We start from the raw sequence: 57,671 nt of genomic DNA, 5'->3' as shown, positions 1-57,671 counted from the left end.
TGCCCGCCGTGCGCCCACCGACAGCAATGCCAATGGCATCCTGCACGTCGCCCACATTCAGGCCATGACGCGCAGCCTTGTCGCGGTCGATGTCGATGGTCAGCACCGGCAGGCCGGTGGTCTGCTCGACCTTCACCTCCGAGGCGCCGGGTACCTGTTGCAAGCTGCTGGCGATTTGCGTGGCGGTGCGGTTGAGCACGTCCATGTCATCACCAAACACCTTCACCGCCACGTCGCTGCGCACACCGGAAATCAATTCATTGAAACGCAGCTGGATCGGCTGCGACAGCTCGTAGTTGCTGCCCGGCACGCTGGCAGCCGCGCGCTGCACCTCGGCAATCAGTTCCTCGCGGGGCTTGCCGGGGTCGACCCACTGCTCGCGCGGGCGCAGCATCACGTAGGCATCGGAGATGTTCGGCGGCATCGGGTCGGAGGCAATCTCGGCGGTGCCGGTGCGGGCAAACACGCGCTCCACCTCCGGCACCTGGGCGATGATCGCCTGCTCCAGACGCTGCTGCATGTCCACCGACTGCGACAGGCTGGTGCCTGGCACGCGCAACGCCTGCAAGGCAAAGTCGCCTTCGCTGAGGCTGGGGATGAACTCGCTGCCCATGCGGCTGGCCATCACCCCGGACAGCAGCACCAGCCCGGCGGCGGCGGTGAACGCCAGCTTGCGCCGGCCCAGCACCCACTCGAGCACCGGTGCATAGCGCAGGCGGGCGGTGCGCATGACCACGCCCTCTTCCTCCTTGACCTTGCCGGTGACGAACAGCGCGATGGCCGCTGGCACGAAGGTCACCGAAAGGATCATGGCGCCCAGCAGTGCCATCACCACAGTGAAGGCCATCGGCTGGAACATCTTGCCCTCGACCCCGGTCAGGGCAAAGATCGGCAGGTACACCACCATGATGATCAACTGCCCGTAGATCAGCGGCCGGCGCGCCTCGCGGGCAGCGGCGAACACCTCATGGAAGCGTTCGGCACGGGTCAGCATGCGGCCATGGCGCTGCTGGGCATGGGCCAGGCGACGGATGGCGTTTTCAACGATCACCACCGCGCCATCGACAATGATGCCGAAGTCCAGGGCGCCGAGGCTCATCAGGTTGGCGCTGACCTTGTTGCTGAACATGCCAGTGAAGGTGAACAGCATCGACAGCGGGATGACCATGGCCGTGATCAGCGCGGCGCGGATGTTGCCCAGGAACAGGAACAGCACGGCAATCACCAGGACCGCGCCTTCGACCAGGTTCTTCTTCACCGTGGCGATGGCCTTTTCCACCAGGTTGGTGCGGTCATAGACCGTGACCGCCACCACGCCCTTGGGCAGGTTGCGGTTGATCTCGGCGAGCTTGGCCGCCACGGCCTGGGACACCGTGCGGCTGTTCTCGCCAATCAGCATGAACACCGTGCCCAGCACCACCTCGCGGCCGTTCTCGGTGGCCGCGCCAGAGCGCAGCTCTTCACCCAGACCGACCTGGGCAACATGGCTGACGCGGATCGGCGTGCCATCGACACTGGAAATGACGATGTTGGCGATGTCTTCGGCCGAGGCCACCTGCCCCGGCGCGCGGATCAGCAGTTGCTCGCCGTTGCGCTCGATGTAGCCGGCACCGACGTTGGCGTTGTTGCGCTCAAGCGCTGCGATCAGGCCGTTGAGCGTGAGCTTGTAGGCCGCCAGGCGCTTGGGCTCGGGGGCGATCAGGTACTGCTTGGCGTGGCCGCCGATGCTGTTGACCTCGGCGACGCCGGGCACATTGCGCAGCTGCGGCTTGATGATCCAGTCCTGGATCACCCGCAGGTCGGTCGCCGTGAAAGGCGTGCCATCGTCCTTGAGCGCGCCCTGCTCGGCCTCCACCGTCCACAGGAAGATTTCCCCCAGGCCCGTGGAGATCGGCCCCATGCCGGCCTCGATGCCTTCGGGCAACTGCTCGCGGGCCACCTGCAGGCGCTCGTTGACCAGTTGCCGGGCGAAGAAGATATCGGTGCCATCGTCGAAGATCACCGTCACCTGCGACAGCCCCGAGCGCGACAGCGAGCGGGTCTGTTTCAGGCCCGGCAGGCCAGCCATGGCGGTCTCGATGGCAAAGGTGATGCGCTGCTCGGTCTCCAGCGGCGAATAGCCCGGTGCGGCGGTGTTGATCTGCACCTGGACGTTGGTGATATCAGGCACCGCATCGATCGGCAGTTTCTGGTAGCTGTGCAGGCCCACGGCGGCCATCAGCACCACGGCGAGCATCACCACCAGGCGCTGCTCGATGGCGAATTGGATCAGGCGTTCGAACATGCAAGCGTCCCCGCAATCAATGGCTGTGCTCGGCTGATGCCTTGCCGAGCTCGGATTTGAGGACAAAGCTGCCAGCGGCAGCCACCTGGGTGCCGGCCGCCAGGCCTGAGGTGATCTCCACCTGGCCGGCGTCGCGGCGGCCGGTCTTCACCGGGCGGGCCTCGAAACCTTCGTCGGTGCGGGCGAACACCACGGTCTGTTCCTCCCAGCTCTGCAACGCGCTCTCGGGCACGACGACGGCGGCATTGAAGCGCTCGACATGGACCGCAATGTTGACGAACAGCCCGGGGCGCCAGGCACCGTTGGGGTTGGCCAGGGTGGCGCGCACGGTGGCGGCGCGGTTCTGTTCGCCGAGCAGGCTACCGACGTAGTTGACCTTGCCCTCGACCTCGGCGCCGAGGTCCGGTGCGCTGACGGTCACGCTGCGCCCGCTGGTGACCCGGGCCAGGTCGCGGGGTGCGACGGCGAAGGTGGCCCAGACCCGGCTCAGGTCGGACAAGGTAAAGGCATTGCTGGTCTCGTCGACCACCTCGCCCACGGTCAGGTGCTTTTCCACCACCACGGCATCGAAGGGGGCGCGCAATTCGTAGCGGTTACCGGCACCGGCCGGGCCGACCGCGGCCACCTTCTGCCGGGCATTGGCCAGGGCGATCTCGGCCTCTTGCAAGGCCTGACGCGCCTGCAGGTAGTCCTGCTCGGCGCTGATGCGTTCCTGCCACAGTTGCTGCTCGCGCTGGAAGGTCAGGCGCGCCAGTTCAAGGCGGCGCTGGGCGGCTTGCTGCTCACTGCGCAGGTCGGAGATCTGCTGGCTGGCGATCACCGCCAGCACCTGGCCGCGCTTGACCGCCTGGCCGAGCTCGGCCTGCACCGCCTCGACCACCCCCGGCACCCGTGGCACCACATGGGCTGTGCGGTCTTCATCGAAGCGGATCTCGCCAGGGAAGCTGATGGCGGTGCCCAGTGCCCGAGGGGCGGCGGCGGCCATCTGGATGCCGGCCGACTCGATCTGGGCGATCGACAGGTGCAGCGCACCTTCCTTTTCCTGGTGCGCTTCACCAGCCTCATCACTGTCACCGTGGCGGTCTTCGCCATGATCGTCGTGCCGGGGCTCTGCGGTACTGGCTTGGCCTTTGCTGGCCTGACCAAGGTTGCCGGTCCAGGCCAGGCCAGCCACGCCGAGAACGGCGATGGCAGCGGCCAGGAGTGCGAGTTTGCGCGGGTTAGTCATTGTTGCTCCTACTGCTCGAAATGTTGCTCAAACCATCCAGGTCGCCATAGATCCGCTCGACCTGTGCCCGTGCATCGGTTGCCGCGGCCAAGGCCTCGAGGTACAGCCCGCGCGCGTCGATCAAGGTGCGCTGGGCGTCGAGCACGTCGAGAAAGGCGAACTTGCCCATCTCGAAGCCACGGGTGGCGGTGTCCACGGCCTGCTGCGCCGACGGCAGGATGGTGCGGTCGTAGGCCTGCACCTCCTGCATCGCCGTGCGCCACTGATCGACGGCGCTACGGGTTTCGCTGCGCAGGCGCAGTTCCACCGCGTTGCGCAGGTCGCGGGCCTGGTCGGCGCGGCGTGCGGCGGCCAGTACGTTGCCCTGGTTGCGGTCGAACAACGGCAAGGGCATCGACAGCCCGACCACGTTGACCCGCTCGCGGTCCTCACGGCTGTACTGGCTGCCGACGCTGACGGTGAGGTTGGGAATGCGCAGGGCCTTTTCCGAGCCCAGCGACGCTTCGCCGCGCTCGACCTGTGCGGCCGCCAGGCGCCACTCGGCGGTCCGTTCGACCTGGCCGAGCAAAGCATCGGCTGAAGGTGCAGCGCCAGGCGACTGGCTGGCCGCCTGCAAGGTGTCGAAGGTCGCCAGCGGACTGCCGGTCAACCGCGCCAGGGCCTGGTAGGCCACCGTGCGCTGGGTTTCGGCGCGACGCACCTCGGCCTGGGCCTGGGCCAGTTGCACCCGGGCACGGGTGGCCTCAACCGGTGACGACTGGCCGGCCGTGACCCGGCCCTGTACCACCCGCAGGCCACGTTCGGTCAGCGCCTGCGACTGCTGCGCCAGTTCCACGCCGGTCTGCGCGCGCAGGGCGGCGTGATAGGCCTGGACCACATCGGCGCGCAGGCCATTGCGCTGGCGTTCGAGGTCCAGCTGCGCAATGGCCTGGCCGGCACCGGCCACGGCAATGCGCGCACCGCGCTTGCCGCCCAGCTCCAGTGGCTGGCTGAGGGTGACGGTGCTGGTGCTGGTTTCGCGCCGGGTGTCCTCCATTTCCCAGGCCAGTTCAGGGTTGGGGAGCAACCCGGCCTGGCGTCGCTCACCCTCGGCAATGCCGATTTCGCGACCGGCTGCGGCCAGTTCAGGGTTGTTGGCGAAGGCGGCGCTCAGCGCCTCGGGCAGGCTCATGCCTGGCCCGGCCTGGGCGCTGGCGGTGGCCGCCAGCAACAGGCTGAGCAAGGCGATCTTGCGGGGGGTGGGCACTTCGGGAGTCCTCGTCGACAAGCGTTGGCGAGGGACTGTAAGGAGGGCTGGTTATCGAGGCGGTGGCGTGAACATTACAATTGTGTAATCCGCCGGCCTGGCCGGACAAGTTCGATAATCGCCCACTTTGCCGCCATGCGACACCTGAGCCAATTGACGAAATTAACCACCCGGTACAAACATAGGAGTATTCAACAACAACAAAGCGATGCCCGTCATGAAGCCCCTTATTCTCGTGCTCAACGGCCCCAACCTGAACATGCTGGGGACCCGTGAACCCACCCAGTATGGCCATGAAACCCTCGCCGACCTGGCCCAGGGTTGCGCCGACACGGCCCTGGCCCACGGCCTGGAGATCGAATTCCGCCAGACCAACCACGAAGGCGAACTGATCGACTGGATCCATGCCGCCCGTGGCCGTTGTGCCGGTATCGTGATCAACCCCGGTGCCTGGACCCATACCTCGGTGGCCATCCGCGACGCCCTCGTGGCCAGCGAACTCCCGGTCATCGAAGTACACCTGTCCAACGTGCACAAGCGCGAGCCGTTCCGCCACCTGTCGTTCGTCTCGTCGATTGCCGTAGGCGTGATCTGCGGCCTGGGTAGCCACGGCTACCGCATGGCCCTGAGCCACTTTGCCGAGATGCTTCAGGAGCCACGCGCATGACCCAGCCAGCCATCCTTGCCGGCCTGATCGGCCGTGGCATCCAGCTGTCGCGTACCCCTGCCCTGCACGAACACGAAGGCGACGCCCAGCACTTGCGTTACCTCTATCGCCTGATCGACGCCGACCAGCTCCAGCTGGAGGACAGCGCCCTGGCACAACTGCTCGATGCCGCTCAGCACACCGGCTTCACCGGGCTCAACATCACCTACCCGTTCAAGCAGGCGATCCTGCCGTTGCTCGATGAGCTGTCGGACGAGGCCCGCGGGATTGGCGCGGTGAACACCGTGGTACTCAAGGACGGCAAGCGGGTGGGTCACAACACCGACTGCCTGGGCTTTGCCGAAGGCCTGCGCCGTGGCCTGCCGGATGTGTCGCGCCGGCGCGTGGTGCAGATGGGCGCTGGCGGCGCTGGCTCGGCGGTGGCCCATGCGCTGCTGAGCGAAGGCGTCGAGCAACTGGTGCTGTTCGAAGTGGATGCGGCGCGTGCCCAGGCGCTGGTGGATAACCTCAACGGCCATTTCGGCCCAGGTCGGGCGGTACTTGGCGCGGACCTGGCGGTCGAGGTGGCCGAGGCCGATGGCCTGGTCAATACCACCCCCGTGGGCATGGCCAAGTTACCCGGCACGCCCCTTCCCGTGGAGCTGTTGCACCCGCGCTTGTGGGTGGCTGAAATCATCTATTTCCCGCTGGAGACCGAACTGCTGAAAGCAGCACGGGCGCTAGGTTGCCGCACGCTCGATGGCAGCAACATGGCAGTATTCCAGGCGGTGAAGGCGTTCGAGCTGTTCAGTGGCAAACAGGCGGATGCCGAGCGGATGCAGGCGCATTTCGCCAGCTTCTCCTGAACCTGCCCCAGCCTCATCGCCGGCTTGCCGGCGATGAGGCAACAGAGGTCTAACCTTTCTCATCCAGCAACGCCTGTATGACTTTCTCCTGCCCGGCATAGTCACCCTCACCAAAGTGCACATGCCGCACCTGCCCTTGCCGATCGACAAAGTAATGCGCTGGCCAGAACTGGTTACCCCAGGCGTTCCACACCTGGTAATCATTGTCCACCGCCACCGGGTAAGCGATGCCCAGGCTGGCCACCTTGCTTTTCAACTGCCCCACATCGTGCTCGTAGTCGTACTCGGGCGTATGCACACCCACCACCACCAGGCCCTGGTCGGCATAGCGCCGTGCCCAGTCGTTGACGTGCGGCAGGCTGCGCTGGCAGTTGATGCAGTCCCAGGTCCAGAAGTCCACCAGCACCACCTTGCCCTTGAGCGCCGGGGCGTCCAGTGGCGGTGAGTTGAGCCATTGGCTGGCGCCAGCCAGCGACGGCATGGCGCCATAGTTGTCGCGGGCCAGCAGTTGCCCTCCAGCGAGGCCCAGACCAACCAGCGCCAAGCCCATGCCCCCCACTTTCAACAGCCGCCGGCGATCAGTTGTCATGGCAACCGCTCGTGGCGTAGGTGCGGTATTCGACGCTCTCATGCTGGCCTTTGGAGTCGAGGTAGTCCATACGGGTCCTGACCGGGCCGCAGGCATTGCTCTGGTCGTCTTTCACCGACAGCACTTTCTTCACATCCAGATGGTCGCCGTAGCGGTACTGCATGACACTGGCGTCGTTCATCGATGTGGTGCTGGCATTGGCGGCAACGGCAGCGAAGCTGAGCACGGCGAACAGGCTGGCACTGGCGATAGTCTTGAGGTTCATGGCATCTCTCCTTTGCAACACTTAGGGGGTGGGGATCGGTGCTCCCCGGTCGAGAGCCATTGCACGCCTGCCAGGTATCTCCCATGTGTCGCCTCGGCCCGTGATTTGCTTGCGCCTGTATCTGCCCCCATGCCAGATACACTGCAATACAAAACCCCACAGGCAAGCCCCGACGCGCTCGGTACACTGCGCTCACTCTCCCTTGAACAGGAACGCCGCGAATGGAACATGTCGATCACATCCTGATCGTCGACGATGACCGTGAGATCCGCGAACTGGTCGGCAACTACCTGAAAAAGAACGGCCTGCGCACCAGCATCGTTGCCGACGGCCGGCAGATGCGCGCCTTCCTGGAGGCCAACAGCGTCGATCTGATCGTTCTCGACATCATGATGCCCGGCGACGACGGCCTGCTGCTGTGCCGCGAACTGCGTGCCGGCAAGCACCGCAACACGCCGGTGTTGATGCTCACTGCGCGCAACGACGAGACCGACCGCATCATCGGCCTGGAAATGGGCGCCGACGACTACCTGACCAAACCGTTCTCCGCCCGCGAATTGCTGGCGCGCATCAACGCCGTGCTGCGCCGCACGCGCATGCTGCCGCCGAACCTGACCATCAGCGAAAGTAGCCGCCTGCTTGCCTTCGGCCAATGGCGCCTGGACACCACCGCCCGCCACCTGCTGGACAACGAAGGCACCCTGGTAGCGCTCAGCGGCGCCGAATACCGCCTGTTGCGGGTGTTCCTCGACCACCCGCAGCGGGTGCTCAGCCGCGAACAGTTGCTGAACCTGACCCAGGGCCGCGAAGCCGACATCTTCGACCGCTCCATCGACCTGCTGGTCAGCCGCCTGCGCCAGCGCCTGGGTGACGATGCCCGCGAGCCGAGCTGCATCAAGACCGTGCGCAGCGAGGGCTATGTGTTCTCGCTGGCCGTGCAACTGCTCGAGTCACCGGCATGAAATGGCCGCGTACCCTCGCCTCGCGCCTGGCCCTGATCTTTTTCACCGGGCTGGTGCTGGCCTACGGGCTGTCGTTCAGCCTGCAGGCCTATGAGCGCTATGTCAGCAGCCGCTCGATGATGCTCAGCCACCTGGAGCAGGATGTCACCACTTCGATGGCGATTCTGGAGCGCCTGCCCGCGGCCGAGCGTGCCAGCTGGCTGCCACGCCTTGAACGCCACACGCTCCGCTACCGCCTGGACCAGGGCCAGGCGGGCATGCCAATGGCCAGTGACGACCCGCCCATGGCTGCCGCATCGATCACCAAGGCCATCGGCGGGCACTATCAGCTGAAATTCCAGAGTACTCCCGGGCCGGATCAGCACTTCCAGGTGCACCTGCACCTGTCCGACGGCGCGCCGCTGACCATCGATGTCACCCCGGCGGCGGCACCAGTGGCAAGCTGGCTGCCACTGGTGCTGCTGATCCAGCTCGGTGTGCTGCTGTTCTGCACCTGGCTGGCAGTGCGCCTGGCGATCGGCCCGCTGACCCGCCTGGCCCAGGCCGTGGACAACCTCGACCCGGACAAACCCGGTGTGCTGCTGGATGAAAGCGGCCCGCGCGAGGTCAAGTACGCTGCCGTGGCGTTCAATGCCCTGCAGGCACGCATCGCCGCCTACCTCAAAGAGCGCATGCAATTGCTGGCAGCCATTTCCCACGACCTGCAAACACCGATCACGCGCATGAAACTGCGGGTTGAGGTGATGGACGACGGCGTCGAGAAAGACAAGCTCTGCCATGACCTGGACGCCATGGCGCATCTGGTCCGCGAAGGCGTGGCCTACGCACGCAGCATGGACATCAACACCGAAGCGCCCTGCCGGATCAACCTCGACGCCTTCCTCGACAGCCTGGTGTTCGATTACCAGGACAGCGGCGCCCAGGTGGAGCGCCACGGCGATACTGGCAGCCTGCTGGAAACCCGACCGCATGCATTGCGCCGGGTACTGGTGAACCTGGTGGACAACGCCCTGAAGTTTGCTGGCAAGGCACAGCTTGAGGTCAGCCGCGAGCGAGGCAAGACGTTGATTCGGGTCCTCGATGAAGGCCCCGGCATTCCCGCCGAAGAGCTGGACGAGGTGCTCAAGCCCTTCTACCGGGTCGAGAGCTCCCGCAATCGCAGCACCGGGGGCACGGGCCTCGGGCTGGCCATCGCCCAGCAACTGACCCAGGCCATGGGCGGCAGGCTGACCTTGAGCAACCGCAAAAGCGGCGGGTTGTGCGCCCAGATCGAGCTGTAACGCCCAAAGCGGCGGCCTGGGCCGGCCTGCCTACAGCGCCGATAACTAAAGTCCGATACACAAAGCCGCTTTGACTGACACTCTGCAGATACCGCGCCCCGCACACTCCCGGTCACACAACGACACTCCGGGAGACCTCACCCATGAAGCTGCTCATCCTGCCCTCCGGCTGGAAGCTGTTCGCCGCCTTTGCCGGCCTGACCTTGTTCATGACTGCCGCGGTACTGCTCAGTTATCCGCCCGGTGCGGATGGCCTGCTCAGCGCCATCCGCGCCACCGCACGCAGCTCTTTCGCGTTGTTCCTGCTGGCGTTCCTGGCCTCGTCACTGGTTACCCTGCTGCCTGGCAACGGCAGCCGCCGGTTACTCCGCGAGCGGCGCTTCGTCGGCCTGGCCTTTGCCTTCTCGCATGCCTTGCATGGTCTGCTGATCTACCGCTACGCCCAGCAGTTTCCTGAACTGTTCTGGGACGGGCAGACGATCACCTCGAATCTACCTGGCAGCATCGGCTACCTGTTCCTGCTGTTGCTCACCCTGACCTCGTTCAAGACCCCGATGCGCCTGCTCGGCCGCCGAGCCTGGAAAGCCCTGCACAGCACCGGTATGTGGGTGCTGGCCGGGGTGTTCTGCCTGTCCTTCTACAACGGCACCCCCAAGGGCGGGTGGTACCCGCTGGCGTTCGCCCTGATCTTCAGCGCCATTGCCTTCAAGCTCACCGCCAAGCTGGCCCGGCAGCAACGCCGCACGGCCTCTGCCCTTTCCTGAAACGAGATGACCACAATGACCACACTGACCCGCACCCTCACGACTGTCGATCGCTTTGGCAACTGGAGCGCCGACCTGCCTTTGCGGCTGTTCCTGGCCTGGGAGTTCTTCGAGTCCGGCTGGGAGAAATTCAACGGCAGCAACTGGTTCAGCGGCTTGCAGGCCAACTTCCCGTTCCCTTTCAACGTGCTGCCGGCGGAGCTCAACTGGCAGTTGTCGATGTGGGCGGAGCTGGTGCTGCCCCTGTTGCTGTTGCTTGGCCTGGGCACGCGACTGGCATCGGCCGGGCTGATGGTGGTGACCGTGGTGGCGATTGCGGCAGTGCATTGGCCCGCACACTGGTCAAGCCTGGCAGAACTGGCACAGGGTTATGCCATCACCGACCAGGGCTTTGGCAACTTCAAGCTGCCGCTGATTTATCTGGTCGCCTTGCTGCCGCTGCTGCTTAAAGGCTCGGGACGCCTGAGCCTGGACCACTGGATCAGCAAGCGCCTGCACGGCTGATGATGAAAAGGGGCTGCCAGACAGCCCCTTTGGCATCATCGAGTACCGATCACAACACCTTGTTCACGCAGGTTTTCGAGCAATGCCAAACCCTCCCGCAGGTCCGCAGCGAGTGCCTGCAAGCGCTGTCGACCAGTGCCCTGAACTTCAGCCAGCAAGCGGTAGGCCATAGGCGAAAGACGGGCGAAGCGCACCTGCAGCGCAGCGTCGCGATAGACCAGCAGCAACGTGGGTAATGCAGGGGCTTCGAGCGGCTGGTACGCCGGGCCGATCTGTTCCACCGGCCAACGATAGGCCAGCACTTTTGACGTGCTCGACAACAGCGGCTCACCTTGTAGAAGGTCGCCCTGCGGATCATGCGCAGGCTCCTCGGCATCGCTCAGGTACACCTGGGATTCGATCAGCTCGTAGTGGGCCAGCTCAAGCTGCCACGGGGTGTCAGGTTCGATGCCTTGGAGGTAATCGACGAAAGCAGCGGCTATCTGGCTGAACAGCGGCGTACGGCAGCGGTAGCTGGCATAAAAATCATGCACGCGCGCATGCCAACACTGATCGCCCAACGTCTTGCGCAGCACCGGGAAACTTCCTGCCAACAGCGCCTCGATGCCACCGTAGAGCAATTCCCTGTACAGCCTCAGGCGTTTTTGTTCGATACCGACGGGCGCTGGATGGCGTACCGGGTCACGCAGGTGACGAGCCAGGCAGGTCTGTTGTTCACGCAATGCACTGTGCATGCACGACCTCCTGCTGCACGGCGCGAATCCACGCAACTTCTGCAAGCAGCTCGGTCATGGGCGGGTAATTGAAGTCGCGTTCCAGCACGGTTGGCTGGATGCCAAAACGCTCGCAGGCACTCGTGAACAGCGCCCAGACCTGCGGCTTGACTGCGGCTCCATGGGTGTCGACCTTGAGGTCGGGTGCCTGATCATGGTGCCCGGCCAGATGCATGCCCCGGACCCGCGCCAGCGGAAGGCCCTGGAGAAATGCCTGTGCGTCGTAGCCATGGTTGCAGGCATTGACATAGACATTGTTGACGTCCAGCAGCAGCTCGCAGTCGGCCTCGTCGAGCACTGCCCTGATGAACTCCAGCTCACTCATCGCCTGATAGGGGGCGGCGTAGTAGCTGATGTTCTCGACAGCGATGCGCTGCTGCAAGGTGTCCTGCACCTGGCGAATACGCGCACTGACCTGGCGTACGGCGGCTTCGGTGAAGGGAAGCGGCAGCAGGTCATAAAGGTGGCCGTCATCAGTGCAATAGCTCAGATGCTCGCTGTAGTGTCGTACCTGATAGCGATCGAGAAACTGGCGGATCTGCCCGAGCAGTTTACGGTCCAGCGGCAAGCTGCCGCCAAGCGAAAGGGAAAGGCCGTGGCAAGCCAGCGGGAAGCGTTCTGCCAGTTGAGCCAACCCCTGCCCCAAGGCACCGCCGACGCCGATCCAGTTTTCCGGGGCGCATTCCAGAAAGTCCACCGTACCTTCCTCCAGCGCCAGCAATTCGGGCATCAGGCTGCGACGCAGGCCGAGGCCGGCGTGCATGGGCGTGGTATTCATCTTCGAGTCTCCATAACAAAGCACAACGCCCCGGCTGACGTGCAGACGGGGCGTTGGTGCATTTCTCAATGCATTCTATTCAGGACTGTTTTTTGCCGTGACCGCCATCGCCACCGCACTTGCCTTCACCACACTTGCCTTCGCTCTCGCTGGCCTTTTCACTGCCGCCACATTTGCCTTCGCCACACTTTCCCTCGCCGTGGGCCTTGGCCGATGCCAGCTGGTAACCCTGGCTGAGAGGCTCGACGGCGAATGCCTGGCTGCCGATGGCCATGCTGCCGATCAGTGCAGCACCGATCAGCCCGAGCTTGTTAGGGGTATGCGTCATGTTGAAGCTCCACTCTGGTTAGAAAGAGGGGCTATTCAACCGTTGCGGCGCCTTGGCCGGTATCGCCTGATTCGGCTGCCGCTGTAGGACCTCACCAACCGATCAGCAAGGCTGACGCCGCTCAATCGTCCAGTGGCTTGGGGGGCGCGGCAGGCTTGGCCGGTTTGCCAGGTTTGGCGGCCTTGCTGTCCTTGGCCTTGGGCTCGGGCACAGCAGCCGCCACGGGTTCAGGCGCAACCGCCGCTTTTTCACTCGCCGGAAGTTCATCGACGGCCTTGAAGATCGCCTGCGGGTCGATCTTCTCGCCCGACTCATCATCCTTGAGCACATGCCGTTCACCGTCCAGGCCCACCAGGATCACCTTGGTGCCCTTGCTGGCGCCCAGCTTGAGCTCGCGAATAAGGGCCATCGTGGTCTGCTGTTCGAGGTTCTTGTCCTCACGCTTGCCCATCATCTGGGCAACGCTGAACAGCACCAGGTTGCGCTCCTTGAAACCCGCCTGGGTAGCCGGGTCCTTGAGCGCCTCGTTCAACCCGCGCAGGGTGGGGTCGGCGCTGCTCGGAGCGATAACGACCAATGGCCTGGCCTTGCCCAGTTCCTTGGCCAGCGGCGCATCACTGTCGGCAGCAAACAGCGGGCCGGCAATAGCGAGCAAAGTGGCGAGGGTCAGTGACCGGACGAGCATGCAAATCTCCTTATTCTCTCGATAAACCAAAGACTACAGATCATGGAGAAAGATCCGACGTGCGAGCCTAAACCAACTGCACTGCCAGAGGGTTTACGCAAAGGTAACTTCGCGTGTCTCGGCAAGGGCGCCTGACGCTGCAAAAAATGCCAGCGCCCGAACCTGAGCATAGTCCATCGGGACGTCCACGCCCGTCGACGGCCAGCGCAGGAGGCTCTGGCCGTGCCGACGTGATCAGCGAACGTAAATGACCTCCTGTTCACTGTTGCATCCAGAACTTCGAGCGTCAGTGCCTGCATCAGTTCGCCCTCGGCAAGCCGCTGCTCGCGGGCGAGCGTGTCGATTTGCGCTGCACGCTCAGGCTCTGCCATCGCGTTGTCGCCCTGCAAGACCTCCAGGCGCTCATGGAACGGCGCATTGAGGTCATCGAAACGTGCCGGATAGGCGCTACGCAAGTGGGTTTGCCAGAACGCGCGGTCGATCAGCGAGCTGGCCAGCCGCTCACCGGTTTCATGGCGCAGCACCAGGTTGCGTGCCCGCGCAATTCGCCGCGCATCGACGCCCGCGATGGGTCGAAACGACATACCCTGCGTCTGCAAGGGAAGGTCCAACGCTTCGCGCAAAGCTAACCGATAGGCCAGGACCACCTCAATCTGGTCTGGGTCGCTGCCACCGAACTGGCGTTCCTGGATGTCCCGCAAGGCAATCCGGTTAAGCTCCTCAAGCCGCCACAGCTGCCGCCCCAAGCGCAACAACCCTCGTTCCTGGCTGCCAGTTGCCGCCTGCGCCTGGGCACGCCACACCAACAGCCGGGTTTCAAGATCGTCGAAACGCAGTGCGACACTGTCCTGGCAGGTCAACTGCGCGGCATTGCTGAACAGCTCCTGGCACAGCTCGGGCGATTGGGCCATGGCCCGCATCATCTCCAGTATCCGGCCGGCCAAAAAGCGCGCGCCAGTCGCATGCTGAAAATCGGCCGTCTCCATCAGGCGCTCGATCAAGGTGAAGAATTCAAGCGCATTCGGCAACGCTTCCAGCGCTCGCCAATGCGTGTCCAGCTCACTGCGCAGCTGCGCACCGCCAGCATCCATCCAGCGAACCCGGGCGGACACCGGCGCGGCCTCGTCATCTTCAGGCACCACGGCCGCTGCCTGCAAAGCCTCACGAAGGCGCAACGACTCTGACTCGGAAAGCGGGTTACCGCTCAACTGCACATTGCCCTCGATCCACAACCGGCTTTGGTAGAAACCTTCCGGCAGGCCTGTGAGCAGGTTGTCTCGCAGGTCGACGACCCTCAGCGACGTGCATTGCATCAAGCCATAGGGCATTTCGCGGATGCCGGTGGCGGCCAGGTGCAGCTCACGTAACCGAGGTAGCCCGCTCAGCGAGAATGCCCGCCCCAGCGGGTTGTGCGAAAGGTTCACCTGCGTCAGGTACGGGCAACTGGCGAGTATCGTCGCCTGGCCTGGGTCCAGGCTGATACGGTTTGCGCGCAGGTCCAATGACTGCAGGTTGGCCATGCCCAGCAGTGCCTGCGGAACGCGCTCCAGGCGGTTATGGGGCATTTCAACCGCGCTGACATTGGGGAAGGCGCGCAGGAAACTCTCGGGCAAGCGCTCGATCTGCATGTTGCGCAGAGTCAGCACACGGACGTGATCGAAAACGATAGGCTCAGGGAATTCGGGAAGACTGTTGGAGCTGGCTATCTCCCAACGGTAGACCGTGTTGGTACCTTCAGCCTGCATACCCTCATCATAAGCGCGTTGCCAACAGCCGCGCAGCGCCCGCCTCAACCTGCGCCGGTCCTCCCTCTCACGGCCACGGGGCGCCTCATGCACCCACCTGCGCAACTGCGTATTGAGCACCTCGAACTCTCGTTCGAACTGCTGCAGCGTGCGCTCCAGGCCGATTGCAGAACCACGTGCCTGCTCGATCCAGGCGAACACTTCCTCATCGGTAAAGGCTGGGTAGAGGTAGCGTACACGCCGCAGAAACGGTCCAGGCCGGTAGCCGGAAGACGATGAGCCCAGGTTGCGACCGCTCAACGGGTAACCGATCCGGCCGTCGTCCAGCCGTGACGGCAGGCGCACGCTACCTGGGCGCGCAGGGCTCAATAGCTGCTCGACTTGCGCACGCCTATCTTGCGCCAGCCGCGTGACCTTCACGCGAAGGTTGTGGGCAAAGGGTTCACCCACCTGCAGCGCACGCCGTTGATCGTCGGCGTAGGCACCGGCCATGACCTCGAACAGTTCGCCCGCCTCGCCAACCGCCTCGCCCTGGGCATCGGTGCGCTGGAAGATGCCGTTGCGGTGGACCAGCCCCCAGGCATGCGTCCCCTCCCCTGAAGTGGCCAGGGCCCGCGTCCCCGCATCCCCCTCGAACAGGCTCCAGCGCACCCCCCGCCCAGCGGCTGGCAGATGCTTGAGCATGCCCAGCGCGACCCGGGCCAGGTCGAGATGCTGTGGGGTGTCCCAGAGCAAGGCTTCGAACACCCGCGCCACGCGAACCGGTACAAGCATGCGCCTGGCGGCCTCGGCCAGGCCCAGCGGTATGCGGCCGCTGGCAAGCAGGCGGGTACGCTCCGCGCTGCTGGCCTGAGCGAGCACTGCCCGTGCGGCATGCCCATGCAGGCCGGGGAACTGGCGCTGCAGCGCTTGCACAGCAGGGTCGCCCTGAAAAGCCTCAAGGGCGTACAGGTGCTCAAACAGAGTCCGTCGCTGCGTCCACGCCAGCTCGGCCAGGTCCTGATCACTGAGCGCCTGGCCTCCTTCCAGGTGGCGTGCCTGTTCAAGCACGGCACTGTCATCCTCTGCCGGCAAACCCGAGCGCAACCGGTTGACCAAACGGCGGATACGCTGATCGAGCAATACCCGCTGAACGCTGTCGAGCAGCCCGGGTTCGGGTGCCTGCCCCAGCACGTGAAGGGCTCGCAGGTGTTGCTCCTCCAGGCGATGTATGGCCAGCACTTCTTCGATCTGCTCATCGTCGAGCCTGGCCATCTGCCCGCCCAGCCGCCTGAACAGGTAGCCGGAGCCTTGCCACTGCATCGGTTGTTCGCTCCACAAGCGCCATGCCCCTGCGCCGTTGTGCAGCAGCAACGGGCCGTGGCCATCCTGCGGCAGTAGTTGCCAATGCCCATCGAGCGAGCGCTGCACCACCCGATAATGATGCCCGTCCATGGCTATCCAGGCCTGCCCGTCGTAGCGCCAGATCCCTTGTTCATCGCTGGTCGCTGCAAGCGGCAGCTGGCTGCGAAACGCCGACAGGTCAGCGTTCCACAAGCGTTGCGTCCCGTCTTCCAGGCGTGCCTGCGACAAACCATCGACCAGCGCCGAACGTGTCCATGCACGCTGCGCCGCGCTGCCAGCCGCCGCCGTGGCGCCAACCAGTGCAGCCTCGATGAGCACCTGGGTCACATGCTCCAGTGCTTCGCGTGTCTCGCCCTCACGCCAGGACTCGACGGCCTCGAATACCTCGCCCAGCCAGCGCCAGGCGATCATGGCCAGCAGCGTCACCCCCAATGCAGGGACGTACAGACTGGCTGCACTCAACAGTGTCACACCCAGATTGGCCAGGTAGCGGTCATGAGCCTCCTGGACCTCACGGTCGAGCTTTGCCACAGGTGTGGCAATCAGGGCCGCATCGTCCTTGATCTGAAGTGTGCGCAAGGCCGCGAAGTCCTTGAACAGATAGCCGCCGACCCGATGCATGCGTTCGTGCAGATCGATGTTGGCCCAGACCGGCAAGTCTGCGTAGCCAGCAATAACCCGGGAGAAAAACGCCTGACTGTCGCGACGCCGCAAGAAGCGCGCGAAGAACGCTCGATAGTCGGCATTGCGCAGCCGTTGCCCGAGAATTTTCCGGGCGAATCGGTGCAGACCTTCATGCGCGCTCCAGGGGCCGTGAGGATCGCCTGGTATGTATACCAGCACACGCTTGCTCGAGGTATGGATCGGGGCGAAGGTCTCATCACGCACATCCAGCACGACAATCTGCTGCAAAGGGCAGCCCAGCACCTCCAGGCGCTTGCCAACGACACGCGTGTCATCCAGTTGCGGCAGCCAGCCTTGGCGCCACAAACCGATCACCAGCTCCAGCTCGGCCTCGCTCAGCACGCTGTCGTGGCGCGCCCTGAAAGCATCCAGCAGCAAGCCATGGCGCATGTTCTCGGCAAGCAGGGCCTGGGCTTCAGCGGTGCCAAGCTGGGCATGCAGATGCGCCTGGTAACGCTCGCCCAGGTCCAGCTCCCTTGCCAGTGCGGCAAATTGCGTAGCAGTGAGCAGGTCAAGCCTGGCGCCAGCGTTATCGAACAGACCGTTGCCAGGGGCTTGTCCGCGCACCTGGCTCTCGTCCTGGGTGAAATTCCTCAGTGCCGCTTCGAGCAGCGGTATCTGGTAGTAGACTTTTTCACTCAAGGGTACGCGGATAGGCGCATAAGTGCTCAGTGGCCGTTCAGAGGCCGTGCGAAACCACAGCTGGCCCAGCTCGGGCCCGATATTGCAACGTGCCTGCAGCGCCTTTTGCAGAATAGGCGCTGTGAACTGCTCAACCCCCTCGATGCGCTGCAGCAGCGCATCGAGGCGGTACCGGCAGTCCAGGCTGCCATTGAGTGCCTCACGCAGCACCGCTGCATGCCCGGTACCGACGGCCCGCATCCAGCCTGGCAGGCGCGCGGTGATGATCCGGTCCTGCTCGGCCTGCTCCAGGTGATCGTGTGAGTGCAAGGATGTGCCCATGGTGAATAGCCTCAAGTGATGAAACCTCGAGGCTATCGCCGGGGGTAGCCCTGCGGCGCCTATAGGGCTACCACCTCGGCCCGGCGCTGGCACGCCATTTCAATGCCATGGCAAGACTGGAACCAGCAAGACGAGCATGAGGTGCCGGTCCACCGCCTCACGGGTGAGCTGCCGGTACACATTGATCTCACGCTGGCGAACCCGGCCCTGCAGGCGTTCGATTTCAGCAGGTGACGCGTTGCTTTCAACCAGCGCCTCCAGCTCGTCATGCAATGTCTGTGGAACTTCGAGCCGACCGGGATACCTGCTCGCCAGGTACTCCCTCCAGAAACGTGTGGTCGACAGATAGTCCACCAGCACATCCCTGGATTGGACAGCCCTGACGGCACGCACAGCCGCTTGCAGGTCCAGCACCGAAAGGTTGGCCACACCGGCATTGAGCATCTCGTCATGCTCGATGGGCAGATCGAGTTCATCAACCAGGCTCAGGCGATATGACAGGGCGAATTCCAGCGACTCCTCAGGCCGGCCCACGCGTATGGCATGCCAGCCACCTACATCGTTGAGCATTTCCAGGCGCCAGCACTGCGCACCCAGGTGCAACAGCACCCGCTCCTGATCACCGAGAACGTCATTGTGCAACGCCTTGTACTGGCTGACACGCACCTCCAGGTCACTGAATCGCAGCGTGGCGTTATCCTGGCAGTGCTCGGTCAGCGCGTGCGCGTAGAGCTCGCTTTGCAATGCCGGCCGCTCAGCCATGTACTCCAGCATGCGCAGCACACGCAGGGCCAGGTAGCGGGACAGGAACTCACTCTGGAAATCCGCCGAGGTGGTCAGCCGCTCCAGCAAGTGGAAGAAATCTCTCGAGGCGCTGTCGCCATAGAGCCTGCCCCAGGTATTGGCCATGCGGTCACGCTGCTCCATGGCCACCAGATCGATCCAGCGTTGCTTGACCGGCACCTGGTCATTCACGGCTTGTCCCCATACATCCTGCGCATCGAGCAACGGATTTTCGCTGAGCCTGACCCGCCCGGAGCGCCACAGCCTCGAACGATAGAATGAGAAGGGCAGCGTCCGGATACTGTTGTCACCCACATCGAGCGTATGCAAGCTGCTCGATTCCATTACGCCTGCCGGCATTTCTGTCAGCTGCGCGTTGCGCAGCATCAAGGCATTGAGGCCGGGCATCCCGGCGATGGAAAACGTGCGTTGCAAGGGGTTGTGCGAGAGGTTCAGGTAGACTAGTTGCCCGCAGCCAGCAAGCAACTCGACATCTGCGGCCTCCAGTCGAATCTGGTTGCCAGAGACATCGAGCATCTGCAGGCGTGCGGCCAGTGCCGGGGTCAGCGGCAGGCTGCGCAAGCGACAATTGGTGAAACTCAGCGACCTCAGCCCATCGAATGCCCGCAGAAACGTCACTGGCGCCCGGCGTATCTGCAACGAGCGCAGCGCGATATCCGTCACATGGGGGAAGCTCACGCCCGCTGGAATGGGTGGCAGTTCATCCAGGTCGCTGCCAAGACTGCTGAGCAGATACCCTTGAGCGTGCTCAAGCTCCAAGGCCTGATGGGGTACCAGGTAGCGCCAGCAATCGATTAGCCCCCGTGCAAACTGTCGGCGAGCGGGCCAACACCAAAGTTTGAAGGTCGCGGTCTGCCAGTTGGCCAGGCGTTTGCGCAATGCCTTGAGTTGCCCCTTGAGGGCGAGCAGTTCGACAGCAGGGTCACGTTGGAGTACACGCAGGTGCGCCAACCATTGCTCGACCTGCTCATCATCGAAGCCGGGATACAAGTCCCGTACCTGCGCAGCCAAGTTCCTCACCCCGCTGCTGCCGCCAGGCGTGCGTTGCCGCCAGCCACTCAGCGGATAGCCGACGCGGCCATTGGCCAGGCGCTGTGGCGCCAGGAAGGCATCACCCGAGCGCGCGACACCCAGCATCTCGCCGATCAGCTCCCGTCGCTGCCCGACGCGCCGCGCCATGTACGCTCGCAGCTGCAACGCGAACGGCTTGCCGATCGCCAGGGCGCTTTGCTGCGCCGCAGAATATCCGCCAGCCAACTGTTGGAACAATTCGCCCGGCTCGCCCAGAGCATTGCCGTGCTCATCGCTGCACTGGAAATCGCCAGCCTGAAAACGGATGCGCCGTATCGCGCCCCTACCGGTGCTGCTCGACAACGGTTCTGTGACGTCGCCATCGAACAGTTGCCAACATGGGCCACTGGCCGCCCCGGGCATTTGTTCAAGCAACTTCAGCACGACACGGGCCAGGTCGAGATTTTGCGGGGTATCGAACAGCAACGCCTCGTGCACCCGAATACAACGGATGCGCTTGACCATGGACGCTGCGGCACCGTTCAGCCCCGCGCTGTCGACCGTACTCAACAGGGCTTCGGCCGCCAGGCGATGAAGGCTGGCAAAGTCTCGCTGCAACACGTGCGTGGCGGCGGTCACGGGATACTGCTCGTAGTAAAGCTGCTGGAACAATGATCGCCGACGACTCCAGACCCGCTCGGCCAGCTGGGCGTCCGTCAGTGCCTGCGTGCCAGCCCACTGGCGGACTTTGGCGAGCAGCGCCGAGTCCTCCGGCTGATTGCCCGAACGCAGCTGAGTGACCAGCGTCAGGATGCGGTTCAGCGTCTCTACCCGGCTTACGCTATCGACCAGGCAGGCATCGGGCGCCTGGCCACAGATGTGCAAGCCGCGCAAATGGCTGGCATCCAGGCCATGGATGTCAAGCACCTGGCCGACCTGCTCATCCTCCAGAGCGCTGAACCCGCTGCCCAGGCGACGGAACAGCACTTGCGGCGCCTCCCACTCGATCGGTTGCTCGCACCAGACCCGCCAGGCGCCGGCACCGTTATGCCTGAGCTGTGGGCCATGCCCTTGCTTGGGCACAATCTGCCACTGCTCGTCGGGCTGCTGCAGCACCTCGTAGAAGTGGCCCTCCATGTTCACCCAGCAGCGCCCGCGCAGACGGTAGATGCCTTCGGCGTCAGCCAGTGCCTGCACGGGCGGCGCCGCACTGCGAAAAGGGCTGAGGTCGAACCGCCAGAGCTTCTCGCTGCCGTCTTCCAGGCGAGCGGTCGCCAACGCGTCTACCTGGTGCCATTCACGCGCCACAGCCGCTGCCCCCACCGTGGTGATACCGACCATGACCACGGTTTCGGCCACGCTCAGCAGGTGCTCGAGCGCCGCATCGATGTCGCCTTCGCGCCAGTCCTCCACGGCATGGAAAACATCCTTGAGCATGTCCCAGACCATGACACCGCCAAGGATGAGACCGAGCCCGGGCACGAACAGTCCTGCCACGTTGGCGATGGTCCATGCCGCAGACACCAGGCGATCATCCCTGGCCTGGCGGACCGCGCTGTCGATATCGCTGACCGGCACGGCAATGACTGCCGCATCATCCTTGATCTGGTCTACCCGCGCCTGGGCCAGGTGATCGAAAAGCGGCAAGCGGTAGGCCGCCATGTGCTGATCCATGTCGCGGGAGGCCCATGCGGCGACATCCGTCAGCTCGCTGGCCACCTTGGCAAAGAACGCGTCACTGTCACGGCGACGGATGAAACGGGCGAAGAAGCGCTGATAGGGCTCGTTACCCAAGCGCTTGCCCAATGTGCGTCGAATGAAGGTGTCGAGGTCGTCTGCCGCATTCCAGGCGCAGACCGGGTCACCGGGGATGTACACCAACACACGCTGGCTGGACAGGAAGCCAAACGTGCTAGCGATCTGATCGAGCACGATCACCTGTTCGACCTTGCAGCCATAAACGCTCAGCTGCTTGGCGATCACCGGCTTGCCGTCCAACATGCTCGGCCTGGCATGGCGGCACAGGTCGAGGATCACTACCAGCTCTTGCGCCGTCAGGATCCCTTCCGTCCTGGCCTTGCAGGCGTCAAGCAGCATCGAGGCGGCTTGCAAGGCCTTGCAGGAGGCCTTGAAGCCCGAGGCTGCCGTGACCGGACGGTCCAGGATCGAGGCAAGATGCTCCTGATAACGCCTGCCCAGGTCCAACTGCCGACAGCGCTTGGCGAACGCCGAGGCCGACAGCGACGTGAGCGTGCTGCCGTCGGTTTGCACCAGGCAGTTATCACGAGGCATCCCGCCAACCCGCGACTCGTCCTCGGTGAAATTGGCCAATGCCGCATCGAGCAGAGGGATGTCGTAGCTGTTCTTGTCTTGTTGCGGTGTAAGCCCGGTGGCCCACACAGGCTCCGGCGACACGGTGAAGTAGAAATGCCGATAGAACAGCGTGTCGACGACTTGCGCAATGTTCAGCGCACGCTGCAGGAGCGGCCTGCAGTATTGATGAATGGGCTCGATTCGCCCTATCTCCTGGCGAAGACGCTGGCGGCTGGCATAGCTTGTTTTCAACGCCTCGAACATGGCCTGCAGTTGCTCGGCCGTCAGCGGGCGATCCGCGGACGGTTCGGACAGCCGCAACGAGCGGATCCAGGCGGGCAAGCGACGGGCGATCATGCCATCCTGAAACGCTTGCTCGATGGCCAGCTGGGCATTGTGCTCTTGTACCGGGTTTGCGCGGGGTTGCATGACACACCTCCTGAGTCGGGAAGTGCGAAGCTAATGTCCGGTATCGCGCAGCAAGGCCTAGATAACTACCCCGACTTCAGAAAAGCAGCAGTTGGCGGTCGGTCAGGGCACTGAAGTCATCACCGACGAAGGGCAGGATGGCATCCGCCACTGGCTGCAGCTGACGGCTCAGGTAATGCTCGTAATCGACAGGCGCCAGCAGGTTCTCCAGCGGCTCGGGGCCAGCCGTGGTGATCAGGTAGCTGATCCAGCCACCGCGCTGGTATTGCCGCGGGCGGCCGACCCGAACGTTGAACTCATCTGCCAGGCGCGCGGCCCGTACGTGCGGTGGCACATTGCGCTGATAGTCGGCCAGCGGCCGGCGCAGGCGCTTGCGATAGACCAGCAGCTCATCCAGTTCACCGGCCAGGGTCTGACGCACGTACTCGCGCAGGTAATCGCGATAAGGCTGGCCACGGAAAATCCGCCCGTACAGTTCCTGCTGGAAGCGCCGGGCCAGTGGCGACCAGTCGGTGCGCACCGACTCCAGGCCCTTGTAGACCATCTCTTCGCTGCCATCGGCCCGCTGCACCAGGCCGGCGTAACGCTTTTTGCTGCCTTCGTCGGTGCCGCGGATGGTGGGCATCAGAAAGCGCCGGTAATGCACCTCGAACTGCAACTCCAGCGCGCTTTCAAGGTTCAGGGTGGTGCGCAGGTGCTCGCGCCACCACTGGTTGACCTGGGCGACCAGGTCGCGCCCGATCCGCGCAGCCGCCTCCTCGGCGTGCGCACCCTTGAGCCAGACGAAGGTCGAGTCGGTATCGCCGTAGATGACTTCGAAGCCCCGTGCTTCGATCAGTGCGCGCGTCTGGCGCATGATCTGGTGGCCGCGCATGGTGATCGACGACGCCAGGCGCGGGTCGAAGAAGCGGCAGCCGCTGGAACCCAGCACGCCGTAGAAGGCGTTCATGATGATCTTGAGGGCCTGCGATAACGGCGCGTTGCCCTCGCGCTTGGCCGCCTCTCTGCCTTGCCACACACGCTCGACGATGGCGGGCAGGCAATGCTGGGTGCGCGAGAAACGCCCACCGCGAAAGCCCTCCACCGAATGCTCGTCATCGGGCAGGCGCAAGCCTTCCACCAGGCCCACCGGGTCGATCAGGAAGGTGCGGATGATCGACGGATACAGGCTTTTGTAATCCAGCACCAGCACCGAGTCGTACAGCCCCGGGCGTGAATCCATGACAAAGCCACCGGGGCTGGCCTCGTCCGGACGGCTGCCAAGGCTCGGCGCGACAAAGCCCATGCGGTGCATGTGCGGGATATACAGGTGGCAGAATGCGGCGACCGAGCCGCCACTGCGGTCCACCGCCAAGCCGGTGACCGACGAACGTTCCAGCAGGAAGTCGAGCAGCCGGGTGTGGGCAAAGATGCGCGTGACCAGCTCACAGTCCTTGAGGTTGTAGCGAGCGAGCGCCGGTTTATCTTCGGCAAAGCGGCGGTTGATCTCGTCCATGCGCTGGTAAGGGGTGTCGATGGCCTTGCCTTCGCCGAGCAGCGTCTGGGCGACACTTTCAAGGCTGAACGAGGGGAAGCTCCAGGTCGCCGAGCGCAGCGCCTCGATGCCGTCGATCAGCAGGCGCCCCGGGGCATCGGCGAAGACATGGCCACCGCCGGCATGGCTGCGCAAGGTCATTGGCGCGCCGTTGCGCCCCAGCGCCAGTGGCACTTGCAGCAGCTTGGCGTGCTCATGCAGTAGACGCAGGTCGAACTGGATCAGGTTCCAGCCGATGATCGCGTCCGGGTCATGCTCGGCCATCCACTGGTTGAGGCAGGTCAGCAGCTCGGCGCGGTCAGCGCAGTAGCGCAGCTCGAAATCCACGCCAGCGGCATCGCCATTGGCCGGGCCGAGCATGTACACCTGGCGCTGGCCGCAGCCTTCCAGGGCGATGCTGTACAGCTCGCCGCGCTCGCTGGTCTCGATGTCCAGCGAGGCCAGGCGCAAGGTCGGGCGGTAGTCTGGCAGCGGCTTGAGCTGGGCCTCGCAGTACACGCCCTGCTCGTCCCGCTGGCCGGTGAACTGCACCGGCGCTGTGATGAAACGCTCCATCAAGTAGCGCTCCGGCGGGCGGATATCGGCCTCGAAGACGTCGATGCCAGCTGTACGCAGGCGTTGCTCCAGCTGCATCAACTGACGGTGCTGGCGCGTGTAGAGGCCGAGCATCGGACGCTGGTCGAAGTCCTTCAGGCGCAATGGCTTGAGCTGTGCGCCCTGCTCCTTGGCCAGCAACACCCGGGCGTGCTCAGCCTGCGCCTGCGGGATGAAGGCCACCGATTCCTGCGGCGCCAGGCGCAACAACCGTGGCCCGGCATCGGTGGCCAGCCAGAATTCCACGCAGGTGCCTTCGGGCGTGTCATGCCAATGCCGGGTCAGGACAAAGCCCTGCTGCAACTCCACCGCGTCGACCTCAGTTCAAAAACACGATTCTACGCGATTGCAGCCCTGCCACGTAGCCATGCTCAGCCGTACAGGTAGTTGATGTCCTTGTAGCTCAGCGGTGGCACCTGGCCGAGCAGGAAGTCGCGCAGCTTGTGCATCTGCCGTGCCTTGGGGCTGCTCTTGAGCCAGGTCATGTAGTACCCGTCACCGGTCGATACCGCATGCTTGAACGGCGTCACCAGGCGCCCGGCCGCGAGGTCGGCACTGGCCAGCACCAGGTCGACCACCGAGATACCCAGGCCCTGCTGCGCGGCCGAGATGCCCTGGTCGAGGGTGTCGAACACCTGGCCCTGGTCGATGCTGATGTCCAACGCATCCATGCGCGCCAGCCAGCGCCGCCAGTCGCGGCGGTCCGGTGATGGGTGGAGGAACTCACACTGGCGCAGGTCGGCCAGCTCGGGTTGCGCCTGTGCCATGTAGTCGGGGTGGCACACCGGGATCAGCCATTCATCGAACAGCTTGACGCTCTCGACATCGGCCGGGAAGCGGCCGTTGGCCAGGAGAATGGCACAGTCGTAGGGCTCGGAGTAGAAGTCCACCGAGTCGATGTCCATCCACACGCTCGACAGCTGCACGCTGCAGTTGTCTTCGAGCTTCTTGAAGCCGTCCAGCGCTCGCAGCAGCCAGCGCACGGTCAGCGTCGAGGGGGCCTTCAAGCGCAGCCCATAGCGATCCTGGCGCAGCAACGCGCAAGCATTTTCGATGATCTTGAAGCCGACCTTGAGCTCCTGGGCCAGCACCCGCCCATGCTCCGTGAGGCTCAACTTGGGGCCACGGCGCTCGAACAGGTCGCAACCGAACATCGATTCGAGCGTCTTGATGTGATGGCTGACCGCCCCCTGGGTCAGGGCCAGCTCTTCGGCAGCCCGGGTGAACGAGCCGTAGCGCGAGGCCACCTCGAAGGCACGCAGGGCGTGCAGCGCTTGAATCCGTTCCGACATGATGCCCTCGAAGCATGAGTAAGACTAATAGTAGGTCATAGTTCCACGCGTTTTACAACGTGAAGAGCGTCTCAGAAAATGCAGGTAAATAACAACGATAAGTATCCAACCTGCCTGCATATGAGTGGAACGCTCTTTTACTTAAATCTCCTGGGGAAATCATGTTTACGGTTTATGGAAACTGCTATCGCCTGGATGCGCTAGAGCTGGCCGATGAACATGTACGGAACACTCAGCACTGGACGCACCAAACCCTACAGCATTTTCGCCGCGTGCTCGCCAACCCCGACTTTCCGTGCCTGTTCGGGCGCAAGGCGGTAGCCGGCGCATCCTGCCACATCCTCTTCGCCCGTGCCGAGCAACTGGCCGACGATATCGCCCAGGGCCTGGCCGAGTATGTCCGCACCATTAGCCCTGTGCCGATCAAACAGCGCATCGGCAGCCCGCTGGTGGTGTTTCTGCAAACCGCCACCGACAGCACCCTGGCCGAACAACAGGCGCTGGCCTGGAAAGTCCTGCGCGGGGTCCACGCCCGGGACCCGCACCCGTGGCCGCAAGCGGTGCCCACCGACCCGCACGACAACGCCTGGTCGTTCTGCTACGCCGGCATGCCGCTGTTCATCAACATGAACTTCCCCGGCCACCAGCAGATGAAAAGCCGCAACCTGGGCCCGCACATCACCTTCGTCATCAACCCGCGGGAGAACTTCGACGAAGTGGCCAACGCCAGCACCGAAAGCGGGCAACGCATTCGCGCCCGCATTCGTGATCGCGTGCGCCATTACAACGACGGGGTCATGCCCGAAACCCTGGGCTTCTTTGGCCAGGACGACAACTTCGAATGGAAGCAATACCAACTGCAGGAAGCAGGCTCGCTCAATCCGTCGCGCTGCCCCTTTCATGCCCACGTCCATGCAACACCCGACACTCTGATCGAGAACTGACCGTGAATACCGCACTGACACTGACCTACGCACTCACCGTCCTGCTGTTGATCGCCACCCCCGGCCCGGTGGTGGCACTGATCGTCAACACCGCCGCAGCCTCCGGCTCGCGCAAGGCCATGTTCACCGCCGTCGGCACCAACTGGGCGTCACTGGTGCTGATCGGCGCCGCCGCCTGGGTCATCCTCACCAGCGCAGCCATCGACAAGGCCTGGCTCAGTGGCATGAGCCTGCTGGGCTGCCTGTTCATCGGCTACATCGCCGTGGGCACCTTGCGCGAGTGCCTGCAGGCGCCTGCCGTCGACGAAGCCGAACTGCAACCGGCCAAAGCCGGGCGCGGCGGTTTGTGGCAAGGCTTCATGGTCGGTATTTCCAACCCGAAGGACATCATCTTCTTCATCGCCTTCTTCCCACAGTTCATCCAGATCACCGAATCGTTCGGCAAGAGCATGGTGGTGCTGTCGCTGTTGTGGGTGCTGATCGATTTCGCTGTGCTCAGCCTGTACATCTTTGCCATTGGCAAGATCACCTCGCAGCGTAGCAACCGTCTGATTTCCCTGGCCTCGGGGGTCGTCCTGCTGCTGATCGCGGCCGGTGGCCTGGCCTATAACCTCAGGGAGCTGGCGGGCTGAACGCCCTGTACCGCCGCAACGTCAGCCGTGAAGGAGCGCCCATGACACCGCCCATAACCACCACGCACGTCCCGGGCCTCGCTTCGCCACTGCATCAGGATTACCAGCGCTTTCTGCTGCTGGGCAACCGCCGCGCCCCCCACACGCTGCACGTGCATGAAAGCGGCTACCGCTCCGGCACCATCAACACCGATGTCCTTGGCCTGCGCTATAGCCATTGCGCTGGCAAGCGCTTCTCCGCCGCCGAACGCGGCGGAGCACCGCGCATCAACCTGCTGGTCGGCGGCTCGACCGCCCTGGGCATCGGCGCCAGCTCCGATGAACATACGGTGGCCTCGCAGCTGTCGATGCTGACCGGTGAGGTATGGCTGAGCCTGGCCGGCTGCGGGCTCAATGCCAGCCAGGAGCTGTTGCTGTACCTGACCCACCAGCACCGCTTCGGCGAAGTGGGCCATGTGGTGCTGCTCAGCGGCCTGAATACCTTGGCCCATGAAGCCCTCGGCGAAGTCCTGGCCGGCCCGCATGACCCACAACAGGCCAAGGCTCACCAGGCTTACCTGAACAGTTTCAACGAGGGCATGCCGCCTGCCGGGCCGGCTCGCCGCGAGACGCTGTGGCAGCGCCTGGGCCAGGCACTGGCACCGCGGCGCAACGAGCCTGCGCCCAACTGGTCGCTGTCCGCGCCGGAAAAGCGCCTGGCACGTGCGGCCGACAGCATCGGCCGCACCTTGCGCCAATGGGAGCGCATGCTGGCTGACAGCCACGCCACCCTGACCTTCATCCTCCAGCCCCTGCTACCCTGGTGCCGGGAAACCCTGCCAGCGGGTGAACAGGCGATGCTGGCCACCCTCGAGCAGCAACCGGGGAATTTTGATCGCCTGCTCGACGGTGCCTTTGACAGCCAGCTGCACATGGCCTTCTTCCGCCGCATCAAGAGCCAGGCAGACCCTGTGCCCTGCTACGACATGAACAGCATGCTCAGCAGCTCGCCGGTATTCGGCGCGGACCTGTTTGTCGATCGCCTGCACCTGAATGATCTGGGCCACAACGCCCTGGCCAAGGTGATCACCGCCAAACTGGGGCTGGCCCAGGAACGACACGGCCAGCGCAAGGTCACACCGATCAAGCTGGTCTGACGGCCGACCGTGGGGGTTTCGGTTTCGGCCTGCGCTTGGCTAGAATAGCCCGTCGTTCCGATTCGCCCGAGGCGTACGCGCAGTTGTGATCAATCATCAAGCCGCCCACCCTTACCCGGCAACCTGCCGGTTCCGTTCGTTGCCCGGGGCACGACTGTGAGCCGTGTCGCGTTGGCCTCGGCGCTGTTCATCGCGTTGGCCCCGCTTGCCGCAAACGCACTAGAAGTAAGCATCGACCCACACGCCGACCTGCTTTACCGCCAGGCGCTGCCACTGCTGGAACAAGCCGATACCCCGGACGACAACAGCACCCTGCGGACCGCCATGGGCGTCGACCCGGAGCTCAACCGCCAAGGCCGGGCGATGGCACACACCCTGCCAACGGCGGTGGCCCTGCTGAAAAAGTCGGTGGAGCTTGGCCACCCGGTGGCGCAGTATCGCCTGGCGCTGTACTACACCAACTACCTGCCTGCCGCACAGATCGCCGATGCCGCCTGCCCGCTGCTGGAAGCCAGCCTGAAGCAAGGCTTTGCACCACCGGCGACTGCTATTGCCACCTGGTGCCCTCCCTACAACGCCAGCCCGGCCTACCGCGAAGCCCTCGAAGCGATCCCGAGCATGGCGACCCTGTATGCGCCCTATTACCCGCAGCCAGCCGTCCGCCTGGCCTGCAGCCGCAGCCACCCGCAGGGCTTGCAGATGCAGTGGGGGCGCCAGCGCGACTACCAGGCCGAGGTCTACCGGCTGCTGGGCGACCTCGATCCGCAGCATCGCCAGGCGCTGCTGCAGAAGGCCGTGGACATCAATGGCTGTGTGGCGGCGCAGCATCGGCTGACCAAACGATAATCGCCTGCCCCCGGCGCTTTCCCTGCAGGAGCGGCTTTAGCCGCGAAGGGCCGCTACAGGCAGCAAACCAGCAAGATCGTTCAAGCCACCCGTCCCACCGCTCTGTCATGCTGCCCTACCAAGCAAAATGTGTCGCAGCCATCATGCCCAGCAGCCCCCCCATCGCCCGCCAAGCCTTCCTGCACGGCGCCATTGCCATCCTGCCGCTGTCCCTGGCTGTCGCCCCCTGGGGCCTGCTCGCCGGCTCCATGGCCATCGAGGCCAACCTCAGCGCCTGGCAAGGCCAGGGCCTGTCGGCGATCGTCTTCGCCGGTGCCGCGCAACTGGTGGCCATCGGCATGCTCAAGGGCGGCGCCAGCCTGCTGTCGATCCTGCTCACCACCCTGCTGCTGACGTCACAGCACCTGCTCTATGGCCTGTCCATGCGCCCGCTGTTGTCCAACCAGCCATTGCGCTGGCGACTGGGCCTGGGCTTCCTGCTCACCGACGAATTCTTCGCCCTGACCAGCCACTACGACCAGCAACAGTTCAACCGCTGGTACGCCCTGGGTGTGGGCCTGACCTTCTACGTCGCCTGGAACCTGTTCACCCTGGCCGGCATCGTGCTGGGCCAGAACATCCCGCACCTTGACCAGCTCGGTCTGGACTTCTCCATCGTCGCCACCTTCGTCGCGCTGATCGCCCCGCTGGTGCGCAACCTCGCCACTGTGGTGTGCGTGGCGGTGTCGCTGTTTTGCTCAGTGCTGTTCAGTTACTGGCACTGGGAAACCGCACTGGTTGCCGCTGGCCTGCTGGGCATGGCTGCCGGTTTCATCTGCCAAAAATTCTCCGGAGGCCGTCCATGATCTGGCTGCTGATCTTCGCCATGGGCGCCGTGGTGTTCCTCAACCGCTACGCTTTCCTGGAACCGCGCCTGCCGCTGCGCCTGAGCTCCAACGCCCGGCAGTTCCTCGGCTTTGCCGTGCCCGGCATGCTCACCGCGATCTGCGGGCCGATCATCTTCCTGCCCGGCCATCAGCTCGACCTGAGCCCGCTCAACCCTTACCTGCTTGGCGCGCTGGTGGCCGTTGCGCTGGTGCTGTTGACCCGCAGCGTGTTGCTGAGCATGCTGGTGAGCATGTTGATCTTCTTCCTGCTGCGCAGCTGGCTGGCATGAGCACGCCCCTGCGCGAACAGACCCACCTCTGGCAGGCGCCGGCGCTCGGCGACGTCGAGATGCTGCATGCGCGCTACTTCCAGCAGCGCTTCGCCCCGCATGTGCACGAAGGCTACGTGTTCACCGTGATCGAGTCGGGCGCGCAGCGCTTCTGGCACCGCGGCAGCGAGCACCTGGCGCCGGTCGGCAGCATGGTGCTGATCAACCCGGACGAACTGCACACCGGCGCCACCGCCCACGAAGCCGGCTGGCGCTACCGGGGTTTCTACCCAGAGCACGAACGGGTCACCGGTGTGCTGGACGAACTGGAACTGGGCCGCCACGGCATGCCGCGTTTCAAGGACAGCGTGATCCAGGACCCGGCCCTGGCGTGGGCCTTCAGCCAGCTGCACCAGCTGTCGGAAGCCGGTGCCAGCGCCCTGGAGCAGCAGACCGCCTGGCGCCAGGCGGTGCTGGCGCTGGTGCAGCGCCACGGCCACTGCCCGGAACCCACGGCCCCCGGCAATGAACCGCTGGCAGTGGCACGTGCCCGGGAGCTACTGGAAAGCCAACTGGCAGACCCGCCGTCACTGGAGGCCCTGGCAGCTGCGGTCAATCTTTCGCCGTTCCATTTTGCCCGGGTGTTCCGCCAGGCCACCGGCTTACCACCACATGCCTGGCTGAAGCAACGGCGCCTGGCGCGGGCACGGGAATTTCTGAAAAACGGCCTGGCGGCTTCTGACGTGGCGTTCAGCTTGGGTTTTGCCGACCAGAGCCACTTGAGTCGGCAGTTCAAGCAGGCGTATGGCGTGACGCCCGGCGCCTATCGCAGTGCCTGCCTGCACAGTTAGCGCCTGCGACGCCAAGCCTCAGGCAAGCCGGTCAGCCACTGCTACACTGACAGAGCTAAACGGAGGATCCCGCCATGTCCGAAAGAGAGCTCACCACCCTGATATCGCTGATGAACCAGCGCCAAGCCTGCCTGAGCAGTGCCTGCAAGGAAATTGCCGACTGGATCGACCGCCAGGGCGATGTGCCCGCTGCCGGCAAGATCCGCGCCAGCCTGAAAGCGCTGGAGGCCGATGAGGCCCAGGTCCGCAAGACCCTGACCTCACTGACGCTCGAAAGGCCGCTGCCACGCTTCCGTAGCTGAAGCGCGCAGCACAACGAAGAAGGGCCGCTTATGCGGCCCTTTTTGTCAGTCAGTGGTTCATGTGCATGTGGTCATGCCCACCGCCAGCCTCGGCGTTGAGCGGGCGCACTTCTGCTTGCACCTCGACGGTTTCCTTGGCGCCCTTGGCATCTTCGATGGTCAGGGTCAGCGGTACCTTCTCGCCTTCCTTCACCTGCTGGGTCAGGCCCATCAGCATCACGTGGTAGCCGTTGGGGTCCAGGCTCACCGGCTTGCCCGCTGGCAGTTCCACGGCCTTGACTTCCTTCATGCCCATCACGTCGCCGTTCATGGTCATCTCGTGCACCTGCACGGTCTTGGCCACTGGCGAAGCCACGCCGACCAGCTTGCTGTCAGTGCTGGCAGTCAGGGTCATGAAGGCACCCGTGGACGGCTGGTGCGGCACGCTGGCGCGGACCCAGGCGTCGCTCACGGTGGTCTGTGCCAGGGCCGGCAGGGTCAGGCCCAGCAGGGCGATGGCGGCCAGGCCGCGCTTGATCGGTTGCAGTGCTACTGCCATTAGCAAATCTCCATCAGGGTTGCCAGGTCTTCAGCGCATTCCTTGGCATTCAGCGAATGGCCCAGGCTCAGGCGCAAGGTGCCACGTGTATCGTAGACGTAGCTGGTGGACGAGTGAGAGATGGTGTAGGTGTCACCGGCCGGGACCTTTTCGTAGAACACCTTGAACTCCTTGGCCACCGCGGCGATTTCTTCCGGGGTGCCGGTCAGGGCGGTAAACGAAGGGTCGAAGGCCTTGACGTAGGCATCCAGCACCTCGGGGGTGTCGCGCTCCGGGTCCAGGGTGATGAACACCACCTGGAAGATCTCGCGGTCGCGGCCCCTGAGCAGCTTCTTGATCTGAGCCGCACGTGCCAGGGTGGTCGGGCAGACGGCCGGGCACTGGGTGAAACCGAAGAAGATCATCGGCATGCTGCCGTAGAAGCTCGACAAGGTGCGGACATTGCCCTGAGGGTCCTTGAGGCTGAACTTGCGCCCCAGGATTTCGTTGCTCATGTTCTTGCCGTACTTGAACTCGAGCCCCCGGGCCGGGTTGCAGCCTGCCAGCAGGCCAAGCCCGAGAACGCCCATGCCGGCGACAACCGCGCGCCGGGTAAACAGATCAGTCATTAAACTATCCTTTACAGGCTACCTTTACAGGGAAGGTGCCGGCCCTCGGGATGGGCCGGCGAAAAACCGGGGCATTCTGGCATGACACCCGGTAGGCTTCTACCCGACCAAGGCGGTGATGGCCCGCAGCCCTTTGAATACGGGCTGCGGCCTGTTGTCGCAGGGGTTGAAACCGTAACACTTTATTGCTAGGCCTTGACCTCGAAAGATCAGTAGTAGGCGTTTTCTTTCTGAGTGTGGTCAGTCACGTCACGTACGCCCTTGAGCTCCGGAATGCGCTCGAGCAGGGTGCGCTCGATGCCTTCCTTGAGGGTCACGTCAGCCTGGCCGCAGCCTTGGCAGCCGCCACCGAACTGCAGCACGGCGATGCCGTCGTCGACCACGTCCACCAGGCTCACCTGGCCGCCGTGGCTGGCCAGGCCAGGGTTGATCTCGGTCTGCAGGTAGTAGTTGATACGCTCGTTGATCGGGCTGTCTTCGTTGACCATCGGCACCTTGGCGTTCGGCGCCTTGATGGTCAGCTGGCCGCCCATGCGATCGGTGGCATAGTCGACCAGCGCGTCTTCCAGGAACGGCACGCTGACCGCGTCGAGGTAGGCGGTGAAGCTCTTCAGGCCAACCGGCTCGTCGTCGGGCTTCTCTTCGCCTGGCTTGCAGTAGGCGATGCAGGTCTCGGCGTACTGGGTGCCCGGCTGGGTGATGAAAATACGGATGCCAATGCCAGGCGTGTTCTGCTTGGAGAGCAGATCGGCCAGGTAATCATGGGCGGCGTCAGTAATGGTTATAGCGCTCATGGAAGTTCCTCACAGACTTGCGGCCAAGTGTACGCCAACCTGGCCTTTGAACAAAGTCCTAGTATTTGACTCGGGAAAGCGCAAATGCCGGGCTTTGCTCCCGTGGCGCCGCCAGCCAGGCCTGCATCCGCCGGTACAGCCCGCGCTCCAGCCACTGATAGCTGAACCACGACATTAGTCCAATGGACGGCACGCACAAGGCGAACACCAGGTACGGGTTCAGGCGCAGGCGCTGGCAGGCGAACCAGCCGGCGTACAGCACCAGCACGTGGATCAGGTACACCGAGTAGGAACAGTCACCCAGCGCCTTGAGCACGCGGTTGCCCTTGAAGTAAGGCTCCAGGGCGATGAACGCCAGCACGATCATCGCACTTGGCACGCCCCAGTGCAGCAGGCGCTGCGAAGCGTCCAGGTGATAGATCGCATAACCGGCCACGCCCAGCACCGCCAGTGGCAGCCACAGGCCCTCACGGATCAGGCCGCGGCGCTGAATCACGCCCAGGCCGATGCCCAGCAGGAATTCGTAGATGATGTCGTTGTTGTAGAAACGGCTGAGCACGCCCATGCGGCCAAGCACTTCACTGACCAGCAGCAATGCTGCAGTCACCAGCAGCAGGTGATGGCGCTGGCGCACCAGGAAGGCCAGGCCGAACAACAGGTAGAAGAACATCTCGAAATTCAGCGTCCAGCCCACGTTCAGGGTCGGGTACAAACCGTAACCGCCGGGGTTTTCCGCTGGAATGAACAACAGCGACAGCAGCAGGTGATGCCAGTCGAAGGCCTGGTGCGGCATCCATTGGCTGAAGGCCAGCAGCAGGGCCGCCATCAGCGCGGTATAGAACCAGTAGGCCGGGACGATGCGCAGGGCCCGGTTGAGCAGGAACTGGCGCGGCTCGATGGGTTTGTCGCGGGTCGACAGGTAGATCACCAGCCCGCTGATGACGAAGAAGATGTCGACGCCCACGGCGCCGCGGTCGCTTAGCAGTTGGCCGATGGGCCCGGTGGCGTGGAAGTCGAAGAAGATTTGCATGAAGTGGTGGCAGACCACCACCCAGGCGGCGAACGCCCGCAGTGCCTGAAGCGAATACAGCATGGAATACCTGCGATTGCCGGTGCATTGAGGCCCGGAGGCTATAACAGCCCCCGGGCCACCCACCGTTTCCGACCGCAGCGTATTGGCAAAGGTCAACCGACCCGATCAGAGGTTCTCGTAGCGGTTCATGTCCAGCACCCCGGCCTCCACCGGCTGGGTTTCCTCGATGTAGGTGCTCAGGTCATGGAAGTAGCGCCAGAACTGCGGGTGGCTGCGGCGCACGCCCCAGCGCATGACGATACGTTCGAACTTCGCCGGGTCATCCTTGGCGTACTCCATGTCCTCGACGAACTCCGGCACATCCTTGGCCGGGATGTTGAAGATGAAGTTCGGGTAGCTGCTGAGCACGCCCGGGTACAGGGTCAGGGTATCCAGCCCCGGGATGTAGCGGTATGCCTCACCGAGCAGGAACGCCACGTTGCTGTGCGCGCGGTTACGCAGCAGGCTGTAGACCTGGCGCTGGCCGCCCTCGCCTTCGATGCGCAGCATGGTCGCCTCAGGCAGTTGGCTGATCACCTTCAGGCCGGCGGCCGGGCGTGATACCAGGCGGCTGAGCGACTGCTCGACGTTGCGCATTTCCTCGTTCATCTGCGGCCGCGAGCAATAGGCGCCGGTGCAGCGATTGATCGGGTCTGGCGCGGCGTTCAGGCTGGCGGTGCGTTGCAGCAGTTTCAGGCCAAAGTCGCGCTTGGGGTCACGCGGGTCGAGCTTGATGCCACTCGGCGTGTCAGTGTCGATGTCCTCGTAGTCCATCCACATCTTCACCTTGCCGCTGTTCTGATACCAGCTGCCGAGGATCTTGCCACGCTGGTCGGCCGGCATCAGGCGCAGGAAGTTGACTTCGGCGCCGTTGCGGATCAGGTCGAAATACAGGCGCGTCTGCAACTGGTGCGAGACATTGCCGAACACATCGAAGTTGACCGCCAACTGGTAGTAGGTGCGCTCGAACAGCGGGTAGTCGAACAGCCAGACCGTCAGCGGCACATCGCCGATCAGGCCCTTGGTTACCGAAGCGCTGTCAAAGTGGCGGAAGATGCTCAGCAGCGCATTGTCGTTGCCGGCCCACAGGGTTGCCCAGCCCGGCGCTGGCATTTCGGCATAGGCCTCACGACGCAGTTTTTCGTAATCGTTGCGCTTGTCGCGGTAGGCATGCCACAGGTTCAGCACGCTGCCGACATCGTCGATCTGCCCCGGCATGGCCAGCAGCGGTGTGGCTTCGCCGCGGTACTTGGCATCGGTGATGTAGCGGTCGTGGGCCGGCTCCTGGAACAACGCCCAGAAGTTGTCGCGGATCACGTCGGTGGCGATCTGCCCGCGGCACACCGGGCCACGGATGAAGGTACGCACGAAGTATTCGGCGTTATCCAGCATGAACTGGTAGCGCGCCACCGCCGGGATCGCCTCGAAGGTTTCGAACGGGTTGGCCCGGTGGCGTGGGCCGTAGCCCGGCAGCGCGGTGGCGTGCCAGTCGCCGGCGTAGAACAGCTGCTTGACGCGCTTGAGCTTCTGCGGCCCCATCGGGTAGGTGATGTGGGTCTTGTGCACGATCACGCCCTGCACCGGGATCAGGCGGTAATAGAAGTCGGTGCCTGGCGGGTCGTTGGGGCGGCGTGTGGCGATGATGTCGACCGGCTTGCCGCTTGGCGTGCGCGAACGTACCCACTGGAAGAAGTGGCCCTGCTCGCCACCGACGAAGTAGATGTGCGCGAGGAACAGGTGTTCGTACAGCCAGCGGGCGACCAGCGCCTCGGTGGAACCGGGGCGGTTGAGCAGCTCTTCCCAGTCGGTGATCTGCCTGGCCTCTGCCGCGTTTGGCTGGATCGGCTGATATTCGACCGGAGCGCCAGCAGCGAGCCAATGGCGCAGGGTGTCGTATTCCTTGTCGGTCAGGCCAGTGACCGCCAGCGGCATGCCCTCCTTGGGGTGGGCGCCGGCATAGGCGTCGAACTCTTCGGGCAGCGGGCACATGTTGTTGCGGTTAAGCCCCAGGACAATCTCGTCGGGCAGCTTGGCGTTGGGCGTGAGCGGGCTCTTGTGCCCCAGTTCGAGCATGCGCGCCATCAGCGCCGCCTGGCTGCCCTGGTTGTCGAGCACCGAATAGAAGCCCTTGTTGCGCCATTCACCTTCACTGTGGGCGTCGTAGAACAACCGCGTGGGGGGCACGGCCTTGCTGCGTTCGCCCTGGTACACCGGCACCTTGGTGGCACCGCGCACCGCACCTTCGGGGCTTTCCAGCTTGAGCTGGCAGGCGGCGTCGTTGCAGGCGTGGCAGGCCACGCATTTCTCGGTGAAGATCGGCTGGATGTCCCGGGTGTAGGAAATCACCGGGCTCGATTGGGGGGCTTGTCCAAACGCCACGCTGCTGATGAGCAGAGCGAAGACGCTGACAAGGATACGATGCACCATGTGCGGAAAGTCCTGGGTTTTGAAAGCCATCACGATTTGCCTGGTCGTCCTTGGGTGCTCTGCTTGCATAACGTGCTTGACGCCGGCCCAACATGAACAGAATTCATGCAAAAGGGCAATGCACCTAAAAACCGCGCAGCTTTGTTATGATTCGGCACCTTCTGAAATTTGCCCGACCAGGTAGTTCCTATGTCCGACCGCAGCGCTCGTCTCCAAGCACTCCAGCACGCACTCAAAGAGCGCATCCTGATCCTCGACGGCGGCATGGGTACTATGATCCAAAGCTATCGCCTCGAGGAACACGACTATCGTGGCACGCGCTTCGCCGATTGGCCAAGCGACGTGAAAGGCAACAACGACCTGCTGCTGCTCAGCCGCCCGGACGTGATCGCCGCAATCGAGAAAGCCTACCTGGATGCCGGCGCCGATATCCTCGAAACCAACACCTTCAACGCCACGCAAATTTCCCAGGCCGACTACGGCATGGAATCGCTGGTCTACGAGTTGAACGTCGAGGGTGCGCGCATCGCCCGCCAGGTGGCCGATGCCAAGACCCTGGAAACCCCGGACAAGCCGCGCTTCGTCGCCGGTGTGCTCGGCCCGACCAGCCGCACCTGCTCGATCTCCCCGGACGTCAACGACCCCGGCTACCGCAACGTCACCTTCGACGAACTGGTAGCGAACTATATCGAGGCCACCCGTGGCCTGATCGAGGGCGGCGCCGACCTGATCCTGATCGAGACCATCTTCGACACCCTCAACGCCAAGGCGGCGATCTTCGCCGTGCAGCAGGTGTTCGAGGACGACAACGTCGAGCTGCCGATCATGATCTCCGGCACCATCACCGACGCCTCTGGCCGCACCCTGTCGGGCCAGACCACCGAAGCGTTCTGGAACTCGGTGCGCCACGCCAAGCCGATTTCCGTGGGCCTGAACTGCGCCCTCGGCGCCAAGGACCTGCGCCCGTACCTGGAAGAGCTGGCGACCAAGGCCGACACCCACGTGTCCGCCCACCCCAACGCCGGCCTGCCGAACGCCTTTGGTGAATACGACGAAACCCCGGCCGAGATGGCGCTGGTGGTCGAAGAGTTCGCCGCCAGCGGCTTCCTCAACATCATCGGCGGTTGCTGCGGCACTACCCCTGGGCACATCCAGGCCATCGCCGAGGCCGTGGCCAAGTACAAACCGCGCGAAATCCCGGAAATCGCCAAGGCCTGCCGCCTGTCGGGCCTGGAGCCGTTCACCATCGACCGCCAGTCGCTGTTCGTCAACGTCGGCGAGCGCACCAACATCACCGGCTCGGCCAAGTTCGCCCGGCTGATCCGTGAAGAGAACTACACCGAAGCCCTGGAAGTCGCCCTGCAGCAGGTCGAGGCCGGCGCCCAGGTGATCGACATCAACATGGACGAAGGGATGCTCGACTCCCAGGCCGCCATGGTCCGCTTCCTCAACCTGATCGCCGGTGAGCCGGACATCTCCCGCGTGCCGATCATGATCGACTCGTCCAAGTGGGAAGTGATCGAAGCAGGCCTGAAGTGCATCCAGGGCAAGGGCATCGTCAACTCGATCTCCATGAAGGAAGGCGTCGAGCAGTTCAAGCACCACGCCCGCTTGTGCAAGCGCTATGGCGCCGCCGTGGTGGTGATGGCCTTCGACGAGGTCGGCCAGGCCGACACCGCCGCGCGCAAGAAAGAAATCTGCCAGCGCAGCTACGACATCCTGGTCAACGAAGTGGGCTTCCCGCCGGAAGACATCATCTTCGACCCGAACATCTTCGCTGTCGCCACCGGCATCGAAGAGCACAACAACTACGCCGTCGACTTCATCGAGGCCTGCGCCTACATCCGTGATCACCTGCCCCACGCACTGAGCTCGGGCGGCGTGTCCAACGTGTCGTTCTCGTTCCGCGGCAACAACCCGGTACGTGAAGCGATCCACTCGGTATTCCTCTACCACGCGATCCAGAACGGCCTGACCATGGGTATCGTCAACGCCGGCCAGCTGGAGATCTATGACGAGATCCCGGCCGCACTGCGCGAGAAGGTCGAGGACGTGGTGCTCAACCGCACCCCGCACGGCACCGACGCCCTGCTGGCGATTGCCGACGACTACAAGGGCGGCGGCGCCACCAAGGAAGTGGAAAACGAAGAATGGCGTTCGCTGCCCGTTGAAAAACGCCTGGAGCACGCACTGGTCAAGGGCATCACCGCCTTCATCGTCGAAGACACCGAAGAGTGCCGCCAACAGTGCGCGCGCCCGATCGAGGTCATCGAAGGCCCGCTGATGAACGGCATGAACGTGGTCGGCGACCTGTTCGGCGCCGGCAAGATGTTCCTGCCCCAGGTGGTCAAGTCGGCCCGCGTGATGAAGCAGGCCGTGGCGCACCTGATCCCCTTCATCGAAGCCGAGAAAGGCGACAAGCCGCAAGCCAAGGGCAAGATCCTCATGGCCACCGTCAAAGGCGACGTGCATGACATCGGCAAGAATATTGTCGGCGTGGTGCTGGGCTGCAACGGCTACGACATCGTCGACCTCGGCGTGATGGTGCCTGCCGAGAAGATTTTGCAGACCGCCCGCGAACAGAAGTGCGACATCATCGGCCTGTCTGGCCTGATTACCCCGTCGCTGGACGAGATGGTCCACGTCGCCCGCGAAATGCAGCGCCAGGACTTCCACCTGCCGCTGATGATCGGCGGCGCCACCACCTCCAAGGCACACACTGCGGTCAAGATCGAACCCAAGTACAGCAACGACGCCGTGGTCTACGTCACCGACGCCTCGCGTGCGGTGGGGGTGGCTACCCAGCTGCTGTCCAAGGAGCTCAAGCCTGGCTTCGTCGAGAAGACCCGCCAGGACTACGTGGAAGTGCGCGAGCGCACCGCCAACCGCAGCGCCCGCACCGAGCGCCTGAGCTACGCCCAGGCCATCGCCACCAAGCCACAGTACGACTGGGCCGGCTACCAGCCAGCGGTGCCTTCCTTCACCGGCGTCAAGGTGCTGGAAGACATCGACCTGCGCACCCTGGCCGAGTACATCGACTGGACCCCGTTCTTCATCTCCTGGGACCTGGCCGGCAAGTTCCCGCGCATCCTCACCGACGAAGTGGTCGGCGAAGCCGCCACCGCGCTGTACAAGGATGCCCGCGAGATGCTCGACAAGCTGATCGACGAGAAGCTGATCAGCGCCCGCGCGGTGTTCGGTTTCTGGCCGGCCAACCAGGTTGCCGATGACGACATCGAAGTCTACGGCGAAGACGGCCAGGCCCTGGCCACCCTGCATCACCTGCGCCAGCAGACCATCAAGCCCGATGGCAAGCCGAACCTGTCCCTGGCCGACTTCGTCGCGCCCAAGGCCAGCGGCGTCACCGACTACGTCGGCGGCTTCATCACCACCGCCGGCATCGGTGCCGAGGAAGTGGCCAAGGCGTACCAGGACAAGGGCGACGACTACAGCTCGATCATGGTCAAGGCCCTGGCCGACCGCCTGGCCGAGGCCTGTGCCGAGTGGCTGCACGAGCAGGTGCGCAAAGAGCACTGGGGCTATGCCCGCGACGAGCACCTGAACAACGAGGCGCTGATCAAGGAGCAGTACAGCGGTATCCGCCCGGCCCCGGGCTACCCGGCCTGCCCGGACCACACCGAGAAGGAAACCCTGTTCCGCCTGCTCGATGGCACCGCGATTGGCGAGACCGGGCCGAGCGGTGTGTTCCTTACCGAGCACTTCGCGATGTTCCCGGCGGCGGCGGTCAGCGGCTGGTACTTCGCTCACCCGCAGGCGCAGTACTTCGCCGTGGGCAAGGTCGACAAGGACCAGATCGAGCGCTACAGCGCGCGTAAGGGCCAGGACATCAGCGTGAGCGAGCGCTGGTTGGCGCCTAACCTCGGGTACGACAGCTAAGACCGCGTCGGCCTCTTCGCGGCGGTTCGGCGCGAAGAGGCCGGCACAGGCAACCTCCCGCCCATTGCCTACACTGTCCCTGATAGCCTCTGATTCTTCAGGAGCCACCATGGACGATTCCAGCCAAGGCAAGCCCCCGACCTTCTGGCAGATGCTGCACAGCATCCTCGCCGCCGCCTTCGGCGTGCAGAGCGGCAAGAACCGCGCCCGCGATTTCACCCACGGCAAGGCCAGCCACTTCATCGTGCTGGGTACACTGTTTACCCTGGTGTTCATTGCCGTGCTGATCGGCCTGGTGCAACTGGCGCTGCACCTCACAGCCCGCTGAACGCGCTGCAAACCAACAAAAACGCCTGCGGGATTCCCTCCCACAGGCGTTCTGGCTGCATCACGGTCTTGAGTTCAAGTCACTGGTGGCTGACCCAATATACGGCAGTGACCACCACCAGGACGATCAGGCAGAGGATCGCCCAGGCATCGACACTGCTGTCAGCTTTGCGGACCTTGGTAGAGTTTCCCATTGCATTGCCTCTTGTAGTGGTTATGGGAATGCACTTCACCACCAGCAGTTAAGACGAGCAATGCCCTTCGCTCAAGCAAGGTCTTTCAATAGTCGACGGGTGACGTCAGAAACGGGTATTGGTAGCTCGGCGGGCGCCCTTCGGCGCTGTAATGCTGGAAATCGACCCCGTAGTCGTCCCGCTCCAGCAGCTTCAGCCATCGCCGCGCCCTGGCCTGGTCAATCGACTGCAGCACCGGCAGCATGTGCTCACGCTTGCCGTCGCGATTCACCTCCAACCCGTGGGCATCGTCGTGCAGCAGCACCATGGCCCAGCCACCGAGCGTGGTGTGCCCGCCCATCAGCACGCCCAGGCGCCCATCGATACGGGCGCGCAAGGCTTCCGGCGAACTGTTGATGGCACCGAATACCACATCGCGCCCTGGCTTGCGCCCGGCCTCCTCGAACGCCTGCATGGCGCCGAGGGCCATCTGGTCGTTGGCAGCCCACACCAGCCGGGCCTTCGGGTAGCGCTGCAGCAACTGTTGCGCCTGCTCGTAGGCGCGTTCGCGGTTCCAGCCGCCATACACCACCTGGCGCAGGCGCACCTGGGGGAAGTCGGCCAACGCCTGGCGCATGCCCTCCTCGCGCAACTGTGAAGCCGGGGTGGTCTTGACCCCGGCAAAGGCCACCAGGTCGATCGGCTCATTGTCACGCGGCAGCAAGGCGACCATTTCATGCAGCATGCGAAAGCCCGCCTGCTGGTCGTTGGAGGTCAAGCTGCCGAGCACCTGCCCGTACTTGTCGGGCTGGGCCTGGATGCTCCTGGCCTGGCTGGCGGTGAGACCGTTGTTGACCAGGAACAGCTTGACCCCGGTGCCCCGAGACAGGCGGATGATCTCTGGCGCCACGTACTGTTCATTGACCAGCACCAGGTAGTCCGGCCGCTGCGGGCCCTTGAGCACCGCCCGGGCCTGGCTCATCGCCAGTGTGGCATCGCGCTCGCTGTACTCCACCCGCAGGGTCATGCCCAGCTTGTCGGCGGCAGCCTGCATGAAACGCGAGTAGCTGGTCCAGAACGTCTCGTTCGAATGGCCAGGGTTGAGAAAGACCACCGAAGCGGCCTGAGCGGAAGCTGCCAGCGGCAGGCTCAGGCACAAGCTTTGGCAAAGCGCCTTGAGCATGCGGATACACCCCTTGAAACAAACCAACGAGTATAAACCCGTCGCACCTTGGGGTAACAAATGCCAGTCAGTCTCACTTAGTTCGTTTGGTTCTTTTCATATGCAAAAACATCACTTTAGCGCATAAACCCAACCTGCTATCGTTCCCCGGCTCCGAACCGGAGTGCGCGGCCGTGCGCGCGAATAGCTGCATGCAGCCTGAGACAGGACTTTTATGTACGTATACGACGAGTACGATCAGCGGATCATCGAGGACCGCGTCAAGCAGTTCCGTGATCAGACCCGCCGCTACCTGGCCGGTGAGCTGAGCGAAGAAGAATTCCGCCCTCTGCGCCTGCAGAACGGCCTCTATATCCAACGTTTCGCGCCGATGCTGCGTGTCGCCGTGCCGTACGGCCAGCTGAACGCCACCCAGGTTCGCACCCTGGCCAAGATCGCCCGCGACTACGACAAGGGCTACGCCCACATTTCCACCCGCCAGAACGTGCAGTTCAACTGGCCGGCGCTGGAAGACATCCCGGATATCCTCGCCGAGCTGGCCACCGTGCAGATGCACGCGATCCAGACCAGCGGCAACTGCCTGCGCAACACCACCACCGACCAGTTCGCCGGTGTTGCCGCGGATGAAATCGTCGACCCGCGCCCATGGTGCGAAATCGTCCGCCAGTGGACCACTTTCCACCCGGAATTCGCCTACCTGCCGCGCAAGTTCAAGATTGCCATCAACGGCTCGAAGGAAGACCGCGCCGCCATCGAAGTGCACGACATCGGCCTGGAGCCGGTGCGCAATGCCGCTGGCGAGCTGGGCTTCCGCGTGCTGGTCGGTGGTGGCCTGGGCCGTACCCCGGTGATCGGCTCGTTCATCAACGAGTTCCTGCCATGGCAGGACCTGATCAGCTACCTCGACGCCATCCTGCGCGTGTACAACCGTTACGGTCGCCGTGACAACAAGTACAAGGCGCGGATCAAGATCCTGGTCAAGGCACTGACCCCGGAAGTGTTCGCCGAGAAGGTCGAGGCCGAAATGGCCCACCTGCGTGGCGGCAGCACCACCCTGACCGAAGCCGAAGTCCAGCGCGTCTCGCGCCACTTCGTCGACCCGGACTACCTGGCCCTCGACAACGTCGACTACAGCGCCCAGGACGCCGAATTCCCAGGCTTCGCCCGTTGGCGCTCGCGCAACACTCGCGCCCACAAGCGCCCTGGCTACGTGGCCGTGACCCTGTCGCTCAAGCCGACCGGCGTTGCCCCTGGCGACCTGACCGACAAGCAGCTGGACGCCGTGGCAGACCTCGCCGAGCGCTACAGCTTCGGCTTCCTGCGTACCTCCCACGAGCAGAACATCATCCTCGCCGACGTCGAGCAGCGCCAGCTGCACGCGCTGTGGATGGAGCTGCGCGAGAGCGGCTTCGCCACGCCGAACATCGGCCTGCTGACCGACATCATCTGCTGCCCCGGCGGTGACTACTGCTCGCTGGCCAACGCCAAGTCGATCCCGATCGCCGAATCCATCCAGCGCCGTTTCGACGACCTGGACTACCTGTTCGACATTGGCGAGATCGACCTGAACATCTCTGGCTGCATGAACGCCTGCGGCCACCACCACGTCGGCCACATCGGCATCCTCGGGGTGGACAAGAAGGGCGAGGAGTTCTACCAGGTATCGCTGGGCGGCAACGCCGCGCGCGACGCAAGCCTGGGCAAGATCCTCGGCCCGTCGTTCGCCCAGGGTGACATGGCTGATGTGATCGAGAAGCTGATCGCCGTGTACGTCGAACAACGTACCGAGGAAGAGCGTTTCATCGACACCTACCAGCGTATCGGCATCGACCCTTTCAAGGAACGCGTCTATGCAGCGAATCATTAAGAACAACCAGATCGTCGACGAAACCTGGCACCTGCTGCCCAAGGACACCTCGTTCGACGAGCTGACCAACTGCGACGACTACATCGTCCCGCTGCAGATGTGGCGCGACCATGCCCACGTGCTCAAGGCCCGCGACGGCGGCCTGGGCGTGTGGCTGGACAGCGACCAGGAAGTGGAAGAGATCGGCGATGACGTGCAGCACTTCCAGGTCATCGCCCTGAATTTCCCGGCCTTCACCGACGGGCGCAGCTACTCCAATGCGCGCCTGCTGCGGGACCGCTACGGTTACAAGGGCGAACTGCGCGCCATCGGCGACGTGCTGCGCGACCAGCTGTTCTTCATGGCCCGCTGCGGTTTCGACGCGTTCGCCATCCGTGCCGACAAGGACCCGGAAGACGCGCTGCAGAGCCTGAAGGACTTCTCGGTGACCTACCAGGGCGCCACCGACGAGCCGCTGCCGCTGTTCCGTCGGCGCTGATCACGGCGTCGTTCAAGGCCCGCCATTGGCATCACCACCATGGCGGGCCTTGTGCCTTTCCCTCAGCTACTCTGGCGCGCTCTCATTGCGATACGCCTCATGGGTCAGGTCGAGATACAGCTGTTCGAGCCTGACATTGCGTTCGGCAGCCAACGCCCCGGATAAAGCGAAGTACTGGTTTAAATCGAGCCCTTGCTCTTCCAGGTCCTCCAGACGCTGTGCAAACTCATTGTCCAGGTCGCTGAATTGCTGCTCGTGCCGAGCGCGCAGGTATTCTCGCCAGAAATCCCGTGACGCCAGCGACACGCCCACGGCTGCGTCGCTCTCCCCGTCCAGCACCTCGTCCCGCGCGAGATCAAGTTCTTCAAGGCTTATATCGGCAAGCATCGGCAACTGCATCTGGTCAACATTCACCGGAAGGTCCAGCGAACTCGCCAGCCCCTGGCGATACGCCAGGAGCAACTCCACCGAGTCGACATATCGCCCGGCTCGCTGCCTTTGCCCGACTTCGTTGGAAGCAATTCGATCGACCTCGTTCAAACGATACAGACTGCGCCCCATCCGCAGCAGCGCCGCTTGTACCTGGTCTCCAGCCAAGCCGGCGGTCGACTGAATGATCTGGCTTCTCACCTCCAGGTTGCTGAGCATCAACAAGGGTTGATCACCGAAGGCATCACCGGCGACAGTGAAGATCTCCTGGCGTACGCCTGGGTTCAACTCGCAGGCATCCAGCAGTGCCCAGACACGGGCCCGTATGAATGCGGGATGGCGGTTATACAAAGGGTCTTGGGCGAGTTCGTTGAGCAATGCTCGCAGCGTAGCAGAGCCTTCGTCAGCCTGCAGACGCTGCCATTGCTCGCGCCGCCTGGCCAACGTTTCGCCCTCGTACCCGCTCAACCAAGGCGTTTCGGCTGCTGCAGGCGATGGTCCCGGGGCTTCTTGCAGGACAACGCGCCCGCCGTTCAAAAGGTCCGGATGTTCATCGGATGCAGCCTCTTGCAGGAGGCTGACGGCGCGCGTCGATAAAGGGTTATACCCCAGGTTGATCCGATTTCTGTTCAGTTGAATCACGCGCACGGATTCGGGGCTCAGCTCAGAAATGCTGTTTCCTTCAAGGCTCAAGTTCAACCTGGCATGTTGCCTGACCAGTTGACTGGGGAACTCCGTCAACCGGGCAAAACGCAACGAAATCCGCTCGAGTGCAATGTTGCTCGGCAGGCTCCCCAGGTCACCCAGTGGGTTATGACTCAGGGCCAGTACTTCAAGGCGATGCAAGCGCGCCAGATGCGCCCGTCCCGAACCATCGACTACAACGTGGTTGTTCTGAAGGTTCAATACCCTGAGTTGACCGAGTTCGCCGACCTCGACGGGCACTTGGGTAAACCGGTTGTGGGCCAGGTTCAGTTCCGTCAGGCGCCCCAGGCGAGCGATGCCTGCGGGCAAAGCGGCGAGTTGGTTGTTGCTCAGGTTCAACCCTTCAAGCTGCTCAAGGTTCAGGAGCCAGTCCGGCACGGCAGTAATGGCGCTGTCAACCAGGCTCAGATGGCGTAGGCCATCCAGGCGCTCGACCAGCGAGGCGTCGAATTGCGCAAGGTCGATACTGCGCAAGGTCAACCGCGTCAGACGCCCCCACTGGACGGAAGCGGGTAGCGGCGCAAGGCCGCCAGGCACCTGCCCATCCAGGTCCAGCTCGAAAGCAGGTGTTTCACCGTTCAATACCGGCTGCCAGCGATCGAAGATCTCCTGCGCTATCCGTGTGCGCTCGGCATCCTGCCCGCGCCACACCGCCAAGCTTCGACGCAGCGTCCTGACCTGGTTCACCAGCTCGCGATAGGCCGGCCACGGGTCGTTTGCCCCACCGCTTAGGCCACGCAGGTACATCTGCACGGTAGCCTCGTCCCGTGCAGGAAACAGTCGACGCACGCCCTGCTCCAAAGCGTCTGGGAAGGCCTCGTCATCCTCAAGATCCGCAGCTACATCTTCCTCTCCCAGGGACTTCCCCGCGCCCCCGCTCAGCGGATAACCCAAACGCCCGTCCCCTGACCTCACCAGCGGTTTCAAGCCACGCGGGAGCGGTTGCAAGCCGATGAGACTTGCCGCCCTGTCACGTTGTTCGAAGGCATCCTGGCTCAACCGTTCAGCCATGGCAGCAGGGGATGCGGCAGCTTCCCCCAAGGCACGTCTTTGCTGATCATTCACCTGTGACAGCAAGGCCTTGAACAAGGGGTCGCCCAACGTATCGTTGGTCAGCAGCCTTCCTGCCGCGTCATAGGCGCGGTAGCTTGCACCGTCACGCTGGATGACCCGTACCTCACCCGCCGAATCCGCGCCTGCCTTGGCGATTACCCCACCCCTGTCATCGCGCACCTCCACCCTGAGGGTGTCCGGCCAGGGCGCAATATCGGCTAACAGGCCAAGCGCCAAGCGCTCAGTATCCGCATTGATCGCAGCCGTTTGCCGCAGGCCCGCGCTAGCCCTGTCAATGCGGCTATCGCGCAGCAGCCAGCGCGCCTCCCCCGCCAGCTGAAGGGGTACCTTTTTATCCTCCACCATGGACTGGACCAAGCGTCGAGGCGCTCGCCCGACAATTTCCTCGGCGCCACGTGGAGTCAAGCCAGGGAACACATTGCGCAAAACCTGAGCCGCAGCCGTCGGTGCAGCTTGTTGCTGGCTCAATCGCAATTCGAAAGCCTGCCCTTGCAGCAAAGGTGCCTGCTGATGCAGCTGATAGCGCTGCAGGGCATCGAGCAAGCGTGCTGGCGCGGCGGCATTTTCCAGGTGCAGGCGGCGCAGGCGAGCCTCATCGAAACCAGTGGCAAGCAGCACATCGTCAATGGTTTGTTCGGGAACGTCGCCCAATGCACTGCCCAGGCGCCGAAACAGCACGCTCCTGCCCTGCCAGTCTTGCGGTGTCTCGAACTCGTGCCTCCATCCTCCGGCCCCATTGTGCTCGAGCATCGGAGCGTAGGCGTCTGGCCTTACCGGGTGGCGAACAGACCATTGCTGTGTGAGCGGGTCTTTGGCAACTTCAAAGGTAGCCGCCGGGGTCCGCAGGCGCTCATGGCCAGGTTCACCTGATGGCTCTCCTGCGGCCAGGCTATCATCCAGTACCTCGTACCCAGGCAGATCAGGGTGGATGAGCCTGAACTGGCTGTCATTGATAGGGACCGGCACCAGCCTGGACACCACTTTAGCGCTCTTCAACACCCGCTGCGCCGCGATGCCGACCCCTACCCCCACGCCCACCAGAACCGCGTTTTCAGCGGCACCCAACACGTGCTCCAGAGCGGCCTGGCGATCACCCAACTGCCAATCGGCATAGCCCTCATAGATGCCATCCACGACGTCATAAGCCATCACGGCAAGCAACGGCACGCCGAGCCAAGGCACGAACAGGCTGGCTAGCCCCAAGGTGGCCAGCGCGGCGTCGGTAGAAATGCAAGCGTTGGTCGCGCTCCTGGGTGTCCCTGTCCGCCGTGGGCGGTGCCAGCAACAGGGCATTGTCGAGCAGCGTATCAATCTGCACCTGGCGCATGTGGGCAAACACCGTCAGGTTGATAGACTCATATCGCCCGTCGAGCTCAACCGGCAGATGGGGCGCTCGCCGTGCTGCGGCCTTGGCCAGGGCTTGAGTGAACGCTATCCGGTCACGCTCGCCGATAAAGCGCTGGAAGAAGCGGTCATAACCTGGCAAGCGCAATTGCTTGCCAAGGGTGGCGAACAGCACGTCCCAGCTTTCATACCAGCTCAAGGCCCCTTGCTCGTCCCCCGGAATCCAGCACACCACCCCTTGCAGCGGCGCGTCAGGGTGTTCATCCCTTCGCACTTCGAACGCCATGGCCCCCCGTATCTGCTTGCCGAGCACACGCCAAGACTTGGCGACCAGTACAGGGAGCTCGCGCTGGCTGCCACTGTGCGCCTGGTCAGCTGCGACCATTGTCATAAACGACTGAAAGATCTGTTCTTGCAGCTCCCCCTTCAGGTAGGCCAACTGCACCGTGGCTGCCAGCGTCGAGCGAAAGCCCTCTTCGATCCGCCGTCGCGCCTCGGCGCCGGTCGCACCAGGTGCCATCAGGTGCTGCTTGAGGTAGTCCTGGTATTGCTTACCGATATCCAGCGCCCGGCAAATCCCGGCAAATGCCTCGGGCGCCAGCGGTTCAGGCTGGCCGCCTGCATCCAGGATTTGCGCTCCGGGCATTGACTGTGCTTCGTCTGCCGAGAAGTTGTGCAGGGCCGCCTGCAACAAGGAATGCTGGAAAAAGCGCTCCACAGGCTTGCCCGACAGCGCTGCCAGCGCTGACGGGAGAGTCACCTTGAAACGGATCTGAGCTTTGCTTACGTCCACCGCAAGCCGGTGACCGTCATGCAGCTTCTTTTGCACAAGAGGCGCGGCGAACTCATCCAGGCCTTTGATGTCGCTGTATAACTCACGTACCTGCTGCTCTGCCTCCATCTGCTGTCCGAGGTACTGATTGAGCGTGACCAGCTGTGCTGGCTTGAGCGTGCGCAGCCAGAGCGGCAGTTGTCGAGTGATGAGCAGGTCCTGCAACGAAGCCTGCCCGCCAGTGGATATCGTCATGGTGAAAGCCTCTGTAGATGCGAGGTGTCATCAAAACAATCAGGCAGTTGCAGATGTGGTAACTAACGCTCGCATTCCTGGCAGAGCGTGCCCCTCAGGCATGGACTACCGGCTCATTCGTGATTTCAAGTCAAATGACCTTGGCTGTACCCCGTCTTAATCAATCAAACTGAAACCTGCACACTGCTCCTCACTCGAAAGGTGATCGAAACACAGCCGACCGGCTCGCTTCGACCACACGTCCACCTGACTGGAGCAGACCCCATGAGCATTCCTTCCTTCGGCCTCGGTACTTTCCGTCTCACCGGCCAGGCCGTCATCGATTCGGTCAAGTCGGCCCTTGAACTGGGCTACCGTGTCATCGACACCGCGCAGATCTACAAGAACGAAGCCGATGTCGGCCTGGCTATCGCTGAAAGCGGTGTGCCACGCAGCGAGCTGTTCATCACCACCAAGGTCTGGGTCGACAACTACGCCGCTGACAAGCTGATATCGAGCCTGCACGACAGCCTGAAGAAACTACGCACCGACTACGTCGACCTGCTGCTGATTCACTGGCCGGCCCCCGGCAACGGCGTCGAACTGACCGAATACATGCAAGCGCTGGCCGAAGCCAAGAAACAGGGGCTGACCCGTCAGATCGGCGTGTCCAACTTCAACATCGAGCTGACCAGGCAAGCCATCGCCGTGGTGGGCAAAGGCGAAATCGCCACCAACCAGATCGAGCTCAGCCCGTACCTGCAGAACACCAAGCTGACCGCGTTCCTCAAGGAGCAAGGCATCACCGTCACCTCCTACATGACCCTGGCCTACGGCAAGGTGCTGAAAGACCCGGTGCTGGCCGAGATCGCCAACAAGCACAAGGCCACCGTCGCCCAGGTTGCCCTGGCCTGGGCCCTGCAGCTGGGTTACGCGGTGATCCCGTCCTCGACCAAGCGCGAGAACCTGGCCAGCAACCTGCTCGCCCGCGACCTGCGCCTGGACGACGAGGACATGGCCCGTATCGCCAAGCTCGAACGCAATGGCCGCGAAGTCAGCCCTGAAGGCCTGGCGCCGATCTGGGATTGATGCCATGTCCATCGCCGATTACCGACCGCCGCACTTCCATCCAACCGCGCAGGAGCCAGCCCAATGAAAGCCGGACGCGTCCTCTTCGCCCTGGCCATCGGTGCCTTTGGCATCGGCACCACCGAATTCACCCCGATGGGCCTGCTGCCGGTGATTGCCCAAGGCGTTGACGTGAGCATCCCCAGCGCTGGCATGCTGATTACCGCCTACGCCATCGGCGTGATGGTCGGCGCGCCGATCATGACCTTGCTGTTCAGCCGCTTCGGCAAACGCGCGGCGCTGATGGCGCTGATGGCGATCTTCACCCTGGGCAACCTGCTTTCGGCGCTGTCACCGGACTACTACACCCTGCTCGCCTCGCGCCTGGTCACCAGCCTCAACCATGGCGCCTTCTTCGGCCTTGGCGCCGTGGTGGCCGCCAGCGTCGTGCCCAAGGACAAACAGGCCAGCGCCGTGGCAACCATGTTCATGGGCCTGACCATCGCCAACATCGGCGGTGTGCCGGCGGCCACCTGGGTTGGCCAGCAGGTCGGCTGGCGCATGGCGTTCGCCGGCACGGCGGTGCTCGGCCTGCTGGCCATGGCGGCCCTGTGGTACGCCCTGCCCAAGGGTGAGCGTGGTAGCGTGCCGCATGTGCGCAGGGAACTGGCGGTGATCGCCCGTCCCAGCGTGCTGCTGGCGATGGCCACCACGGTGCTGGGGGCTGGCGCCATGTTCACCTTGTATACCTACGTGGCGCCGGTGCTGGCGCAACTGACCGGCGCCTCGGACAGCTTCGTCACCCTTGGCCTGGTGCTGATCGGCATTGGCTTCACGTTGGGCAACAGCCTCGGTGGCCGCCTGGCCGACTGGTCGCTGGATGGCTCGGCGCGCATCTTCCTCGGCGTGCTGGCGCTGATCATGCTGTTGATGCCGCTGGTGCTGGGCAGCCATATCGGTGCCGCCATCGCCTTGCTGGTGTGGGGCATGTTCACCTTCGCCGTGGTGCCGCCGCTGCAGATGCGGGTGATGACCGCCGCCATCGAAGCGCCCGGGCTGGCGTCGTCGATCAACGTCGGTGCGTTCAACCTGGGTAACGCGGTTGGCGCAGCGCTGGGCGGCGCAGTGATCAGCCTGGACCTCGGTTATGCCGCAGTGCCGATGGCGGGTGGCGTACTGGCAGCTGCCGGGTTGCTGCTGGTATGGCTTGGAGGGCGCAACAAGGCTACCGAGCAGAAGCTGAAGGCAGCTTAACAACCCGCTCTCACAGGTGAATCACCGCTATTGAGCCCCGTGAAACACCGGTGGGAGCCAGCTTTCCGGCGATGAGGCAGGCCGAAGCAACATCAGAATCTGAGTCCCACATTGATCATCCCCGCAGCCCTACTCCCGGATGATCACCCACCGGTGGATGGACGCGATCTGATCGCCAGCCGTTATCGGCTACGTTACGGCAACGGTGGCGATACCCAGCGCCACGCTGTTGAAGTGGATGGCCAGAGCAGGCACGACACCCCCAGCCATCCTGACTACGCCACTCAGTGCGTCATCTTGTTCACTGCCGCCACCAGTATCGGGGCCAGCTCTGCATCGGTCATCGCCGGGCTGACCTGCATGTGCGCCAGGTCGCTCCAGTCCATCGTCCAATGCAAGACAGGTTGCAGGTCATTGCTTTCGACCACGGCAAAACCCTGCAGCTCGCCGACTGCATGCCAACGGCCATGGACCTTCAGCTCGGCGGGTGGCAGGCCGCCAGTCTTGGCGAAGCGGGCCATGACGGCGTTGCGGTTTTCCGGGGCAATGCTCCACTGAATGATGAAAAGCATGTGGCACCTCCCAGTTGCTCGGCACCTGTGCCAGACACTCGCCCCCGGGGCGCCGGGGCCTGGGGCGAGTGAATGCGCCATAGTTAGGCATAGCAGGATGAACAGCCGCTTGCCCGCCTGGCTGTCGGAATCTCTACCGCTTGGTGATCGACAACGCCCCCCTGACGACTGAATGTCCGAATCGCGACAGTGAGTGCCTGTTCGACGTGAGACAGGCATTGCCCGGCTGGATAACCTCCGTCGGGCAATGCCTTGCCCTCACTCGAAAAAGAGCCTCGCCCATGACGACTCCTGCCGCCACCTTGGCCCCGACCGCCACCGCCGATCAACCCCAGGGCTTTCTGGTCCGCATCGTCGGTGCCGCCGCCTTCGCCCACCTGCTCAACGACCTGATCCAGGCCGTGCTGCCGTCGATCTACCCGATGCTCAAGCGCGACTTCTCGCTGAGCTTCGCCCAGATCGGCTGGATCGCCCTGATCTACCAGGTGACCGCTTCGTTGCTGCAACCCTGGGTCGGCATGTACACCGACAAGCGCCCCATGCCCTACCTGCTGCCCACCGGCATGCTGTTCACCCTGGTCGGCATCGCCCTGCTGGCTTTGGCCAATAGTTACGAAATGCTGTTGTTCGCCGCCGCGGTGGTGGGCATCGGTTCAGCGACCTTCCACCCGGAAGCCTCGCGGGTGGCGCGCATGGCCTCCGGCGGGCGCTTCGGCACTGCGCAATCGACCTTCCAGGTCGGCGGCAACACAGGTTCCGCGATCGGCCCACTGCTGACTGCCGCCCTCGTCATCCCCCACGGCCAGGCGGCCATTGCCTGGTTCATGCTGGCAGCCGCCCTGGCCATCTTGGTGTTGCTGCGCGTCACCGGCTGGACCATACGCCACGGCCAGATCCAGCTCAAGGGCCTGGCCGGGCAGCAGGCGCCGGGGCTGTCGAAAGGCGCGATGTGGCGCGCGGTCGGGGTGATCTCGGTGCTGATGTTCGCCAAGTTCGTCTACATCGCGTCGTTCACCAACTACTTCACTTTCTACCTGATCGAGCACTTCGGCCTGAGCGTGCAGCAAAGCCAGCTGTACCTGTTCGTGTTCCTCGCCGCCGTGGCCCTGGGCACCTTTGCCGGCGGGCCAGTGGGTGACCGCATCGGGCGCAAGGCGGTGATCTGGATCTCGTTCCTCGGCGTGGCCCCGTTCGCCCTCGCCCTGCCCTACGCCAACCTGGCCTGGACTGCGGTACTGGCGGTGGCCATCGGCCTGGTGATGTCGTCGGCCTTTGCCGCGCTGGTGGTCTACGCCCAGGAGGCGGTGCCTGGCCGCGTCGGCATGGTCTCGGGGGTGATGTTCGGCCTGATGTTCGGCATCAGCGGCATCGGTGCCGCGGGCCTTGGCGAACTGGCCGACCTGCATGGCATCGAGTGGGTGTACCAGGTGATCTCGTTCCTGCCGCTGCTGGGCCTGGCCACCGCGCTGCTGCCGGCAACCCGCTCGAAAGCACGGCCTGCCCGCTGCTGCTAAGATGGCCGCGCCTGTTGGACTGGACGAGAGCATCATGGTCAAACCCCAGCACGAACTGCTGATGGAGGTCGATGAATGGCCCTGGGAGGTGGCCAGCCGGGCAACCGACTACCCGCCAGACTGGTACATCGCCGCTCACTCGCATGCCAAGCACCAACTGATCTACGCCATCAAGGGCCTGATGCTGGTCGAGTCCCAGGCCGAACGCTGGACCGTGCCTACCAGCCGCGGCATCTGGATGCCCTGCGGCCAGGTGCACGCCATCCGCTGCGTCGGTGACGTGAAGATGCGCAGCGTGTTCGTGCACCCCGCTGCAGCGCTCGACCTGCCGCTGGCAAGCAAGGCCATCAGCATCTCACCGCTGCTCAGCGAGCTGATCAAGGCGTCGGTCGACTTCGCCGGGCCGTTTGTCGAGGACTCACGCGAAGCGCGGATCATGCGCCTGATCCTCGACGAGATCTGCGTGCTGCCAACCCTGCCGCTGAAACTGCTGCAGCCCAGCGACAAACGCCTGCGGGCCATCTGCTCGGCCCTGCACGAGCGGCCGCAGGACAGTTCGACCCTGGCCGACTGGGGGGCACACCTGGGCGTCGACGAGAAGACCATCCAGCGTCTGTTCCGCAAGGAAACCGGCATGACCTTCGGCCAGTGGCGCCAGCAGGCGCGGCTGATGCAAGCGCTGGAGCGCATCGCCCAAGGCCAGCGCATCATCGATGTGGCGGGCACGCTGGGCTATGACAGCCCCAGCGCCTTTGCCAGCATGTTCAAGCGCCAGTTCGGTATCACGCCCAGTCAATTCTTCAAGTGAGCAGAGCACCGCCGGCGTCGCAATTGCTACATAACGTTGCGGCCAGGGCGAAAACGCCTTGGCTGCGACGCCAATCCCCGTGGCATAGCCAGTTTGCCGAAAAGCTCAGCAAATACGGGCATTTGGCGGGCTTTTGATGAAAATGAATTGAAACAACCCGCAGGTGATTTTGTAGGACGCTTCCTTCGTGCAATGTAGGCAAAATCGCTGTATCGCCATTTTCCTGTATGAAACCCCAGTTCCCGCAAGAATTTGTCACTGATACGGTCCATTTTTCCTACAACGGCACGGATGCCAATGCCACGAGAGAAACATGGATCAATACAATAAATCCGGCCTGGCCTTGCAGAAGAATTTGCTCAACCTGCGTCGGCAGCGGGATCGCTTGAAGGCCGAAGGCAAGCATCAGGAAGCTGAACGACTGGGGCGGGAAATTTCGCGAATAGAGGCAGTAGTGGCTGCATTGCCTGCAGCGGCCAAACCGCCGACGCTGCAGTAGAAAAGCAAACGCCCCGTCAGCGCGGGGCGTTTTTGCAAGTGCGTAAGCTCACGCGCAGCGCTTGAGCAGGGTCTTGATCGGGCGCCTTACCCGGCGCTTGCCTACCGCCTTTGGCTTGATCCAGCGGCAGGCCTCGATTTCGTTGCAAGGGCGCGGTTTGCACGCGCTCTTGCGGGCTTCGAACAGGTAGTGGATGACCTTGTCCTCCCTGAACTCGGCGATGTAGCGCAACTCGTCGAAGGCCAGGCCGGTCTCTTCGACCATCTCGCGATGCGCCGCTTGCAACGGCGTTTCATCGCGCTCCACCGTGCCGCCTGGCAGGTTCCATTTGGCGTTGCGCTTGCGTACGAACAGCACCTCGCCATCCTTGCGGTAGATCACCGTGGCGCGGAGCTTGATGCCCTTGCGTCTGGCTGTAGCCGTGTCCATTGCCTTCATGCGCGCGCGATCCCATTCGGTTGACCGGACTGGAGCCGTGCAAGGCTCCTGTCCCGACTGTAGGAGGGTAATGTGTTGATTGAGTGACCATGACCGGCGCGTGATAGTTCAGACAGCTGCCTTGCTGCGCATCGCCCGGCGCCCCGCCCCCAGGCAGGTCACGGCAAAGGCAACCACCAGCGCCCCGGTGCCCAGCAGGAAGATCAGCGGCTGGTTGGAGCCCTCCACCAGCAGGGCGATCAGTGCCGGGGTCACCGCCGCCGCGCCCATCAAGGTAATGCTGACCAGCGGCGTGAGCTTGCCGGTCGGGTCGTTGGTGGTGATCAGCGCCATGTAGTACGACAGCGACAGCACCCAGCCGAAATTGATCAGCAACAACGCGACAAACAGCTGTATCGGCGTGCGGGTGTGGCCGGTGAGCATGGCAATGGAGATGAACACCGCCACCAGCCCCACGGCGATCATCAGCTGACGGTTGACCCGCGCCCCCAGCAGGCTAGGCAGCCCTGCCCCGGGCAGACCGCCGATGGCCGACAGCCCGAACGCCCAGCCGATATCGACACCGTCGATGCCCTGGTCACGCGCCAGCTGGTCGATAAAACCCCACACGCAATAGATGGCGATCTGCATGAACAGCATGCCCACCAGCGCCGTGCGCCCGGTGCGCGCCGAACCACCCTGGGCGGGTGAACCTTCGCTGCTTGCCAGCGATACTGCCGGGCGACGCGGCAGCACCAGGCTGGCAGCACAGATCAGCAGGTACCACAGGCCGAATGCGCACAAGGCGGTCACCGTCCCGCTCTGCGCGGCGAGCAATGGCAGCGCTGCGGAAAACAGCGAGTATTCCGGCGTCTGCAGCAACAGCATCAACCCGAACGAACGGTCCTGATTGGGCAGGCGGCCCAACGTCGACACCGCATAGGCATACACCAGCCCGGCGCAGGTGCCGGCCGCCAGGCGCACGATCAGCAACGCCGTGTGGGTGCTGGCGAAGGCAGTGGCGACGCTCAGGGCCACGCAAAGTGCCCCAACCGACAGGCACAGGCTGCGCCCACCGTGGCGCTTCATCAGGATCGGGCACAGCAAGGTGCCCAGGGTCATGCCGATCATCTCGACCGACACCACCCAGCCCTGCTGGTCGAGCGACAGGCTCAGTTGCTCGGTGACCAAACCCATGAAAATGGGTTGCACGCCACAGACAATGAATGAAGTACAGGCAATGAAAATCAAGGCGGCGCGCAGCAGCTTGGAATCATTGATCATGGCAGGACTCCGATACGGCATTTGTTTTTATTGTGGGTGTTGAGCAGCCCTGAAAGCGCCGTATCAGGCGGCGCGGCTGGTCACGCGGTCAATCCTGGGCCGAGTTCGAAGGCTTTGAAAGTTAATTATCAGAATCGACTTCAGTGGACTTTTTAATGCAGGCCAAATGCGCTTGCCTGCATCAAGAAATGCACTGTGGTCGATCCTGATAATTAATTTGTGGGGGGCCGGGATCATCCCTACCGTATGACGCTACTCAAGCCTCGGAAAAAAGGCCCCCATCATGAACGACCGTGAGTTCATCAATGCCATCGACGCCGATGGCCACCCCCTGAACATTGCCGTGCGCGACGGGCGCATCAGCCACATCGGCCCGCAGCGCGCCAGCACCGCCGCCGTTGATTCCATCGACCTCGAAGGCCTGCTGGTACTGCCCGGCTTCGTTGACGGCCACATCCACCTGGACAAGAGCTTCGTCGGCGACCGCTGGCGACCGCACCAGCCGGTCGCCAGCCTGCGCGAGCGCCTGGCCGTGGAAAAACGCGAACTCGCCAGCGCCCCGCCAATCGTCGAGCG

General features: G+C 63.7%; 47 protein-coding genes and 1 pseudogene (2 of these 48 only partly in view). 24 read left to right on the top strand and 24 right to left on the bottom strand.

Annotation, left to right across the window (positions count from 1 at the left end; translation table 11 throughout):
• The 3 genes in view from ABE528_RS18440 to ABE528_RS18430 are tightly spaced (at most 16 nt apart) and all read right to left on the bottom strand, a layout consistent with a single transcriptional unit that may run on beyond the window.
• Positions 1-2,284, bottom strand: partial view of a CusA/CzcA family heavy metal efflux RND transporter gene (locus ABE528_RS18440; RefSeq protein ID WP_346653721.1) — the 5' portion only. Its footprint begins 854 nt before the window's first position; 2,284 of the gene's 3,138 nt are visible here — the first part of the coding sequence; its start codon is at positions 2,282-2,284; the stop codon falls past the left edge of the window.
• Positions 2,285-2,300: 16 nt separating this feature from the next.
• Entirely contained in the window at positions 2,301-3,512 is a 1,212-nt protein-coding gene (locus ABE528_RS18435) for an efflux RND transporter periplasmic adaptor subunit (protein WP_346653720.1), read from the bottom strand.
• Positions 3,505-4,758: a TolC family protein gene (locus ABE528_RS18430; RefSeq protein WP_346653719.1), complete on the bottom strand. Its 1,254-nt coding sequence runs from the start codon at positions 4,756-4,758 to the stop codon at positions 3,505-3,507. Before ABE528_RS18430 ends, ABE528_RS18435 begins: the two co-directional genes overlap by 8 nt.
• 217 nt (positions 4,759-4,975) lie before the next feature.
• Here ABE528_RS18430 and aroQ point away from each other — a divergent pair, with 217 nt between their 5' ends.
• Positions 4,976-5,425: a type II 3-dehydroquinate dehydratase gene (gene aroQ / locus ABE528_RS18425; RefSeq protein ID WP_152956048.1), complete on the top strand. Its 450-nt coding sequence runs from the start codon at positions 4,976-4,978 to the stop codon at positions 5,423-5,425.
• Positions 5,422-6,270 carry a shikimate dehydrogenase gene (locus ABE528_RS18420; protein WP_346653717.1) on the top strand — a complete coding sequence of 283 codons (849 nt, stop codon included), beginning with the start codon at positions 5,422-5,424 and terminating at the stop codon, positions 6,268-6,270. Before aroQ ends, ABE528_RS18420 begins: the two co-directional genes overlap by 4 nt.
• Positions 6,271-6,319: 49 nt before the next feature.
• Here ABE528_RS18420 and ABE528_RS18415 read toward each other — a convergent pair whose 3' ends face one another.
• Positions 6,320-6,859: a thioredoxin family protein gene (locus ABE528_RS18415; protein ID WP_152956047.1), complete on the bottom strand. Its 540-nt coding sequence runs from the start codon at positions 6,857-6,859 to the stop codon at positions 6,320-6,322.
• Complete coding sequence (locus ABE528_RS18410; RefSeq protein WP_346653716.1) at positions 6,849-7,124, bottom strand: DUF2790 domain-containing protein; 276 nt, start codon at positions 7,122-7,124, stop codon at positions 6,849-6,851. Before ABE528_RS18410 ends, ABE528_RS18415 begins: the two co-directional genes overlap by 11 nt.
• Positions 7,125-7,345: 221 nt before the next feature.
• Between ABE528_RS18410 and ABE528_RS18405 the strand changes: the two genes are divergently transcribed.
• From ABE528_RS18405 to ABE528_RS18390, 4 genes are all read left to right on the top strand, one after another.
• The gene (locus ABE528_RS18405) at positions 7,346-8,086 is read left to right on the top strand and encodes a response regulator (protein WP_152956045.1); all 741 of its coding nucleotides are present in this window, start codon (positions 7,346-7,348) and stop codon (positions 8,084-8,086) included.
• On the top strand, positions 8,083-9,366 hold the full coding sequence (locus ABE528_RS18400; RefSeq protein ID WP_346653715.1) for a HAMP domain-containing sensor histidine kinase: 1,284 nt from the start codon (positions 8,083-8,085) through the stop codon (positions 9,364-9,366). Before ABE528_RS18405 ends, ABE528_RS18400 begins: the two co-directional genes overlap by 4 nt.
• Before the next feature lie 143 nt (positions 9,367-9,509).
• Positions 9,510-10,130 (top strand): ferric reductase-like transmembrane domain-containing protein, encoded by a 621-nt coding sequence (locus ABE528_RS18395; RefSeq protein ID WP_152956043.1) that lies wholly within the window; start codon positions 9,510-9,512, stop codon positions 10,128-10,130.
• Between the two features lie 15 nt (positions 10,131-10,145).
• Positions 10,146-10,634 (top strand): DoxX family protein, encoded by a 489-nt coding sequence (locus ABE528_RS18390; RefSeq protein WP_152956042.1) that lies wholly within the window; start codon positions 10,146-10,148, stop codon positions 10,632-10,634.
• Between the two features lie 35 nt (positions 10,635-10,669).
• Here ABE528_RS18390 and ABE528_RS18385 read toward each other — a convergent pair whose 3' ends face one another.
• The 8 genes and pseudogenes from ABE528_RS18385 to ABE528_RS18350 form a co-directional block, all read right to left on the bottom strand.
• A complete protein-coding gene (locus ABE528_RS18385) occupies positions 10,670-11,368 on the bottom strand; it encodes a putative DNA-binding domain-containing protein (protein WP_346653714.1) in 699 nt (232 codons plus the stop codon).
• A complete protein-coding gene (locus tag ABE528_RS18380; RefSeq protein ID WP_152956040.1) occupies positions 11,349-12,185 on the bottom strand; it encodes a DUF692 domain-containing protein in 837 nt (278 codons plus the stop codon). The genes ABE528_RS18385 and ABE528_RS18380 overlap by 20 nt, the downstream gene beginning before the upstream one ends.
• Before the next feature lie 85 nt (positions 12,186-12,270).
• A pseudogene (locus ABE528_RS18375) lies at positions 12,271-12,513 on the bottom strand (hypothetical protein); the annotation flags it as partial.
• A 121-nt stretch (positions 12,514-12,634) separates the two neighbouring features.
• Positions 12,635-13,198: a DUF4174 domain-containing protein gene (locus ABE528_RS18370; protein ID WP_152956039.1), complete on the bottom strand. Its 564-nt coding sequence runs from the start codon at positions 13,196-13,198 to the stop codon at positions 12,635-12,637.
• Positions 13,180-17,934 carry an NEL-type E3 ubiquitin ligase domain-containing protein gene (locus tag ABE528_RS18365; RefSeq protein WP_346653713.1) on the bottom strand — a complete coding sequence of 1,585 codons (4,755 nt, stop codon included), beginning with the start codon at positions 17,932-17,934 and terminating at the stop codon, positions 13,180-13,182. Before ABE528_RS18365 ends, ABE528_RS18370 begins: the two co-directional genes overlap by 19 nt.
• A gap of 99 nt (positions 17,935-18,033) precedes the next feature.
• Positions 18,034-22,491, bottom strand: a complete 4,458-nt coding sequence (locus ABE528_RS18360) for an NEL-type E3 ubiquitin ligase domain-containing protein (RefSeq protein WP_346653712.1) — start codon at positions 22,489-22,491, stop codon at positions 18,034-18,036.
• A 76-nt stretch (positions 22,492-22,567) separates the two neighbouring features.
• On the bottom strand, positions 22,568-24,928 hold the full coding sequence (locus ABE528_RS18355; protein ID WP_346653711.1) for a DNA polymerase II: 2,361 nt from the start codon (positions 24,926-24,928) through the stop codon (positions 22,568-22,570).
• Between the two features lie 62 nt (positions 24,929-24,990).
• Complete coding sequence (locus ABE528_RS18350; RefSeq protein WP_152956036.1) at positions 24,991-25,911, bottom strand: LysR substrate-binding domain-containing protein; 921 nt, start codon at positions 25,909-25,911, stop codon at positions 24,991-24,993.
• Between the two features lie 161 nt (positions 25,912-26,072).
• Between ABE528_RS18350 and ABE528_RS18345 the strand changes: the two genes are divergently transcribed.
• From ABE528_RS18345 to ABE528_RS18310, 8 genes are all read left to right on the top strand, one after another.
• Entirely contained in the window at positions 26,073-26,855 is a 783-nt protein-coding gene (locus ABE528_RS18345; protein WP_346653710.1) for a YqcI/YcgG family protein, read from the top strand.
• 2 nt (positions 26,856-26,857) lie between these two features.
• Positions 26,858-27,487 (top strand): LysE family translocator, encoded by a 630-nt coding sequence (locus tag ABE528_RS18340; protein WP_346653709.1) that lies wholly within the window; start codon positions 26,858-26,860, stop codon positions 27,485-27,487.
• Between the two features lie 41 nt (positions 27,488-27,528).
• Complete coding sequence (locus tag ABE528_RS18335; protein ID WP_346653708.1) at positions 27,529-28,623, top strand: hypothetical protein; 1,095 nt, start codon at positions 27,529-27,531, stop codon at positions 28,621-28,623.
• A gap of 156 nt (positions 28,624-28,779) precedes the next feature.
• Entirely contained in the window at positions 28,780-29,469 is a 690-nt protein-coding gene (locus ABE528_RS18330) for a sel1 repeat family protein (protein ID WP_346653707.1), read from the top strand.
• Between the two features lie 143 nt (positions 29,470-29,612).
• Complete coding sequence (locus ABE528_RS18325) at positions 29,613-30,314, top strand: AzlC family ABC transporter permease (protein ID WP_152956033.1); 702 nt, start codon at positions 29,613-29,615, stop codon at positions 30,312-30,314.
• Positions 30,311-30,625 (top strand): AzlD domain-containing protein, encoded by a 315-nt coding sequence (locus ABE528_RS18320; RefSeq protein WP_027919859.1) that lies wholly within the window; start codon positions 30,311-30,313, stop codon positions 30,623-30,625. Before ABE528_RS18325 ends, ABE528_RS18320 begins: the two co-directional genes overlap by 4 nt.
• Positions 30,622-31,455 carry an AraC family transcriptional regulator gene (locus ABE528_RS18315; protein WP_346653706.1) on the top strand — a complete coding sequence of 278 codons (834 nt, stop codon included), beginning with the start codon at positions 30,622-30,624 and terminating at the stop codon, positions 31,453-31,455. Before ABE528_RS18320 ends, ABE528_RS18315 begins: the two co-directional genes overlap by 4 nt.
• Before the next feature lie 74 nt (positions 31,456-31,529).
• Positions 31,530-31,757 carry a hypothetical protein gene (locus ABE528_RS18310; protein WP_012313790.1) on the top strand — a complete coding sequence of 76 codons (228 nt, stop codon included), beginning with the start codon at positions 31,530-31,532 and terminating at the stop codon, positions 31,755-31,757.
• A gap of 49 nt (positions 31,758-31,806) precedes the next feature.
• Here the strand turns inward: ABE528_RS18310 and ABE528_RS18305 are convergent, their stop codons facing one another.
• The 5 genes from ABE528_RS18305 to ABE528_RS18285 form a co-directional block, all read right to left on the bottom strand.
• On the bottom strand, positions 31,807-32,295 hold the full coding sequence (locus ABE528_RS18305) for a copper chaperone PCu(A)C (protein WP_346653705.1): 489 nt from the start codon (positions 32,293-32,295) through the stop codon (positions 31,807-31,809).
• Complete coding sequence (locus tag ABE528_RS18300; RefSeq protein WP_152956029.1) at positions 32,295-32,903, bottom strand: SCO family protein; 609 nt, start codon at positions 32,901-32,903, stop codon at positions 32,295-32,297. The genes ABE528_RS18305 and ABE528_RS18300 overlap by 1 nt, the downstream gene beginning before the upstream one ends.
• A gap of 209 nt (positions 32,904-33,112) precedes the next feature.
• Positions 33,113-33,697, bottom strand: coding sequence for a Fe-S biogenesis protein NfuA (gene nfuA / locus ABE528_RS18295; RefSeq protein ID WP_027919855.1), 585 nt, complete (start codon positions 33,695-33,697; stop codon positions 33,113-33,115).
• A gap of 58 nt (positions 33,698-33,755) precedes the next feature.
• A complete protein-coding gene (locus tag ABE528_RS18290) occupies positions 33,756-34,790 on the bottom strand; it encodes an acyltransferase (RefSeq protein ID WP_346653704.1) in 1,035 nt (344 codons plus the stop codon).
• A 105-nt stretch (positions 34,791-34,895) separates the two neighbouring features.
• Positions 34,896-37,196 carry a fatty acid cis/trans isomerase gene (locus tag ABE528_RS18285; protein WP_346653728.1) on the bottom strand — a complete coding sequence of 767 codons (2,301 nt, stop codon included), beginning with the start codon at positions 37,194-37,196 and terminating at the stop codon, positions 34,896-34,898.
• A gap of 189 nt (positions 37,197-37,385) precedes the next feature.
• Here ABE528_RS18285 and metH point away from each other — a divergent pair, with 189 nt between their 5' ends.
• Both metH and ABE528_RS18275 read left to right on the top strand, forming a co-directional pair.
• The gene (metH, locus tag ABE528_RS18280) at positions 37,386-41,093 is read left to right on the top strand and encodes a methionine synthase (protein ID WP_152956027.1); all 3,708 of its coding nucleotides are present in this window, start codon (positions 37,386-37,388) and stop codon (positions 41,091-41,093) included.
• A gap of 109 nt (positions 41,094-41,202) precedes the next feature.
• Positions 41,203-41,421: a DUF2970 domain-containing protein gene (locus ABE528_RS18275; RefSeq protein ID WP_054885148.1), complete on the top strand. Its 219-nt coding sequence runs from the start codon at positions 41,203-41,205 to the stop codon at positions 41,419-41,421.
• A gap of 278 nt (positions 41,422-41,699) precedes the next feature.
• Here ABE528_RS18275 and ABE528_RS18270 read toward each other — a convergent pair whose 3' ends face one another.
• Positions 41,700-42,776, bottom strand: a complete 1,077-nt coding sequence (locus ABE528_RS18270; RefSeq protein WP_152956026.1) for an ABC transporter substrate-binding protein — start codon at positions 42,774-42,776, stop codon at positions 41,700-41,702.
• Positions 42,777-42,990: 214 nt separating this feature from the next.
• Between ABE528_RS18270 and ABE528_RS18265 the strand changes: the two genes are divergently transcribed.
• Entirely contained in the window at positions 42,991-44,643 is a 1,653-nt protein-coding gene (locus ABE528_RS18265; RefSeq protein WP_152956025.1) for a nitrite/sulfite reductase, read from the top strand.
• A complete protein-coding gene (locus tag ABE528_RS18260; protein WP_152956024.1) occupies positions 44,627-45,121 on the top strand; it encodes a DUF934 domain-containing protein in 495 nt (164 codons plus the stop codon). The genes ABE528_RS18265 and ABE528_RS18260 overlap by 17 nt, the downstream gene beginning before the upstream one ends.
• A 66-nt stretch (positions 45,122-45,187) precedes the next feature.
• Here ABE528_RS18260 and ABE528_RS18255 read toward each other — a convergent pair whose 3' ends face one another.
• Both ABE528_RS18255 and ABE528_RS18250 read right to left on the bottom strand, forming a co-directional pair.
• Positions 45,188-48,478, bottom strand: coding sequence for an NEL-type E3 ubiquitin ligase domain-containing protein (locus ABE528_RS18255; RefSeq protein WP_346653703.1), 3,291 nt, complete (start codon positions 48,476-48,478; stop codon positions 45,188-45,190).
• Positions 48,468-49,700, bottom strand: coding sequence for a DUF6543 domain-containing protein (locus ABE528_RS18250; RefSeq protein WP_346653702.1), 1,233 nt, complete (start codon positions 49,698-49,700; stop codon positions 48,468-48,470). The genes ABE528_RS18255 and ABE528_RS18250 overlap by 11 nt, the downstream gene beginning before the upstream one ends.
• A 264-nt stretch (positions 49,701-49,964) precedes the next feature.
• Here ABE528_RS18250 and dkgB point away from each other — a divergent pair, with 264 nt between their 5' ends.
• Positions 49,965-50,768, top strand: coding sequence for a 2,5-didehydrogluconate reductase DkgB (gene dkgB, locus ABE528_RS18245; RefSeq protein WP_346653701.1), 804 nt, complete (start codon positions 49,965-49,967; stop codon positions 50,766-50,768).
• A 63-nt stretch (positions 50,769-50,831) separates the two neighbouring features.
• A complete protein-coding gene (locus ABE528_RS18240; RefSeq protein WP_152956022.1) occupies positions 50,832-52,001 on the top strand; it encodes an MFS transporter in 1,170 nt (389 codons plus the stop codon).
• Positions 52,002-52,285: 284 nt separating this feature from the next.
• Here the strand turns inward: ABE528_RS18240 and ABE528_RS18235 are convergent, their stop codons facing one another.
• On the bottom strand, positions 52,286-52,573 hold the full coding sequence (locus tag ABE528_RS18235; RefSeq protein WP_152956021.1) for a DUF3303 family protein: 288 nt from the start codon (positions 52,571-52,573) through the stop codon (positions 52,286-52,288).
• Positions 52,574-52,854: 281 nt separating this feature from the next.
• On the opposite strand from ABE528_RS18235, the gene ABE528_RS18230 reads away from it, so the two are divergent.
• The 3 genes from ABE528_RS18230 to ABE528_RS18220 all read left to right on the top strand — a co-directional run bounded on the left by ABE528_RS18230 (position 52,855) and on the right by ABE528_RS18220 (position 55,394).
• Positions 52,855-54,087 carry an MFS transporter gene (locus tag ABE528_RS18230; RefSeq protein ID WP_346653700.1) on the top strand — a complete coding sequence of 411 codons (1,233 nt, stop codon included), beginning with the start codon at positions 52,855-52,857 and terminating at the stop codon, positions 54,085-54,087.
• A 34-nt stretch (positions 54,088-54,121) separates the two neighbouring features.
• The gene (locus ABE528_RS18225) at positions 54,122-54,895 is read left to right on the top strand and encodes a helix-turn-helix transcriptional regulator (RefSeq protein WP_152956019.1); all 774 of its coding nucleotides are present in this window, start codon (positions 54,122-54,124) and stop codon (positions 54,893-54,895) included.
• Between the two features lie 313 nt (positions 54,896-55,208).
• Positions 55,209-55,394, top strand: a complete 186-nt coding sequence (locus ABE528_RS18220; RefSeq protein ID WP_152956018.1) for a hypothetical protein — start codon at positions 55,209-55,211, stop codon at positions 55,392-55,394.
• A gap of 48 nt (positions 55,395-55,442) precedes the next feature.
• On the opposite strand, the gene ABE528_RS18215 is transcribed toward ABE528_RS18220, so the two are convergent.
• Entirely contained in the window at positions 55,443-55,832 is a 390-nt protein-coding gene (locus tag ABE528_RS18215; RefSeq protein ID WP_346653699.1) for an NUDIX domain-containing protein, read from the bottom strand.
• 108 nt (positions 55,833-55,940) lie between these two features.
• Positions 55,941-57,095 (bottom strand): MFS transporter, encoded by a 1,155-nt coding sequence (locus tag ABE528_RS18210; RefSeq protein ID WP_346653698.1) that lies wholly within the window; start codon positions 57,093-57,095, stop codon positions 55,941-55,943.
• 283 nt (positions 57,096-57,378) lie between these two features.
• On the opposite strand from ABE528_RS18210, the gene ABE528_RS18205 reads away from it, so the two are divergent.
• Positions 57,379-57,671: the 5' end (the start) of an amidohydrolase family protein gene (locus ABE528_RS18205; protein ID WP_346653697.1), read on the top strand. Its footprint extends 925 nt past the window's final position; only the first 293 of its 1,218 coding nucleotides appear in the window; it begins with the start codon at positions 57,379-57,381; the stop codon falls past the right edge of the window.

Source organism: Pseudomonas sp. TWI628, assembly GCF_039673865.1.
Lineage (GTDB): Bacteria > Pseudomonadota > Gammaproteobacteria > Pseudomonadales > Pseudomonadaceae > Aquipseudomonas.
This window is presented reverse-complemented; position numbering and strand designations above follow the sequence as displayed.

What these genes read in the sequence shown, in the direction of transcription:
- ABE528_RS18435 (WP_346653720.1), bottom strand. Translation starts at nt 3,512, where the DNA reads ATGACTAACCCGCGCAAACTCGCACTCCTGGCCGCTGCCATCGCCGTT.
- aroQ (WP_152956048.1), top strand. Translation starts at nt 4,976, where the DNA reads ATGAAGCCCCTTATTCTCGTGCTCAACGGCCCCAACCTGAACATGCTG.
- ABE528_RS18420 (WP_346653717.1), top strand. Translation starts at nt 5,422, where the DNA reads ATGACCCAGCCAGCCATCCTTGCCGGCCTGATCGGCCGTGGCATCCAG.
- ABE528_RS18415 (WP_152956047.1), bottom strand. Translation starts at nt 6,859, where the DNA reads ATGACAACTGATCGCCGGCGGCTGTTGAAAGTGGGGGGCATGGGCTTG.
- ABE528_RS18410 (WP_346653716.1), bottom strand. Translation starts at nt 7,124, where the DNA reads ATGAACCTCAAGACTATCGCCAGTGCCAGCCTGTTCGCCGTGCTCAGC.
- ABE528_RS18405 (WP_152956045.1), top strand. Translation starts at nt 7,346, where the DNA reads ATGGAACATGTCGATCACATCCTGATCGTCGACGATGACCGTGAGATC.
- ABE528_RS18400 (WP_346653715.1), top strand. Translation starts at nt 8,083, where the DNA reads ATGAAATGGCCGCGTACCCTCGCCTCGCGCCTGGCCCTGATCTTTTTC.
- ABE528_RS18395 (WP_152956043.1), top strand. Translation starts at nt 9,510, where the DNA reads ATGAAGCTGCTCATCCTGCCCTCCGGCTGGAAGCTGTTCGCCGCCTTT.
- ABE528_RS18390 (WP_152956042.1), top strand. Translation starts at nt 10,146, where the DNA reads ATGACCACACTGACCCGCACCCTCACGACTGTCGATCGCTTTGGCAAC.
- ABE528_RS18385 (WP_346653714.1), bottom strand. Translation starts at nt 11,368, where the DNA reads ATGCACAGTGCATTGCGTGAACAACAGACCTGCCTGGCTCGTCACCTG.
- ABE528_RS18380 (WP_152956040.1), bottom strand. Translation starts at nt 12,185, where the DNA reads ATGAATACCACGCCCATGCACGCCGGCCTCGGCCTGCGTCGCAGCCTG.
- ABE528_RS18370 (WP_152956039.1), bottom strand. Translation starts at nt 13,198, where the DNA reads ATGCTCGTCCGGTCACTGACCCTCGCCACTTTGCTCGCTATTGCCGGC.
- ABE528_RS18365 (WP_346653713.1), bottom strand. Translation starts at nt 17,934, where the DNA reads ATGGGCACATCCTTGCACTCACACGATCACCTGGAGCAGGCCGAGCAG.
- ABE528_RS18360 (WP_346653712.1), bottom strand. Translation starts at nt 22,491, where the DNA reads ATGCAACCCCGCGCAAACCCGGTACAAGAGCACAATGCCCAGCTGGCC.
- ABE528_RS18350 (WP_152956036.1), bottom strand. Translation starts at nt 25,911, where the DNA reads ATGTCGGAACGGATTCAAGCGCTGCACGCCCTGCGTGCCTTCGAGGTG.
- ABE528_RS18345 (WP_346653710.1), top strand. Translation starts at nt 26,073, where the DNA reads ATGTTTACGGTTTATGGAAACTGCTATCGCCTGGATGCGCTAGAGCTG.
- ABE528_RS18335 (WP_346653708.1), top strand. Translation starts at nt 27,529, where the DNA reads ATGACACCGCCCATAACCACCACGCACGTCCCGGGCCTCGCTTCGCCA.
- ABE528_RS18325 (WP_152956033.1), top strand. Translation starts at nt 29,613, where the DNA reads ATGCCCAGCAGCCCCCCCATCGCCCGCCAAGCCTTCCTGCACGGCGCC.
- ABE528_RS18320 (WP_027919859.1), top strand. Translation starts at nt 30,311, where the DNA reads ATGATCTGGCTGCTGATCTTCGCCATGGGCGCCGTGGTGTTCCTCAAC.
- ABE528_RS18315 (WP_346653706.1), top strand. Translation starts at nt 30,622, where the DNA reads ATGAGCACGCCCCTGCGCGAACAGACCCACCTCTGGCAGGCGCCGGCG.
- ABE528_RS18310 (WP_012313790.1), top strand. Translation starts at nt 31,530, where the DNA reads ATGTCCGAAAGAGAGCTCACCACCCTGATATCGCTGATGAACCAGCGC.
- ABE528_RS18305 (WP_346653705.1), bottom strand. Translation starts at nt 32,295, where the DNA reads ATGGCAGTAGCACTGCAACCGATCAAGCGCGGCCTGGCCGCCATCGCC.
- ABE528_RS18300 (WP_152956029.1), bottom strand. Translation starts at nt 32,903, where the DNA reads ATGACTGATCTGTTTACCCGGCGCGCGGTTGTCGCCGGCATGGGCGTT.
- nfuA (WP_027919855.1), bottom strand. Translation starts at nt 33,697, where the DNA reads ATGAGCGCTATAACCATTACTGACGCCGCCCATGATTACCTGGCCGAT.
- ABE528_RS18290 (WP_346653704.1), bottom strand. Translation starts at nt 34,790, where the DNA reads ATGCTGTATTCGCTTCAGGCACTGCGGGCGTTCGCCGCCTGGGTGGTG.
- ABE528_RS18285 (WP_346653728.1), bottom strand. Translation starts at nt 37,196, where the DNA reads ATGGTGCATCGTATCCTTGTCAGCGTCTTCGCTCTGCTCATCAGCAGC.
- metH (WP_152956027.1), top strand. Translation starts at nt 37,386, where the DNA reads ATGTCCGACCGCAGCGCTCGTCTCCAAGCACTCCAGCACGCACTCAAA.
- ABE528_RS18275 (WP_054885148.1), top strand. Translation starts at nt 41,203, where the DNA reads ATGGACGATTCCAGCCAAGGCAAGCCCCCGACCTTCTGGCAGATGCTG.
- ABE528_RS18270 (WP_152956026.1), bottom strand. Translation starts at nt 42,776, where the DNA reads ATGCTCAAGGCGCTTTGCCAAAGCTTGTGCCTGAGCCTGCCGCTGGCA.
- ABE528_RS18265 (WP_152956025.1), top strand. Translation starts at nt 42,991, where the DNA reads ATGTACGTATACGACGAGTACGATCAGCGGATCATCGAGGACCGCGTC.
- ABE528_RS18260 (WP_152956024.1), top strand. Translation starts at nt 44,627, where the DNA reads ATGCAGCGAATCATTAAGAACAACCAGATCGTCGACGAAACCTGGCAC.
- ABE528_RS18255 (WP_346653703.1), bottom strand. Translation starts at nt 48,478, where the DNA reads ATGGCTTATGACGTCGTGGATGGCATCTATGAGGGCTATGCCGATTGG.
- ABE528_RS18250 (WP_346653702.1), bottom strand. Translation starts at nt 49,700, where the DNA reads ATGACGATATCCACTGGCGGGCAGGCTTCGTTGCAGGACCTGCTCATC.
- dkgB (WP_346653701.1), top strand. Translation starts at nt 49,965, where the DNA reads ATGAGCATTCCTTCCTTCGGCCTCGGTACTTTCCGTCTCACCGGCCAG.
- ABE528_RS18240 (WP_152956022.1), top strand. Translation starts at nt 50,832, where the DNA reads ATGAAAGCCGGACGCGTCCTCTTCGCCCTGGCCATCGGTGCCTTTGGC.
- ABE528_RS18235 (WP_152956021.1), bottom strand. Translation starts at nt 52,573, where the DNA reads ATGCTTTTCATCATTCAGTGGAGCATTGCCCCGGAAAACCGCAACGCC.
- ABE528_RS18230 (WP_346653700.1), top strand. Translation starts at nt 52,855, where the DNA reads ATGACGACTCCTGCCGCCACCTTGGCCCCGACCGCCACCGCCGATCAA.
- ABE528_RS18225 (WP_152956019.1), top strand. Translation starts at nt 54,122, where the DNA reads ATGGTCAAACCCCAGCACGAACTGCTGATGGAGGTCGATGAATGGCCC.
- ABE528_RS18220 (WP_152956018.1), top strand. Translation starts at nt 55,209, where the DNA reads ATGGATCAATACAATAAATCCGGCCTGGCCTTGCAGAAGAATTTGCTC.
- ABE528_RS18215 (WP_346653699.1), bottom strand. Translation starts at nt 55,832, where the DNA reads ATGAAGGCAATGGACACGGCTACAGCCAGACGCAAGGGCATCAAGCTC.
- ABE528_RS18210 (WP_346653698.1), bottom strand. Translation starts at nt 57,095, where the DNA reads ATGATCAATGATTCCAAGCTGCTGCGCGCCGCCTTGATTTTCATTGCC.